Raw genomic sequence first — 57,671 nt, forward strand, 5'->3', positions numbered from 1 at the left:
CATTCCCGGTTTGAGGAATCTATGCAGTTCATCTTTAGTATGAGTGGCAGGCATTACATTGGCGTTTTAATTATTGGTTAAATCGAGGCTATCAAAACGCCATTTTGTTATTCAAGATAGTAGGACAAAAGTTTTTGTAAAATTATCGCTATCTGTGAAGTGGTGGGCGATAAGTTTGGCTCATTCCATCTTTCATAAAGATTTGGCTTGCCACAATACTGCCGCAGGTTACCAGCATCAGCGCTAACCAAGTAAGTGAATCTGGTTGTTCACCAAAGATTGGAACGGCAAGAAGTGTCGCGACGACTGGAGTTAATGACCCAAAAGCAGCACTGGCTTCGGCGCCAATAATTCGGATTGCATAGATAAAGGTAAAAGAGGCGATTAAGCCTGCGCCGACACCTTGCAACATCGCGTGGCCAAATAACTCTTCCCACGGCCACTGACTGATCGGCGTTATCGCTAGGTAACTATCTACCCATCCGAAGCCAACCGCAATGATGAGCAGTGCCAAAGACGCGATTGCAACGAACCCAGCACAGACATGCGCATTAAGGTTAGCAACACGAGCACTGATGGTGAAAACGGCCCACATAATGCTACCGGTTAGAAACAAGATGTGGCCTTGTAATTGAGACCAGTTGTACTCTGCACCGCTATTAGAAAGAAGGAATACGAAAATCCCTAACAACACCGTAGAAAGCCCGATTAAGCGGTGAGCACTCAGCGACTGTTGATAGCACAACACCGCGATAGCAGAAACAAACAATGGCAAAGTGCCAGGTACTAATGCACTGCCGTGCGCCACGGGAGCGAAGTGCATAGCTGTGCCGACGACCAGCAGGTAGGGCAGGCCACTCCCTACCACAACACCAGTTAGGTAGCGTTTAGGCACGACGCGAAGCGCCTGCTTATGCTTAATCACAAATGGTAATAAAATTAAACTTGGGATTAGAAAGCGAACTAACGCGATATCGGCTGGCTGCAAGTTAGAAATTGCGCCCCCTTTTAAAGAAATAAAGAAACCAGACCAAAGCAGTAAGGTCGTTAATATAGCTGCGTATCCCAAGATCATTGTCGGCATGTCCATTTGTAAATGATGTGTTAATTGTTGAATAAAACTCGTGCCAAAGGGAGGCAAAATTTGACGTAATTAAGCTTGATGTTGGTGATAAAGCGCGTATAAATGTCAATTGTTAGTGATTATTGGCATGGAAGGAAAAATGGACAAAATTGACAGGCAACTGATCAACTTGATCCAGAAGGATGCAACCCTGACTACGGCAGAGCTTGCTGACAAAGTAGGATTATCGGCATCACCTTGTGCAAGACGCATTAAGCGTTTAGAGCAGGAGGGCGTCATTAGCGGTTATCGAGCCATTGTGTCCAGAGACGCGGTGGGTATTGCGATGACCGTATTTGTTGAAGTCAGTTTGAACAACCACCAAGCTTCTTCGATTGATGAATTTGAACATGCTGTTGTTGAAATGGACGAGGTGATCTCGTGCCATGTTGTATCAGGGGCTTATGATTATTTGTTAGAAGTGGTCAGCAAAGATCTCGCTGGCTATGAAACATTCACTAGAAAGCTACAACGATTAGAAAACGTAAAAGATATCCATACGCACTTGGCGATTAGACAAGTGAAAGGAAATGGAAGCTTGCCGATTTATGCATAAGAAAGATGAAATTTCTCGATAGACTTAAGATTGCTCACTATCACCGAAAGCGATACCGACAGTTCGGTACAGACAGAGCGCGAACGCTGGGATGGAGAGATAAGTACAGCCAAATCAGTCGATTTGAAGCCTTGTGCCGTGGGTTAACGTTAGACGGTTCAAGTCTTTTAGATATTGGGTGCGGCTACGGAGACTTATTAGCGTTTATTGAGTTCAACAATCTGCGCCCCCAAAGTTATATTGGCATTGATCAGCAAAAACAGTTTATCTCTGAGGCCAGAAAGCGGGACTTTCGTACTCAAAGTGAGTTCGTATGCGGTGACTTTTCAACGTTGGTATTGCCCCGTAGTGATTATGTCTTTGCTTCTGGATCATTGAATTATCAATCCGCGAATCCAAATCATACCATTGAGATGATCGAGAAAATGTACCGGGCCGCAGAGAGAGGGTGCGTGTTTAACTTATTGGATGAAGAAAAGCTGCCGAGCATGAGAATGCTCGCATCGCATAATAAACTTGGGGTGTTACGCTATTGCCGATGGCTATGTCCAGACGCACAATTGATCGAGGGTTATTCCGATCATGACTTTACGATTGCGATGATCAAAAAAGCGGAATCAGTTTCCTGACTCCGCCTTATAAATTCTTAAGCCTTATTGGTGCTTGTATTGTGAGATTTCACAGTTACCTGTGTATCTATCAACCTTGAATGAGAACGCAGCTGAATGGTATTCCCTCCCATCACTCCAAATTGTTTCTCCGAAGATTTTACAAAGGTCCAAATCGCTGATTGAACCAAACTCTTTTACGTGCCTAACTACTGACAAAAACTTGGCTTTGGTAGCATTAGGACAGTCCCTGTTACTTAATCGATTGATAACCATGGTTGTAGCATCATCTCCAGCCAAATGTGACTTTTTATTAAATTTTATTAATGGGTAAATTAACCAAAAATTGGCCATAAGTAAAGCATTATTGTGACGTATGTCTCTATAAGTTGCCTCTCTTGGTCATGGTTTAGTCAGGTTTGTAAAGGGGAACAGTCCCATTTTTTACATATAACGTTGGGATCACTAAAAGAAGGAATTAAAGCAAGAATAACGTCCAATATTGGAGTGAAAACCCGACATCGTCTTTTCAAAACTGGCTCGATTTTTACCTCGAAACATCTTGAGCGTATTGAAGCGATCTCGCTTCTTTATCATAGAGTTGCGCTAGTGCTTGGTACTGTGAAGAAAGGCGTTTGTAATCCTCGGTAAGTTGCAAAGCGTTGGTGTTATACCACTCCGCAGTGATTTGATTGGCAGTTTCGTTTGACTCACGGCACTTTTGGGCAAGTTTCTTCCATCCATTTGCTGACCATTGAGATTGTGTGCTCAATTTAATCAACTCATTAGCTTTAGTCGTGAGTTCTTCTTTATATTGAATGGAGGCTTTTAATTGAGTTTTGAACGCATTTTGGTTCGAGCGGGCGCGCCAAAGTAACACGAGTTCATGTAGGGAAAAGGTTTGGGACAATAACTGGCGCTGCTTATGTTCGGCTAAAAGTGCATTGAATACCTCAACATGCTTATTGTAATTGGACTCTAAACGATTGAATTGGGTAAGATTGTCATTCCACGACGATGGGTTACATTGAATATTGGCGTGCCCCATAATGGGGAACAGAAGAAACAACAGTATCCAATTGAGTTTGTTGATCATTATTGCTCGCGTTAGTTGACCGACCCTTTTGAGTATATACCCAAATTTCCGCGACATGCGTGTTGCCGGTGAGATAAGAACAAAGAATGAAAAGGAAAAGTACATGAAGAAAATTCTCATCGCATTGATTGTCATACTGTTGCTCTGTGGGGCGGGTGCTGGATACTATTTCTTCTTTATGCCAAAAGATGAACCTGAGGCGCCAAAAGCTGCGCAAGTGGAGCAAGCGCCAGTGGAAGAAGGAACATCCAAACCGATTCTGGATTTAGAAACCTCCCCTCCTGAAGTGACCGAATACTATGTCATTGAGCGTCGAATCAATGTTTACAATAAGCCAAATGCTAATGCTTTGGTTGTCGATACGCTCTATAAGGGAGAAAAAGTATCGGTGTTAGAAAAAGTGGATGGTTGGTATCGAATCTCTGGTTACCTTGTTTATGAAGAGGGCGGTGAAGAAAAAGCTGAGTGGTTGAATTCCGAAGGATTATCTGATGCAGAGCCAGTTATTAAAGAACAAGAGCGTTTAGAAATACTGGATGGATATTTGCAGAAGTCGGATGATTTAAAAGTCCACTTGGACATCTTCCGCAAGAAAACCCAGCAATTGTTAGACGATGAAACCTGTGATCCGAGTGATTTTGAAGAGCTCGGTGGCTGGGTTCGTTCGGTTACTTATGACAAGCGCAATGTGTACTTCATTTATTGTGGTGGTTTGGAGCAAGAGAACAAAATCTATTTAGATGTCGATAAAGGCGATATCTTTTACCGCTAACAGAGCGCCTTTAGTGTAAAGCCTCTAGAGATTTATAACTTTTTAGTTGTGAACCATAATTAATAGGAATACTATCATCGAGTCGAGTGAAAAAACTCGACTCGTTTTGTTTTTAGTGAGTTCTTATGTCTCAGATTTGCTTGAAAAAATTGCTTTTTATGCTGCTTGCGATGGTATTGCTACCAGCGCATGTTTTTGCTGCGCAAATCGATCAGAAAGCTCATTTACCTTACTTTTCTAAGCTGCAACCATTTGTTGCGAGTATTGCTTTTGCAAATACCTCAATCGATTTTTCTGAAGTCTCAGAAGAAACGACGCAGTCTCCGATTTCTGAAAGTCACGCAAGACTCGATACGCTAGCCCTATTTAACACTCAACGTTGGGTTTCTCACTTACGTGAAGGCCTTGATGATGAGCATATTGACGTTGTTGGTGACCTAAACACGCCTTTCTATGCTGACGCAGGTTATGCCTACAGCCTGATGGATATCAATTGGCGTCAAAACCAGTACACTTTTTATCATTTCACAAGCGATCATCGCATTTCTGGTTGGAAAGAGACCAACGCAATGTACGTCGCACTCAATAGTCAATTTTCTGCCTAAACACCATCTATTTGCACCATTGTGCACTCTTAACACGACGATTGTATTCAACAGGGCGTAACCGTCCTGAGCTTTTCATACCCTGAATTTATTCTGGGGGCATCTGTCGTGTGTTAAGCCTTGTTATTAAAAGCTTCACTTCGTAGTGAAGGGATGATGTTTACATGAAAAAAACAGCAAAGCAGCAAAAGAACAGAAAGCTGATGAATCACTATTCAGCTTGGAAATATGTCGTATTAATCACGACGGTCATTATCTTAACGTTAAGCGCGATTCCGACTTGGTTCGGTGAGCAACCATCGATCCAGCTAACGTTTTCAAACCAAAACAGCAGTGAAATGTCGGTTGTTCAGTTGAATCAACTACTGAAAACCAATCACATCTCAGCAGACAAAATCATCGAAAAAGATGGCAAAACGACCATTGTATTCGATGATGAAAATGCGCAAAGCAAAGCTCGTACGTTACTAAACAATGAGCTAAATAAAGAAGACAGCATTACCTTCTCATATGTGTCTGTTGCTCCAGAGTGGCTGAATGAGATGGGGTTTAGCCCAATCAAACTCGGTCTTGACCTTCGCGGTGGGGTACAGTTCCTCTTGAATGTTGACGTAAATAAAGCATTTGAGGAGCAACGTAATGCTTTGATCGATGAGATCAAAGCAAGCCTGCGAGATCAGCGCGTGCGCGGTGTACAAACTCGCGCAGAAAGTGGTAACCGCATTGCGGTAAACAGTGAGAGTGATACCGCCCTGGCTGAAGTAAATAAATTCTTGCGTCAAAACTATCCAGGTTGGGTGGTGAAAAGCTCGTCTCGCGGTTTTGTTCTTGAGCCAAGTGAGCAGAATATTCAAGAGTTCCAATCAACGACATTGCAACAAAACTTGAAGATTATGCGTGGTCGTATTGAAGAGCTAGGCATTACGGAAGCATTAGTTCAGCGTCAGGGTAAAGACAGCATTCGTATTGAGCTCCCAGGTGTACAAGACCCAGCACAAGCGAAAAACGTTATTGGTGCCACTGCGAGTTTGGCATTCTACGAAGTGAAAGATGCAGGCCAAGCGCGAAGCGGCCAAGATCTTGTGCTGAAAGATAACGATGGCCGAACTGTTATTCTAGAGAAACGACCAGTCCTAACGGGTGAGCACATTGTTAATGCTCGTGCAGGCGTCGACAATATGGGTATGTCAGAAGTTAACATCTCGCTTGACCACGCGGGCGGTAAAAAGATGAGTGATTTCTCTGCAACGCATATTGGCAAGCCAATGGCGACGGTTTATCGCGAATACAAGACAAACGATCGTGGCGTAACAGAGCGCAGCGAGCGCGTTATCAGCGTTGCGACTATTCAATCTCAACTTGGTAGCCAATTCCGTATTACCGGCGCTGGCAGCATGGACGAAGCGCAGCAGTTAGCGCTATTACTTCGTGCGGGTTCGCTAACAGCCCCGGTTACTATCGTAGAAGAACGCACTATTGGTGCTTCTTTGGGGGCTGAAAACATTGAAAATGGTTTTGCGGCACTTGCTTTGGGTATGGGGTTAACACTGACCTTTATGGCCCTTTGGTACCGCCGCTTAGGTTGGGTGGCGAACGTGGCGCTTTGTGCCAACATGCTTTGTTTGCTTGGCTTAATTGCCTTGTTACCAGGTGCGGTGCTAACGCTTCCAGGTATTGCAGGGTTGGTGTTAACCGTTGGTATGGCAGTGGACACCAACGTTATTATCTTCGAACGTATTAAGGACAAAATGCGTGAAGGCCGCAGTTTCGCTCAAGCGATTGATCTGGGCTTTGATAGCGCGTTCTCGACCATCCTTGATGCCAACATTACTACCATGATCACCGCCGTGATTTTATACGCCATCGGTAACGGTCCAATCCAAGGCTTTGCTTTAACACTCGGATTAGGTTTGTTAACCAGTATGTTTACAGGCGTATTTGCCTCTCGAGCAATGATCAATTTAATTTGGGGCCGAGATGCCCGTCGTGATGTGAGGGTTTAATCATGGTCGAAATGCTAAAACAAAACATTCGTAAAATTCGCCACTTCACTACGCTAGTTTCTATCGTTTTGACGGTGATCGCACTTGGTGCTCTGGGCTTTAAAGGGTTGAATCTTGGCTTGGATTTCACTGGTGGTATGGTGACAGAAGTGAAAGTCGATAAGTCGTTAACCAACCACGATCTGCTGGATGCACTGCAACCAAAACTTGGTGAATCAACCTCTGTCACCCGCACAGGTGAAGATGGTCGTTGGCTTATTCGCTACTCCGCCCCAGAAGAAGGACAAACTCTGCCGAGTGTGGAAGAGGTATTAAAGCCAGTTTCACATCAAGTTGATGTCGTCAGCAACAGTATTGTTGGTGCTCAAGTTGGTCAGGATTTGTTTGACCAAGGCGGTTTAGCACTATTGATTTGTGTGCTGAGCATCCTTGGTTACTTGTGTTTCCGTTTTGAATGGCGCTTAGCGAGTGGCTCTGTATTTGCTCTGGCTCATGACGTAATTGTCGTCCTCGGCTTCTTTGCCGTTACCCAAATGGAATTCAACTTAACGGTTTTTGCTGCCGTATTGGCAATTTTAGGCTACTCATTGAATGATTCGATCATCATTTCAGATCGAATTCGTGAGCTACTGATCGCGAAACAAAGTTGGAAAATGGAAGACATCAATGACCAGGCTGTCATCGCGACGTTCTCTAGAACGATGGTGACATCAGGCACAACACTGATTACTGTTGGTGCACTATGGATTATGGGGGGAGCACCGCTAGCGGGTTTCTCAACCGCGATGTTTATTGGTGTGCTATCAGGTACATGGTCTTCCATTTCCATTGGTACCGTATTACCTGAACTGTTCAAACTAGAACCGAAGCACTACTTACCTGTCGAGATTGATACCGCGCCGTAATGCGAGGTGCTGAAGGTAAAAATTGCTTGCGCCACTCAGTTTGAGTGGCGTTTTACTTTGTGCTATTTCACACGCATCAGGCGGTGTTTGACGTGACCTAAATCGAACTCAATGATTTGAGAGCGCTTCATCGATTCAACCAGGCGCAGCATGGATGTGTGATAACCTTTCTTTTTCATCCATTGCAATGGCTCGGAAAAGCTGTCTTCGTTTACAACGTAAGATTCGCCTTTATGTTCTCCAGCATAAACGTTTACGACCCAAACCCGGGCCTGAAAATCTAATACTTCACTTATGTTTCGCGTAATTTTTCTTAGGATATTTTTCATCATTTCCAGCGTTGCTTTAGCTCAGTAATAGCCAAACACCAACCCCCATCATTAAAGTGCCCGCGATACGGTTCATCAGACGCACATTCTTTGATTGACCCAACACGCGTTTCAGTCCTTTACCACCAGTGGCATACAGAGACATACAAATGAACTCAAAAAGAAGAATGATGGAGACAAGCACGATCAGCTGTGGAGCAAGAGCCGCATTTTGATCGATAAAAGGCGGCAGTAGAGAAATCATAAATGCCCAGCCTTTTGGGTTTGCGATAGCGGTAACGAAGCCTTGCATGATGAGCGCGACGTTGCCACTTCTGGGTTTTTCTAAATTATCGACATTTATTGCTAACTTACCTCGAGATCGCCACATTTCTACACCAAGATAGAGTAAGTAGCCGCCACCAATAAACTTGAGTGCGATAAACATCCAAGGATAGTTGAGCATGATCGCTGCGATCCCTAGTACTGCCGAGACTGAAACCAGCGCGACACCGACGAGTTCACCAATCATCATCCATAATGTGCGGCGATAACCGATACTCATTCCTAGCGTTAAGGCGAGCGTCATGCACATTCCTGGTGTAATTGAGACAAAAAAGAAGGTAGGGATGAACATACTGAGCAATGCAAGATTCATGTTTGTTGATAACTAAGTGATTTGATAGAAGCCACAAAGATAGTGCAAATTGATAAAGGATACTATCCCCAAATATCCCCAAATAACCTCAAGGTGCTTAGGTTCAGCGAGAATGACTTGGCTCACAGGCACGGCAACGATTTGAAGATCTAGTGGTTCTAAATCAAAAATCGTTAACAAAGGCTGTGGGATAAGGAAACTCGCCCTGCGGAGCATGTCACTGACACGATTTCTGCATCTTGACATCATTTGGGTATAACATCAATTTACTGGGTTAAAGAATCTAGATGATTGCTTTAGGAGATGGCACCATCGAATATTGCACCGTACCGGTACTTCAATAGATAAAAAGTGATTCGATACGTTAAATGCTAGTTAATTGATGTTATTTGGATATTTAAAATAAAACTGAAATTATTTTTTAATTGCTGCGTCATAATAGTGCGAACTGCACCAAAATGAGACGTTTTCTTCTATTGTTTACATTCTAAATATACCACTTTTCATAAGCGAAACTATAAATATAAAATTAAGTTTATACTGTCTTAAATATCATTTAAGTTAGTAATTAAATGATATTACTGACAATTGCTTATATTTATATTTGAATTATTATTCTAATCGTATTTATAGAGAACAACTCTGAGCATGAGAGTGGTATCTGAAATCATGAGATGATGTAACGTCCACTGTTCGGTATGTAACCTATTGATAAATAATGCTTAAATTTATGTTTTGATAAGCTTGTGTTTAACTTTATTTTATTTAAAACAATGACTTATAAAGAGTTAACCATTTTATAACATTTCATGTTTAATGAGATCTAAATCAATCTTATGCAAATGGATTAGTTTTTTATTTGAAATGTAATATTTCTGGTTTAACTTAAAATAAAAGGCATCACAGGATTGATAGCCAAAAGAATAAATAAACACGTCAGTTGGTGATTTATTTCATCAGTGTATTTAGTTTGCTTTTTTAAATGCCGTTAAGAATGGAGTCTTCGATGAAGAAAGTCGCTTTGATCACCGGATCAAAAGGCGGAATTGGTTCTGCTATTTCCTCTCAATTAGTGAATGATGGTTACCGTGTAATCGCTACTTATTTCACAGGAAACTATGAATGTGCGTTGGAGTGGTTCAACAGTAAAGGGTTTACCAAAGATCAGGTTCGCCTTTTTGAGTTGGACGTAACAAACACTGCAGAGTGTGCAGAAAAGTTAGCGCAATTGCTTGAGGAAGAAGGGACCATTGATGTCGTTATCAACAACGCAGGTATCACACGTGATGGCGTGTTTAAAAAGATGACTGCGCAAGCTTGGAATGACGTCATTAATACCAACCTCAATAGTCTATTCAACGTTACGCAACCTCTGTTCGCTGCGATGTGCGAAAAAGGCGGTGGTCGTGTCATTAACATCTCCTCAGTCAATGGCTTAAAAGGGCAGTTTGGTCAAGCAAACTACTCGGCGGCGAAAGCTGGGATGATAGGTTTCTCTAAAGCCTTGGCGTATGAAGGTGCTCGTTCGGGTGTGACAGTAAATGTTATTGCGCCAGGTTACACTGGTACACCAATGGTTGAGCAAATGAAGCCAGAAGTATTGGAATCCATCACGAATCAAATCCCAATGAAACGCCTTGCTACACCAGAAGAAATTGCAGCATCAGTCAGCTTCTTGGTCAGCGATGCAGGAGCCTATATCACCGGTGAGACTTTGTCGGTGAATGGCGGCCTATATATGCACTAAGGAGAGAAGATGATGGAAAAAGTATTTATCGTAGCGGCGAAGCGCACTCCAATTGGTGCCTTTGGTGGCAGTCTTAAAAATACCTCTGCTGGCAACTTGGCAGCAGTAGCGATTAAAGGCGCGTTAGAAGCGGCAAAGTTGACTGGTGATAAGATTGACGAAGTCATTGTTGGCAACGTTGTCGGCGCAGGTCAAGGCATGGGAGTCGGTCGTCAGGCGGCATTGTTCGCTGGGATTCCGGACGCGGTTCCTGCGTATGGCGTAAACATGGTTTGCGGCAGTGGCATGAAAACCGTCATGGATGCGGTTTCACATATCCGTAGTGGCGATGCAGAGATTGTTGTTGCAGCAGGTGTTGAGGTCATGTCTCAGATACCGTTTGCCGCACCAAGCAGTATTCGTGATGGCAACAAAATGGGCAACCTAGAGCTGAAAGACCTGCTCGTAGCGGACGGTTTAACCGACGTTTATAACCAATATCACATGGGTGTGACGGCAGAAAACGTTGCAAAAGAAATCGGCCTAACCCGTCAACAGCAAGACGAGTATGCGCTGTCTAGCCAACAGAAAGCGGTGGCGGCAATCGAAGCGGGCAAATTCAAAGACGAAATTGTGCCCGTAGAAGTAAAGCAACGCCGTGAAACGGTGCTATTTGATACCGACGAATACCCAAAGGCTAATGCGACCATGGAAGCGTTAAGCAAGCTGCGCCCTGCTTTTGACCGTGAAGGCACTGTGACTGCGGGGAATGCATCAGGTATTAACGATGGCGCGAGTGCAATTATCGTCGCGTCTGAGAGCGCAGTTAAAGCACATGGACTCACGCCTATTGCTGAGATCGTAAGCTATGCGCAATCGGGGCTTGATCCGAAAATTATGGGTCTAGGTCCAGTGGAGTCAGTCAATAAAGCATTAGCAAAAGCGGAATTAACGGTAAACGACATTGACGTTTACGAGTTAAACGAAGCATTTGCTGCGCAAGCACTTGGCGTGATTCATCAGTTGGCGGAAACCAACCAAGTTCCCGTTAACGCGATTCAAGATAAAGCGAACTTTAATGGTGGTGCTATCGCGCTAGGTCACCCACTTGGTGCATCGGGCAACCGAATCTTAGTGACGCTTGTTCACGAGCTTCATAAGCAAAATGGTCAATATGGTGTCGCATCACTTTGTGTGGGCGGCGGCATGGGGACGGCTGTGGTTATAAAAGCAGTTAAGTAATTATTTAAACGGACATTTTTAATTCTTTCTCTAGGAGATAAACCATGTACACAGATTTCTTCAAAACCTTTAGCGATCAAACTGAAAAAAATCTAGAACCTTACTTGAAGTTCAACAAGCTAGTGACAAAAAACGTAGAAGTGTTGACTGAGCTTCAACTGAACGCAATTCGTACTTACAGCGAAGTGGGTCTGAACCAAATGAAAGCGGCATCAGAAATCAAAGACGTAACGTCATTGACTGCTTTCAACAGCCAGCAACTAAGCGTTCTTACTAAGCTTTCTCAACAAATGATGGACGACAGCAACAAGCTTCAAGCTATTGCAAAAGAGTTCAAAGAAGACGTTGAGAAAATGACTTCGGAAAATCTAAAGACTGTTACTCCAGCGTAATTTGTCCGATTCTCGCCGCCTTAGGGTCTCTAGACCCTAATTTGGGCGGCGTTGTTTTTTCCGAATATAGGAGTAAGACTATGTTTCAGCACTTCTTTTCGGACTATCTTGTACAGCTTCAACAAACCAATCAACAGTGGTGGCATGATTTCGAAGTGAACAAGGCAGTCGTGAACTCTCCTTTAAATAAGGCCATGCAAGAAGTGAACTTGGAAGACACTGCCAAACTCTTCGAACAAGCTGTAAATCAACCTGCTGCGATCTTAAAACTGCAAGCAGAATGGTGGGAACAGCAGCTACAAATTTGGCAGAATGTCGCGTTGGCAGGTAACCAAAAACAGATCATTGAAGCAGAAAAAGGGGACAAGCGTTTTTCTAATGAAGCGTGGCAAAATGAGGTGATGTATAGCTTCATTAAGCAATCCTACCTGTTATTCAGCAAGACTTATTTAGATACAATTGAGTCACTCGAAGGTTTGGATGAAAAATCTAAAGAGCGAATACTTTTCTTTTCTCGTCAAGCCATCAATGCACTTTCCCCTTCGAATTTCATCGCGACGAATCCAGAACTCTTGAAACTGACACTTGAGCAAAACGGTCAAAACCTTCTGGCTGGCTTAGAGCAGTTAAAAGAAGACGTTGAGTCCAGTGCGGACATTTTGAAAATTCGTATGACGAACAACAATGCGTTCCGCGTGGGTGATGACGTGGCGACCACTCCGGGCGATGTGGTTTTTCAAAACGAATTGTTTGAGTTGATTCAATATCGACCTCTAACAGAGAAAGTGAATGCGACGCCACTGCTCATCGTTCCGCCTTTCATTAATAAATACTACATCCTTGACTTAACAGCGAAGAACTCAATGGTTCGATGGCTGCTAGAGCAGGGACATAGCGTATTTATGATGTCTTGGCGCAACCCAGGCAAGGCACAAGCGCATGTAGAGTTTGGTGACTATGTGACAGAAGGCGTCGTCAAAGCCGTCGCCGCAATTGAAGATATAACGGGCCAAGAGCAAATCAACGCGGCTGGTTACTGTATCGGTGGTACGGTTCTGGCGAGCACGGTTGCGTACTATGCGGCAAAACGTATGAAGAAGCGTATTAAATCAGCGACTTTCTTCACCACATTGCTCGACTTTTCTCAGCCAGGCGAAGTTGGCGCGTACATCAATGACACCATTGTGAGTGCAATTGAGGCGCAAAACAACGCAAAAGGGTATATGGACGGTCGTTCATTAAGCGTCACATTCAGCTTACTGCGCGAAAACAGCTTGTACTGGAACTACTATGTCGACAACTACTTAAAGGGTAACAGCCCAGTCGATTTTGACTTGTTGTACTGGAACAGTGACAGCACCAACGTGAGTGCCGCCTCCCATAACTTCTTGCTTCGTGAGCTCTATTTAGAGAATAAGCTAGTGCAAGACAAAGGCGTCAAAATTGGTGGGGTATGGATTGACCTAAATAAGATCAAAATTCCTAGCTATTTTGTATCAACGAAAGAAGACCACATTGCGTTATGGCAGGGAACTTATCGTGGTGCCCTGAACACTGGTGGCAACAAAACGTTTGTTCTCGGTGAGTCGGGTCATATTGCGGGTATCGTAAACCCTCCAGCGAAAAATAAGTATGGTTATTGGTTGAACGATACTTTGGATGATTCGGCTGACGAGTGGTTGAATAATGCCGAGCACAAAGAGGGGTCGTGGTGGACACATTGGAATGAATGGCTACTTCAATTCAATCCAAAAGAGCAAGTTGAACCATTCCCTATTGGCTCGGAAGATCACCCAGCAATCGATGAAGCGCCAGGGCAATACGTCAAGCAGGTTCTGCCAGTAAAAGAGTCTTAAACAACTCCCTATAGCAGTAAATTTTAGCGACCTTTATGGTCGCTTTTTTTGGTCGTTACTGACTACCTTATTATACCGATTGAGTATATGTATCGGTTGAGGACATTTTGGGCCGAAAGTGACGGTGAATAAAAAAGCGCCGAGTAGATACTCAGCGCTTAGTGTCAACAAATAGGCAAGTTGACGGGTAGAGGTGCGTTACGTTACACCTCTTTATCCTTACCAAATGACAGCAGCCAGAGAGAGATTGCTGCTACTGCCACAAAGCCGGAAAGAATAATCACAGGCATGGCGCTATAGCCAAGGATATGCCAAATTACAGATTCTAAAGTACTCATGGTAAGTCTCCTTAGTGCCAGCCTTCAACGCCGCTCATGTCCGGTAGTTTGTGCGCGATGCCTTTGTGACAATCTACGCAGGTTTTCTCTCCAGAAGCTAGCGCAGTAGAGTGCTGCTCCGCTGCTCGTGAGCCTTGTTGAGAGTAATCCATGTAATCAAACTCGTGACAGTTACGACACTCAAGAGAGTCATTCTTTTTCATTCGCGCCCACTCTCGCTCAGCAAGGTGTCCTCGACGCTCTTGGAACTTCTCTGGTGTATCGATAGTACGTAGAACATAGTGAGCGAATAGCTCTTTGGATGCTTGTACTTTACGAACGATCTTATCTGTCCATTCATGAGGAACGTGACAGTCTGAGCAGATGGCACGAACACCAGAACGGTTAGAGTAGTGAATTGTTTCTTGAATTTCAGCAACGATTGGTGCGTGACAGCCAGAACAGAACTCTTCTGTGTTGGTTGCCTCCATACCTGTGTTGAATGCGCCCCAAAATAAAAGACCGCCAGCAAAACCTAAGAACAAAACCACACCAGCGGCAGCTTTACTTGGGTTCTTCAGTCTTTTCCAAAACGCTTTAAGTATTTTCATAAATAACCTCTTCGTACTCGCGTTTCAATTACTGAAGCGAATCAACTGCCTCGAACTTGTTTTCAACTAGTGGCTTAGCATTAGTTTGTGGCACGTGGCATTGCAAACAGAAGTAACGACGAGGAGACATATCCGCCAATACAGCATCTTCTCGGTTTACATAGTGCGTTACGCTAATTTTAGTCGCGCCTGACTCTTTTGCATTTTTCCAGCTGTGGCACGCAAGACACTTGTTAGCATTTAACGACACTTCGTAGTGACGGATGCTGTGTGGGATCAACGGTGGTTGATAAACAAAGCTATCTTCAACAATCTGATCTTTAGGGAAGTCTTTGAACTCATCTGCTGGGCGTGTGTCTTCCAATTGAGACATTCCACGTAGAGACTCTAGACCGCCAATACCACCTGGATTATCTAACTCAGCTTGCGCAATGCCTGTCACTAAAGCACCTACAGATAAAAGTGCGACAAGTAATTTTTTCATCATTTCATCTCCGCCTTTATGGCTTAAATTCTTTATTAGGCCGCCATAGTGACGGCCGTAGCATTCGGTATCTGAAGGTTAAGCAATCTTAGTGATTTTGACTGGACACTTCTTAAAGTCTGTCTGTTTAGACAGTGGGTCAGTCGCATCTAGGATGAGCTTATTAATCAAAATACGTGCATCAAAGAACGGTACGAATACCAAACCTTTTGGCGGACGGTTACGACCGCGAGTTTCAACACGAACGCGTACTTCGCCGCGTTTGTTTGCCATGAGTACTTCTTCACCACGACGAACGTTACGCGCTTTTGCGTCTTCAGGGTGCATGTAACACACTGCGTCTGGTACTGCTTTGTATAGCTCAGGTACACGACGAGTCATGGTGCCTGTGTGCCAATGTTCAAGAACACGACCAGTACATAGCCACATATCAAACTCATCGTTTGGCACTTCTGGTGGCGCTTCATATGGTGCAGAGATAATCTTCGCTTTGCCGTCAGCATTGCCGTAGAAGTCCCAACCAGAACCTTCTTTTGCGTATGGATCAGAACCTTCTTTAAAGCGCCATTGTGTTTCCTTACCATCAACAACTGGCCAACGTAGACCACGCACTTCATGGTAACGGTCGTATGGTGCTAAATCATGCCCGTGACCGCGGCCAAACGTTGCGTATTCCTCAAACAGACCTTTTTGAACATAGAAACCGAAGTGGTGGGCATCGTCATTCAATTCGCGAGCTTCTTCGATAGGGAACTTGTCGACATTACCATTGCGGTATAGTACGTCGTACATGGTTTTACCACGGTACTGAGGCGCTTTCGCTAGTAGCTCTTCAGGCCACACTTCTTCCATTTTGAAGCGTTTCGAGAACTCCATTAGCTGCCATAGGTCAGATTTTGCCTGACCGACCGTGCCCACTTGTTGGTACCAAGCTTGGGTACGACGCTCTGCGTTACCGTAAGCACCTTCTTTTTCAATCCACATTGCGGTAGGAAGAATAAGGTCTGCTGCTTGTGCTGTTGCTGTCGGGTATGGGTCAGACACAACGATGAAGTTTTCAGGGTTGCGGTAACCTGGAAGACGTTCAGTGTTGATGTTTGGACCCGCTTGCATGTTGTTGTTACATTGAACCCAGTAACAGTTCAGAACGCCGTCATTCAGCATACGGTCTTGTAATACGGCGTGGAAGCCAGGTTTTGGTGGAATCGTACCTTCTGGCAGTTTCCAGATCTCTTCTGCAATCTTACGGTGTTTCGGGTTAGCAACCACCATGTCCGCAGGTAGGCGGTGAGCAAACGTACCAACCTCACGAGCGGTACCACATGCTGATGGTTGACCCGTTAGTGAGAATGGGCTGTTGCCCGGAGTCGAGATTTTACCTGTTAGTAGGTGGATGTTGTAAACCAAGTTATTCATCCACACGCCACGAGTATGTTGGTTCATACCCATTGTCCAAAGTGACATTACTTTCGTATTTGGATTGGCGTATTGCTTCGCAAGCTCGATAAGCTTCTCTTTTTCAACACCAGAGATTTCAGAGGCTTTCTCAGCTGTGTAAGGTGCAACAGACTTTTTGTACTCTTCGAAAGAGATAGACGTTAGCTTGCCTGAGTTAGGATTCTTCGCTGCTTTTTGTAGCGGATCATCGTCACGTAGGCCGTAACCGATGTCGGTATCTGCTTGAGTGAAGTTAGTGTGCTTGTTTACGAAGTCCCAGTTTACCGCATCGTTTTCGATGATGTAGTTCGCGATGAAGTTAGCAATCGCTAGGTCAGACTGTGGATTAAAAATGTAGCCGTGATCTGCCAACTCAAATGAACGGTGGTAGTAAGTAGAAAGCACGTTCACTTTAACGTGAGGGTGACTTAGGCGACGGTCAGTAATACGAGTCCATAGAACAGGGTGCATCTCTGCCATGTTCGAGCCCCATAGAACGAATGCGTCTGCGTTCTCAAAGTCATCGTAACAACCCATCGGCTCATCGATACCGAATGCGCGCATAAAGCCAACTACAGCAGAAGCCATACAGTGACGCGCGTTTGGATCAATGTTGTTTGAACGGAAGCCCGCTTTCATTAGCTTTGACGCAGCGTAGCCTTCCATTACTGTCCATTGGCCTGAGCCAAACATACCTACGCTTGTTGGACCTTTTTTCTCGAGGGAAGCTTTCCATTTCTCAGCCATGATGTCGAAAGCGTCATCCCAAGAGATAGGTGTAAATTCACCGTCTTTGTGGAATTTGCCATCTTTCATTCTCAGCATCGGCTGAGTCAGACGGTCTTGACCGTACATGATCTTAGAAAGAAAGTAGCCTTTGATACAGTTTAGGCCTTTGTTTACTGGTGCTTCTGGGTCACCCTGTGTTGCTACCACTTTGCCATTTTGAGTACCAACAAGAACAGAACAGCCTGTACCACAGAAACGACAAGGTGCTTTGTCCCATGTGATTTTGGTTTGATCAGAGCTTGCAATCAGGTTGGCTGCAGATGCTGGTAGTGTCACACCTGCGACAGCAGCAGCTGATGCAGCCGCGTTTGCTTTCACAAACGCACGTCTTGTCATTTTCATACTTCACCCTCGATTTGGGAATGTTGTGTTCCAGTGTCTTCTTCATCCGTTTCTTCAAGCCCAGTTTCGATTTGGTGATAAACCAATACCGTGCTCAAGACATTCGGTAAATTGTTAATGGCATCGATAGTGTCTGTGATAAAACCTTGGTTCTCGGTTTCAAGCACGACGATAATCTTGCCTTCTGGACTGTCACCATAGATTTCCGCATTTTCATGTGCTTCGATCTGTTGTTTGATTTCGTCCAGATGTTCCGGCAGTACATGTACTACCAAACTTGAAATATGCACTTCATTTAGTGACATATAGCTCTCTCATTTATTGCCTTTGGCCGACGACATACGGCTTAGGCTGTTATATTGCTCACATTGATGGATGAAGTCGGGCACACTGAAACACAGGCGCCGCAGCCGTTACACTCATCAAGGTCTAAATTGGGTTGTGCTACTTTCCCCAGCTCTAATTTGAACTGAATTGCCATTGGGTCGCACATATCCCCACAGCTTCGGCATTCGACATTTTGTTTTGCTAAGCAGCTATCGTTGATGCTTGCTTTCGCTTGCCAAGGTTGCTCTGTTTTTGGCAAGAAAAGGGGCTCAGGACAGGCGTCTGCACACTGATAACAAAATGTGCATTCATCAATAGAAAAATCGACCGAAGGGAATCCGCCATCACTTTTAGTTATAATCTTTGTTTCGCAGGCCTCAATGCATTTACCGCAGCGAGTGCAATCGTCCGTAAACTGTTCTGGCTTGGTTAACCAAGGCAAACGTACGGCGTTGTCGGGGTGCGCTTTTCTTGCAAAGAGTCTTCTTCTGGAAAGGTCTACCACTTAGTCACCTCGAAACTTGGAACCCAAACTAAGCATAGTCCACAATTTTCATTAATAAACTGTCATTTAAACTAACGAAATTGTAGTTTTTGACATATTTGTATAAATACCTCTTAGGAGGTAAATGGGATGCAATATTGTTTTGGATCAATAAATTCCGTCGCAGGTGATCACATATTGATAAAGTTGAAAGGTAATGGGTTCATTGCACGTACAAATAGGGTTGTTAATGGGCGAGGAACTCAGATTGTTTAAAAATGTGAAAAAGTCAGTGACGCGCACGATTGCGTCCGCGATGCTTCTTATTTTGCTGCTTTCAGTTGCTACGACTGGTTTTGCAATTTTTACGTTAGCGTCAAGCTTGAATGATGCAGAAGCCGTCAATGTTGCTGGCTCAATGCGAATGCAAAGTTATCGTTTGGCACATGATATTCAGATTAAATCTGTTGATTACTCTTCACATATTGACGCATTTGAACATTCGATATACTCACCTTCCATGAAAGCACTCCAGCATTGGTCAGTGCCAGAAGACATTACTCATGATTACTACCGTCTTATTATGAGATGGCATGAGCTCAAGTCGGTGTTGAGAGGAGACAACCCGGCGGAGTACCAACTCCTAGTGGCTGGTTTTGTAAAGCAGATCGATGAGTTTGTATTTAAGCTGCAAAGCTTTTCGGAGCAAAAGCTGATTAACTTAGCTTGGATTGGCGGGTTAGGGTTAGGCGGTATCCTTTGTGTCAGTATGTTTGTTGTCCATTTTGTGCGCCTCGAAGTTGTACGGCCTTTGCGTGCTTTAGTTTTTGCTAGCGAGCAAATTAAGAATCGCTCATTTAATATATCGCTTGATGTATCCAGCGATAATGAAATGGGGATCCTGACTCGAACCTTTAATCGGATGGCGACGGACCTTGGTAAGTTATACCGAGGGCTAGAACAAGCGGTTGATGAAAAAACGCGTAAATTACAGCATGCGAATCAGTCTTTAGAAGTATTGTATGACTCGTCGAAAGAGTTAACGGCTTCGCGTATTAATCAGGATAACTTCCAAGCCATATTGCAACATATTGCAAGTCTTGAAGGCATTAAAGCGGTCAAACTTGAAATAGAGCAATTGGGAGAACCGAGTTGGATATTGATGGAAGGGGAAGAGGGTTGCCACGACTGTGATGAAGATTGCCATAGTAAGGCTCTAACGTTAGACGGTGAGCACTTAGGCTATTTGTATTGGAAGGCCGGGTTACCTTGTCCGAATGAGGCACTGATTGACAACTTTGTGCAGATTTTATCGCGTGCCGTGTATTACAATCGAGCCCAACGCCAAGCAGAACAAATCCTACTGATGGAAGAGCGAGCCACCATTGCTCGGGAACTGCATGATTCATTAGCTCAAGCACTCTCTTATTTAAAAATTCAGGTCGCTTTATTAAAGAGAAGCGTAAAGAATTTGCCTGATGAAAAAGCGATAGCTCAGGCGAATCAAGTCATTGCCGAGTTGGATACGGGCTTATCTGCTGCTTATACCCAACTACGCGAATTACTGACGACGTTTCGTCTTACGATTAAAGAGGGCAGTTTTGGCCAAGCATTGCAAGATATGGTCGAAACGCTCAACGAACAAACCGTCGCTGACATTACGTTAAAAAATAGACTTTCTTCAACTGAACTGGATGCACACCAGCAGGTTCATTTACTACAGTTGATAAGAGAAGCGGCAATTAATGCCATCAAGCATGCGCAAGCAGATAATATTCACATTCAATGTCTTGATAATGATGGAAAAGTCACAGTAACCGTTACCGATGATGGAATAGGCTTTGAACATCAAGACGAAAAATTAAATCATTACGGTATGAGTATCATGCAAGAGCGAGCCGCTAGGCTGCATGCCGATCTTCACATTGAAGCATCGATAAACAAAGGCTGTACCGTAAAACTAGAATTCCAACATAGTAAGGAAGTAAACAGTGACAGTGTGTAAAGTAATGCTGGTGGATGATCATCCACTCATGCGACGAGGTATTCACCAACTTTTAAGCTTTGAGCCTGAGTTTGAAGTCGTTGCAGAAGCAAGTAATGGCGCAGATGCGGTAGCGAAAGCGCATGAGCTGGAACTGGATCTTGTACTTCTTGATCTCAATATGAAAGGCATGTCAGGCCTCGATACCTTACAAGCGCTACGTGCTGATGGTTGTGAAGCTCGAATTGTTATCTTAACCGTATCGGATAGTCCTGCTGACATAGAAGCAATAGTTCGAAGTGGCGCAGATGGCTATTTATTGAAAGATACTGAGCCTGATGAGCTGGTTGAGTTGCTAAAACAAGCGCATCAAGGTGACAAAGCTTACAGCCAAGAAGTTTCTAAGTATTTGAGTGAGCGTTCAGGACAAGAGGACGTTTTTGATACACTGACGGATCGCGAAACGCAGATCTTAAGAGAGGTGGCAAGAGGTTTCCGCAACAAGCAGATTGCCGATCGTCTTTTTATTTCTGAATCAACGGTTAAAGTTCATATGAAGAGTTTACTTAAAAAGCTTCAAGTTCCTTCTCGTACTGCGGCAACCGTTCTTTATCTTGAGCGCTTTGGCGACATCAAATAATACAGTTGAAGATTAATACAAAATAATCAATGGAATCAATTGTTTATCGTAGTTTTAATAATAAAAAAACCGCCTTAAAAGGCGGTTTTTTTATTTATCTGGGCGAATAGAGTACAAGTCACTGTTGTGCTTACCGCACTCTAAATAGTACTGATAAGCCACTTTTTTGCTTTCAGCAATGACTCTCATGCAGTGCATTTTCCCCTGTTCAAAATATCGAATCTCATATTCTACACTGGTATCAAGTTGCTCAGCGGCTGCCATACTTCGCCTCCATAAACCATCCAAAAAACATCCATGCAAATTATATGCCGTTATAAGTAGCGTCGTTCGGTGTATTTTTTAGCCGATAATTGCGCTCTAACTCACTTTTTTGCGGATAGCTGTGATCAAAAAGTTAATTTCAAACTCTATATATTATTAAGGTGGCAATCAATATTTGTCACACTGGTGTAAGTTTGCCGCAATATTAAGTGATACAAGTTGAGTATAGAACTTAATCAATAGAAAAGGGAATACGAATAAGTGACTAAATTACAGGGTGTATCTAATAAGGTGCTTGGTTATGGCCTTCTATTTTGTTTCGTATTTCTTCTTGCCGGATGTACGAAGAAGTTTCTATACAGCAATATCGATTGGTTCGTTATCGATTACATAGAGGATTATGTTTCTCTGCAAGGTGAACAAGAAGTCTTGGTCGAAGAACGCTTATTATTGTTAGCAGAATGGCATAAGAAAGAAGAGTTACCGTTATATATCGATCATTTAAAAGAGCTTGAGAGATTAAAAGCGAGCGATATAACCCTAAATTATTTGCAGGAAAATCGAGATAGAATGCGAGCGCATTACGATAGAGTGGTAAGTAAAGCGGCACCAGACCTTTTTGCTTTGAGTTTACAGTTAACGAAAGATCAAGAACGGGAATTTCTGAGTAATGTACAAGAGCATTATCAAGAGCGAAACGCAAAATATGCGGATAAAACGGAAGATGAAATACGTGAAATTATTCTAGATAACACAGAAGAATGGATGGAAGAGTGGTTGGGAAGCCTATCAGAAAGTCAGCGCCAATTAGCTCAAACGTTTTCTCAACAAGTCACTCTTAACAGTCCTTTATGGAGAGGTTATCGAGCTACGATATATCAAGAGCTCGAATATCTGTTCGACAACAAGTCCAATGCTGTCACTTATCAGGATATATTTATGCGCCTGTTGTTCGAGCCAGAGAGCTATTACAGTGAGCAGCTTTCTAAAAATATTGATTCTAACTTTGTGCTGGTCGATCAACTGACATTAGATATTTCTCAATCTATGACCGATAAACAATGGCTTCATTTTCGCGGTAAGGTAAAAGAGTGGCGAGTACTAGCTGAGGAATTATTAGATTAGATTCATGCTTCAATTGACGAGGGGATGTGCAGTAGCCTTTCTTATGAAAAAATGATTCAAAGCAAATTCTTATTGAGCTAAGAGCGTAACATAGTTTGAGGTTTGATGAGGTAAGGTCAGCTTACTGATGGTTGATAAAGCCTCATCGTATAAAAACAATGAGAATAAATATGAAACATTTAGTTGAAAGATTTCTTCGCTACGTCACGTTCGATACCCAATCAAATCCACATGTTACGCTTTGCCCAAGCTCGCCTGGTCAGCTTGTGTTTGCTGAGTTGCTTAAGAAAGAGATGATCGAACTTGGCTTAAGTGATGTGACATTAGATAAAAATGGCTACTTGATGGCTAGACTGCCAGCTAACGTTGATTATGAGGTGCCGCCTATCGGCTTTATTGCCCATATGGATACCGCGCCTGACGCCTCAGGAAAAAACGTAAAACCGCAATTTATTGAAGATTACCAAGGCGGCGATATCGCGCTAGGGTTGGGGGATGAAGTGTTATCTCCGGTGCAATACCCAGATTTACATCATCTACATGGCCACAATCTTATCACCACCGATGGCACTACATTACTTGGCGCGGATAACAAAGCTGGTATTGCTGAGATTCTCTCTGCAGTCGCGCTGTTACTAGAAAATCCAGACATTCCACACGGCGACATTTGTATCGGCTTTACACCAGATGAAGAGATTGGCCGGGGCGCAGATTTATTTGATGTTGAAAAGTTTGGCGCGAAATGGGCATACACTATTGATGGTGGCCCGCAAGGTGAACTGGAATACGAAAATTTTAATGCGGCAAACGCCGATGTGATTTTTCATGGTGTCAGCGTTCACCCTGGTACTGCAAAAGGTAAAATGGTTAATGCGATGAACTTGGCTGCGAAATTTCAGGTTCAAATGCCTCAAGATCAAACTCCCGAAACAACAGAAGGCTACGAAGGGTTCTTCCATTTAAAATCGGCAGAAATGGGTGTGGCGCGAAGCGAACTTGGTTACATTATCCGAGACTTTGATCGTCAGGGTCTTGAAGAGCGAAAAGCCTTTATGCAGAAACTCGTTGATGACATGAACGCGGGCTTACGCCATGGTTCTGTAGAACTGAAAATAACAGACAGCTATTACAATATGAGAGAAATGGTTGAGCCTTACCCGCATATCATTGAGTTAGCGAAGCAAGCGATGGAAGCGTGTGATGTTGAACCGATTATAAAACCTATTCGTGGTGGTACAGATGGCGCACGTTTATCTTTTATGGGGTTGCCGTGCCCGAATATCTTCACTGGTGGTTTTAACTTCCATGGGATTCATGAGTTTATTTCGGTTGAAATGATGGAGAAGTCAGTGCTTGTCATCGTCAAAATTGCTGAACTCACCGCGAAAAAACACGGTTAACAGACTAGGTCGAGCGGTTCTTGTCGATTGAATGGGGGAAAATAGCCCAGAGTCATCTGGGCTATTTTTAAATTCAAAAACGAAACATTAACGTACGTCTTTGTCTTCAATTTCAATGTCTTCTAGTGGTAGCCAGTCGACTTTCACACCCGCTTGATCGAACATGTCTTGGCTGACTTGGATTTTATCTCCCCAGCGAGATAGAAAGTCTTCAGATTGCTCAGGGCAGTGCACGTGTGAGATCCCTGTTTGAATGATCTTTGCCGCGCAGTTAGGACATGGAAAATGCGTCACCCAAATATCACATCCGTCTAAATCACGTTTTGAGAACAAAATTGCGTTCTCTTCCGCGTGTAGTGTTTTAAGGTATTTCAACTCGCGTTCATCGGTATCGACACTGTCAGAAACACCGTGCGGGTAGCCATTAAATCCAACAGATACAATGCGATTCTGTTTAGTGATAACTGCACCGACTTGTGTTGATGGGTCCTTACTCCAAGACGCCACTAGTTCTGCCATCTGGTAAAAGCGTTTTGCCCATTTAGAAATCATAGTCATCCTCTCTGTCGAAGGCGTTGAATTAATTGAATGATAACCCATTTATATTAAAAAAATAGTCAAAATAGGGGTCTTGAGTATGAAGGCGTCATTTTTTGTCTTTTTAACCATAAAACGTTCTTATCTTGAGCGCCGAATCTCACTTCCGTCTTTATACGATATCTTAATTCGCGTTTCCTAGCGCCTCTAAATGCACGATGCCTGAGAGTGTATATCAAATAGTTATGATTGAGCTGTTTGTATATTGTTCATTAAATATCACTGTTAACTAAATTACTTTATTTTCTTTTTGTTTCTCATGTTTACATTTAGAAACATTTTGGGGGCTTTTGAGTGAAGTTTTCAGTAGCAGCAAGGAGTAAGGTTGATGGGAATTCAACAATATCCTGTTCTATAAAGACGGTAAATACATGCAAAAGAAACCACTTGTCGTACTAATGGCGGCTACAGCAATCCTCGCTGGATGCGGGGAAGCTAATAATGCCCAAAGGGAAGGCCAAGCGCCTCTCGTAGTGACTCAGGATGTCACGGTTATCGACTACCAACCGAGCAAGTCTTATATCGGTCGCATTGAAGCAGTAGAAGATACCAATATTACCGCGCAGATTTCTGGCTATTTAAAAGCTCGTCACTTTGAAGAGGGGCAAATGGTAGAAAAAGGACAGCTTCTTTATTCTATCGAGCCATCTTCTTTTGAAGCACAAGTCGCGAGCGCTAAAGCGGCACTTGCACAAGCAAAAGCCGCGCTAAAAAAAGCGGAACTAGACCACACCCGAGGTAAAAACTTGTTGCCTCGCGGTAGTATCTCTCAATCTGAGTTTGACGCCTTAACTGCGGCACTTCTTGGTGCGAAAGCAGAGCTAGAAGCAGCAAATGCTCAGCTTAAGCTTGCTGAAGTTAACCTTTCTTATACTCAAATCCGAGCTCCGTTCAGCGGTCGCATTAGCGATACCAAAGTGAGTACTGGTGATCTTGTTTCCCCTTCATCTGGCGTGCTGACGACATTGGTGAGCTTAGACCCAGTGCATACTTCATTTAGTGTGAGTGAGCGCGAGCGTTTAGCCATGGGGATGGATCAAGTCAAAGGCGACGGCTCAGCAGAATCAAACAGAGTTGAAGTTCAGCTTGAGCTGGAAAATGGTCAGTTTTTTGAGCATCTCGGTAAGCTCGATTTCTTAGGTAATCGTATTGATACCAAAACTGGTACGATTGCAATGCGTGCGCTAGTGCCAAACCCAGAGCAGAAGTTACTTCCGGGTCAGCACATCAAAGTGAACTTGAGAGATAAGAACACGAAAGACGTTATTGCTATCCCACGACGTGCCGTACAGACTGACTTAGAAGGTGACTTTGTGATGGTGATGGCTGAGGGAAGTGTGGCAGAGCGTCGTAACGTCGAGCTTGGACCTCAGGTTGAACAAGGCATTATCATTCGAGAAGGCCTCGATCAGGAAGATACGGTTATTACACAGGGCCTACAGCGTGTGCGTAATGGTGTAGAAGTGCGCATTCAAACACCTGCTGAAGATAAGCAGTAGGGGGCACTATGTTAAGTCGTTTCTTTATTCAGAGACCTAAATTCGCGCTGGTTATTTCGATCATATTAACGCTAGCAGGCGCGATCTCACTGGCGATTTTGCCAGTGGCGGAGTACCCACAGATAAGTCCGCCATCAGTAAGCGTTTCGGCATACTACACCGGTGCGAGTGCGGAAGTTGTCGAGCAGGCCATTGCGGACCCCATAGAGACGTCGGTCAATGGCGTTGAGGACATGATCTACATGTCTTCAAAGAGCGCGAACGATGGCTCATACAGCCTAAACGTCACGTTCGATGTCGGGACCGATCCAGACATGGCGCAAGTAAACGTGCAAAACCGCGTGTCACAGATCGAGTCAAAACTGCCTCAAGAAGTGCGCATGGTTGGTGTGACGGTGAAAAAACGCTCACCTGACTTGCTGATGGTCCTTAACTTCTATTCGCCTGATGGCAAATACGACGATCAGTTCTTGATTAACTACATTAACTTGAATGTAAAAGATCAGCTGGCTCGTGCGAAAGGCATTAGTGAAGTTAACGTGATTGGTGGTGGTGAATACGCAATGCGTGTTTGGTTAGATCCGGAAAAAATGGCCAACCTTAAGCTAACCACGTCAGACGTATACGCCGCTTTGGCTGAACAAAACGTTCAAGTTGCGGCAGGGCGTGTTGGTGCAGCACCATACAACAATCCTCAAGAAGTTCAGTTTAACCTTGTGACCAAAGGTCGCTTGGAAAGCGTGAGCGAGTTTGAGAACGTTGTCCTTCGAGCTAATCCAAATGGTTCCACGGTTTATCTGAAAGATGTCGCTCGTGTCGAACTAGGTAAAAAGTTCTACGATGGTAACGGTAAATTCCGTGGTCAGGACGCGTCAATTGTTGCATTGTCTCTTCAATCGGATGCGAACGCGTTAGAAAGTGGTCAGGCCGTCATGGAGCTGCTTGAGGACTTGAGTAAAAACTTCCCTGAGGGCATGGCGTATGAGACCAGCTACGATACAACCGTGTTCGTATCTGAATCGATCAAAGGGGTAGTGAAAACGCTGATTGAAGCGATTCTATTGGTGATTGCTGTAACTTACTTGTTCTTGGGTAGTGCGCGCGCAACATTGATTCCTGTTGTCGCGATCCCCGTTTCTTTGATTGGTACGTTTGCCATCATGCAGGCGACGGGCTTCACCATCAATACGGTCACTTTGTTTGGCTTGATCCTCGCGATTGGTATCGTGGTGGACGATGCGATTCTGGTTATCGAAAACGTCGATACCACCATGGCGAAAGACCCAACCATTTCACCGCGTAAAGCGACATTGCTAGCGATGAAAGAAGTAACGGGCCCAATCATCACGTCGACCTTGGTTTTACTTGCGGTATTCATACCCGTCGCGATGCTGCCGGGTATCACCGGTATCATGTATCGCCAGTTCGCTTTGACCATCTGTATTTCGGTTGTGATCTCATCCATCAACGCATTGACGCTGTCTCCAGCACTTTGTTCTTTGGTATTGAAGCAGGGTGGGGGCAACACCGCTAACTGGTTCCAGGCTTTCAACCGAGGCTTAGAGCGTATCACAACGCGTTATGGTCAGGTCGCTGGTTTCTTGGTGAAGAAATCTTTGCTGCTCGTGACGTTCTTTATAGTCGCTATCGCGGCGGTCACTTTCTTTGCGAAAACCACCTCAACAGCGTTTGTTCCTCAAGAAGATAAAGGCATTTTGCTGGTTAACGTTCAGCTACCAGATTCAGCTTCTTTATCTCGTACTGAAGAAGTCACCAATGATTTAATGAACATGATTGGTGAAGAGCCTGGTGTGGATGGCGTGACGGTTGCGAACGGTTACTCGTTTATGACAGGCGCAGCAGCATCAAACGGTGCATCTGTGTTTATCAAACTGCATGACTGGGATACTCGTAACTCGTTGCAAGGGGAGCACTCTGCCAATGCCATCGCGGCGCGTATTAACGGTCGTGCTGCAACAGAGTTGCCTCAAGCGGTTGTGTTTGCGATGGGACCTCCGGCGGTTCCTGGTATGGGCGCTGCGTCTGGTTTTGAGTTTGTGCTTGAAGATACGCTAGGGCGAAGCCGTACCGATTTGTCGATGGTCATGGGAGAAATGATCCAAGCGGCTAACCAAGCCCCTGAAATTGCCTACACGTTTAGCACGTTCCGCGCGAATGTTCCGCACTACTACGTTGATATCGACCGTGAGAAAGCACAGCAGTTGGGTATTTCGCTATCGTCTATTTTCCAAACCTTGCAAGGCAACTTAGGTTCGCTTTATGTGAATGACTTCACCATGTTTGGTAAGAACTTCCGCGTAACCATGCAAGCTGATAGCCAGCACCGTAGCAGCATGGAAGATCTAGAGCGTTTCCATGTTCGTTCTTCGAACGGTGATATGGTTCCGCTAAGTACGCTAGTGAGCTACGAGCAAGTGTTCGAGCCTGATGTGGCATGGCGTTACAACATGTACCGCAGTGCTATCATTCAAGGCCAACCAGCTCCGGGCTACTCTAGTGGTGATGCGATTGCCGCAATGGAACGCGTTGCTGCAGAGGTCCTTCCGCAGGGCTACACGTACGAATGGACAGGTATGGCTTATCAGGAAGTACTTGCGGGTAACCAAGCCATTTATGCGTTTGCACTGGCTTTGATCTTCATTTACTTATTCATGGTGGCACAATATGAGAGCTGGAGTATTCCATTAGCCATCATTTTGGTGGTGCCAGTAGCAACGTTAGGCTCCTTCTTGGCGTTGAATCTGACTGGGACACCACTTAACTTGTATGCGCAAATTGGCCTTGTCTTGCTCATAGCCTTGGCGGCGAAAAACGCAATTTTGATTGTGGAGTTCGCCAAGCAAGAACGTGAAGAAAAAGATGCTGATATCGATAGTGCAGCGGTTAAAGGAGGCACGTTACGTTTCCGCGCTGTGAATATGACATCTTGGTCGTTTATCCTGGGTATCTTCCCGCTGATCTTCGCCGCAGGTGCAGGGCACGTGAGCCAAAACTCGCTCGGCGTGTCGCTGATTGGTGGTCTATTGTGTGTGCTTCTAGCAGGTACATTCTTGATCCCAGGCTTCTACGCTCTGGTGCAAAGACAGCGTGAGAAAGTTCATGGCGGCAACACCAAGCTGGTTCCTCTTGATGATGAGTAATCACACCCGCTGCGCACATTAGAGCACGAAGTTAAAGTCGAAAAAAAGCCCGAAGCAATGATTGCCTCGGGCTTTTTATTTGTAGGGAAGGTTATTTTAGCGCGGTTTTAAATTGTGCAACGGCTTCGTCCATATCATGAGCTTGAGCAGAAACAGAGTTCACTTCGTGCAAGCATTCCTGAGCGGATTGCATGTTGTTTTCAGATATCGCGTTAAGCTCGGTGATTGAGCCACTAACTTGATTCATCACGATACCTTGCTCTTCAATCGCAGAAGCAATGCGCTCCGAATTGCCTTGAATTGCATGCATGTCAGTGATGATCTGCTGCAGGCTAGAATCCAGTTTTTCAGAGGCATTAAGCGTTTGTTGTCCTTGATCGTTACATTGATCAATATCCGCCACGACCGTCGACATTTGAGCTTGAATATCAACAACAACTCGCGTGATTTCCTCGGTAGATTGATGAGTTCGGCTAGCTAGGGCACGTACTTCATCGGCAACAACGGCGAAGCCACGACCTTGTTCGCCCGCTCGCGCGGCTTCAATTGCTGCATTGAGAGCCAGTAAGTTAGTTTGTTCCGCAATTTCTTGGATGATGTTCACCGCACCACCAATTTTATCTACATGTTGGTTCAACGAGCCAATCGACTGCTGACTGTTCGATAAAATACTGGTCAATTGACCAATGTTGGTTACAGTAGTTTCAACAACACTGCGGCCTTGTTCGGCATTATTCGCGGCTTGATGCACACCCTCTACCGCAACCGACGTGCTTTCCGATATTTCGCCTATCGTTGCCACCATTTGCTGAACCGCAGTAGCCATCGATGCAGTGTGGTCCGTTTGAGTATGGAACTGCTCCATAACCCCTTCTAGCTCACGATGCATATTATCGGTACTGGCCGTTAACTGCGCCGATTTTTCTTGGGTGCCACTAATTAACTGCTCAAGCTTATCCAACAGATCATTGAGGTGGTGGCTGATATCAAATAGCTCATCTTTGCCTTTCAAGTCAGAGCGCAGTCCCATGTTGTTTGTTTCGCTAATGCTTCGAATGGTGCCAAGCAAGCTGTTTACTCGTGTATTGATTGAGCGAGAGATCTGCCAAATCAATGCGAAAATAACACCTAAGATCAGGGCTGTAATGACTTGCTTGATGGTCGACATTTGTTCATCACGCTTTGCAGCAGCAGAGCTAAGGGCTGTCGAAAAGGTTTCAAATTGCTCTTCTACGGCATGAGATAATGCGCGAGTTTCACCAAGTAGGCCTTGGTCGTAAGCGACTCCTACAACTTGTTTTTGTGCCGCTACTAGCTTACCTGTTTTGATGAGCTCCGGAGCATATAGCCCAACAAGCAAATCACTATTGAATTGACCTGATTTGACCGCAGAGTCAAAACGAACCAACGCCAGCAATTGCTGGTGGTCGGAGCGTTGCTTGGCTTCTAACAGTGCTTGCTCGTAACCAGCAAGAAGGCCACTCTTTGCATCAAGTCCGTAGCGTTGGTAAGCACTGACCAGGTTCTGAAAGCCCTTTTGGTATGCAAGGAGGTCTTGTTTGAATCGTTGACTGGAAGGTAATTCATTGCTCGTGAGTATGCTCGCAAGCTCTTTTTCTGTATTTAGAAACTTATCAACATTCGCATCAAATTTGTTTAAGTATTTGTCATTACTACGCAGTAAGAAATCTTTCTCGTTTCTGCGTAAGTTGAGTAAACGTATTTCTAGATCGCCAACGAGTTTGATGGCGTGGTTAAGTTCATTGCTCTTATTGGCGAAATGGGATGACGTACCCAAAAGGGCCACGATGCCTAAAATGGCGATAACTCCGAGGAAGTAGAGTTTTTGCCTAATAGTCATATTGTTGTTTCCTGAATAAGTAACTAAAAAGAGAAATCCAATGAGATTTCCCAAGGGCTAGCAAACGTTGTTCAACTAACATGTCGAGAAAACGACATGCATTAACACAGCACTTTCTTACGTTGCTGCTTTTTCGCTCCATGCTTGTTCTTGGTATCAAGTCTTCGGCGTTGAGAAGCGCGGGTTGGTTTCGTTTTAATACGCTTCTTCTCCTGTAAGGCGGCAGCTTTAATTAAAGCTTGAAGCCGATTCAGGGCGTCTTCCTTATTTTGTTCTTGCGTGCGAAATTGTTGCGCTTTGATGATGATCACGCCATCTTTAGTTATACGACTGTCAGAAAGAGCAAGTAATCGTTCTTTGTAGAAGTCAGGTAAGCTGGAATGTCGGATATCAAAGCGTAAATGTATAGCGGACGCTACCTTGTTAACGTTCTGGCCACCATTTCCTTGAGCTCTAATTGGGGATAATTGAATTTCCCACTCTTGAATTGTGACGGAGTTCGAAATTTTGAGCATGATAAGTAAATGCCGGTAAGGACGATTGAAAGAGCTGATAAATTAACATCACAGATGTACAAATAGAAGAAAAGACATGAGCACGATTGATTTTAGGCCCTATGAGGGATTCATATTTGATATGGATGGTACTTTAATAGATACCATGCCAGCCCATTTGGCTGCTTGGCAAGCAACCGCAGATCGCTTTGATTTTCCGTTTTGTCAGGAGTGGTTTCACAGTTTAGGGGGCATGCCGAGCTTTAAAATTGTTGAGGAGCTAAACCGTGTGCATGAGCTTTCATTAGATCCTAAAACCGTCGCTACATTTAAAATGGAAACGTTCGCTGCTATGGAGCTGCACGGGGACGTTATTCCGTGCACTAATATCGTGTTAGAAGAATATTTAGGCCACAAGAAAATAGCGGTCGGGACTGGCAGTCAACGAGAAAGTGCCATGCGCTTATTGAGCCACTCCGGTTTATTGGACAAGTTGGATGTTGTGGTAACTGCAAGTGATGTAGAGAACCATAAGCCTTTTCCGGATACCTTTTTGGTGGCGGCCGAGCATCTCGGGTTGGAAGCGTCACAATGTCTTGTATTCGAGGATACCGAGCTAGGTAAACGAGCTGCGCATGCAGCGGGTATGGATTGCGTTATGGTGCAAGATAACGAGTTAATCTTTTTTCCAAAACCATAGTAAAAAGAGCGATAAAGCGAGATCAAAATGGGGTGCAAACGCACCCCATTAACTTTTACAACATCATAGATAAAGTATCATAAATGTTTATTCAGGTTGAACTAGCTCTTGATATTCAAACGAAGGAACCACAACCTCTACGCGACGGTTTTTCTCACGACCTTCACGAGTGCTGTTGTCAGCAACTGGGTTTTCTTCACCCATGCCTTTCACAGTTAAACGATCTGAGTCAATGCCTGCAGCAGTTAGGTAATCCGCAACAGATTGAGCACGACGCTCAGACAGTTTTTGGTTGTAAGTCGCAGGACCAGAGCTATCCGTGTAGCCAGTGATCTCTACTTGAGCTTGAGGGTATTCGTTCAAGAATGATACGAAGTTGTCTAGACGCTCCGAAACAGACTCTGTTAGCTTAGCACTGTCGAATTCAAACGTACCTGTACCGTACTCTTCTTTGTGCACTTTGCTCATCATCACTGGTTCTGGATCTGGCTCAACCACTTCTTCTGTTACAACTGCCGCAACCACTGGCGCAGCCGCAAATTTGTAGTTAAAGCCGATACCGAAGAAGTTAGCGTCCATGTCGTCCCATACGTCATCAGACAGGTCTTGATAGCGTTGATATTCTGCGCGTACGCTCCAGTTTCTGTCGATAGTGTATTCAGCACCTAGCGAGCCAGTTGGAACGAAATCTTTTTCGTCATCAGACATCATGTAAGCACCACCGATCTTAGCGAATAAGTTCCAAGATTCGTTTAAGTGCCAGTTGAATTTAGGTGCGAGAGTTAAAGCCGTTAAATTGCCGTCGATCGTATTAACTGTATTAGCCCCTGACTTAAAGTTAGCTTTGTAATCGCCTAAGAAGTCGACACCATACTCTAGCCCGATGATATCGGTGAAGTCATAACCGATATGTAGTCCAGCACCAAAAGCTTCATCATCACAAGGGCTATTTAGATAGCAAGCATCGTCAAGTGTAGTCATGCCTACTTTGCCCCCGATATACATTTCAGCTTGAGCAGAGTTTAAAAGCGCGCTACTACCAGCTACCACTGCTGCTACTGCAATTGCTACTTTGTTCATAATGTTTCCTTGTATTGATTGCATATTAACTTCTACTTCGTTTTATCAAAAAATTAGAAAAAACCAGCGTTTATAAGAAATTAGTTTAATATTCTAATCATTTCATATCAAGCAACAATATCTTTGAACTTGATCAACATTTACTAACCAATAACACCTCACAAACTTCTGATATTTCTTACATTGTAGTAAAGATTTTTGGGGTCATAAGAAAATTGATGATTATTTTGAACTTTTTTTCGTAAACTTTATTTTACATTGTGCGCGGTGGTTAACAGGTGGTTTTTATTTGCATTTATTTGCAAAAACTGATTGCAAGTCTACGCCTAAGCCGATAAGTTACTTAAACGCTAGACAGAAAATGACCAGAGCCCTTGATGCTGCTCGCTTTGTGAACAATGTTGCAATGAGTTCAGTTGGCAAAAAATTGGGTCGGAAATAAAAACCAGGAAGTAGAAGTAATGTTTCAAACTGATGATGTAAGAATAAATAGAGTAAAAGAGTTATTGCCACCTGTAGCAGTATTAGAGAAGTTCCCAGCGACTGAAACCGCTTCTTCGACCACTTTTGATTGCCGTAATGCCATTCACAATATTCTTGAAGGAAAAGATGACCGATTACTTGTAATTGTTGGCCCGTGTTCCATTCACGATCCTGCTGCTGCGGTTGAATATGGTAAAAAGCTAAAAGTATTACGTGATGAACTTGGGGAACAGCTAGAAGTTGTGATGCGAGTTTATTTTGAGAAACCGCGTACAACGGTAGGATGGAAAGGTCTGATCAACGACCCTTACCTAAATGATACCTACAAGCTGAATGATGGTCTGCGTATTGGACGTAAGCTTCTTCTTGATCTTACCGATATGGGCTTGCCGACCGCGAGTGAGTTCCTAGATATGATCACGCCTCAGTACGTGGCGGATCTGATCAGTTGGGGGGCTATCGGTGCTCGTACGACAGAATCTCAGGTTCACCGTGAGCTTGCTTCTGGCCTTTCTTGCCCTGTTGGGTTTAAAAATGGTACAGACGGGAACATTAAGATCGCGAGCGACGCGATTCGTTCTGCAAGTGCTTCTCACCACTTCCTATCAGTAACAAAATACGGTCATTCTGCGATCGTAGAAACCGCTGGCAATCCTGATTGCCATATCATTCTCCGTGGCGGTAAAGAGCCAAACTACAGTGCAGCGCATGTTGCTCAAATTAAAGACGAGTTAGACGGCGCAGGGCTACCGAAAAAAGTGATGATTGATTTTAGCCACGCTAACAGCTCGAAGCAGTTCAAACGTCAAATGTTGGTATCTGATGACGTATCAGAGCAAATCGCTGGTGGCGAAGAAGCAATTTTTGGTGTGATGATTGAGTCTCATTTAGTTGAAGGTCGCCAAGACTTAGTGGATGGCAAAGCGGCCACTTATGGTCAGTCGATTACCGATGCATGTATCGGTTGGGAAGATACGGAAACCGTACTTCGTCAGCTTTCTGATGCAGTAAAAGCGCGCCGTAACAAATAAGCTCAACAGAAAGAACTTTTTTAAAGAGCCAGAGGCATTGTGCCTCTGGCTCTTTTTATTGAGAATTACTCGCATCTCTTTCTATTGTTTCTGCTTTCCTATATGTTATCTGTATGCGCTGTAACCAAAAGGAATTTGGAATTGAATCGTAATGTATGGCTATTATCCCTTTGCCAAGCCCTATTAATGACAGGGAATATTTTACTCATATCTGTTATTGCCCTTATTGGCAAAACACTTGCGCCGTCATCAAGTTTTATTACGTTGCCCGTTGCGCTGCAATTTTTAGGACTGATGGCTGCGACGATCCCAGCATCACTGATTATGGGCAAGTTAGGACGTCGCCTTGGGTTTAGTCTCGGTAATGTTATTGGCATTTTGGGTGCCAGCCTAGCGACGTATGCGTTAAGTCAACAGAACTTCTATCTATTCTGTGTTTCTACCTTTTTGCTCGGTGTTGGTATTGGCTTCGGTACGCTATACAGATTTGCTGCTATTGAAGTGTGTGAAGAGTCGGCAAGACACAGGGCGATTTCGATATCTATGGCGGGAGGGGTACTAGCGGCGATACTTGGCCCTAATTTGGCGGTGTATTCACAGCAATGGTCAGATGATGGTTTGTACATTAGTGCTTTTGCCGTGCTTATTGGACTTTATATAACTGCGTTGATCGTGCTGCAAACGATTCGTTTTCCACCAGCACACACGCAAGTTCTACATACTAAAGCGGATAAAGTGGGGCATATTATCCGTCGACCTAATTTCATGCTAGCGGTTATCGCCGCAATGGTTGCGTATGCGGTGATGAACATTTTAATGACAGCAACGCCTCTGGCGATGATTGGTTGTGGCTTTGATTTTGACAAAGCGGCAGGAGTGATCGAATGGCATGTGCTGGGCATGTTTGCACCGGCGTTTGTCACGGGACGCTTGATAGAGCGGTTTGGCGCGAAGAATATGATTTTAGCCGGTGGATTGCTATTTGTTGCTTGTATTGGAATTAACATACACGGAGTGTCCATTTGGCACTTTAGTCTTGCTTTAGTTCTGTTAGGCGTTGGTTGGAACTTTATGTTTATCGCGGCAACTGGGTTATTTAGTCAAAGCTATGAAGCGAAAAACAGGAGCAAGGCTCAGGCATTTAATGAATTCTTCGTGTTCAGTTGTGTCACTATCACTGCATTACTATCTGGCTGGCTTGAATCCACCGTAGGTTGGCAAAACCTTAATTTGTACGTTCTTCCTTTTGTGTTACTCGTCATCGTGATGTTTGCTTTGAAAACGAACAAAGAAACGGAATCCCAAACTGCATGATTAAATCTTCTATACATGGCCCGGCATAACGTGTCGGGCTTTGTTTATTAGCTCAACTCCACAACTTCTTCTTTATGTTTTTATTGATAATGTGAATTCCCACACTAAAAATGTCGACTTGATAAGACTTTTTATCTAACTTTTTGTAATAAAAATAAAAATCCTGTATATATCTTGCCGAAAATCAATAAAAACTACAGAAGTTTCGTCTATGTCAGCCAATATTTCTCATAAAGCTCAAGAAACTCTCGTGAGGGAGTCTGAGGAACTCGTCTCAACAACGAACCTACAAGGTGTTATTACGTATTGTAACGAAGCCTTTTGCCGTGTTGCTGAGTACACTCACGAAGAACTCGTCGGTCAGAACCACAATATCGTTCGCCACAATGACATGCCTAAAGCCGCTTTCGGCGATATGTGGGCTCGTCTTAAGCAAGGCAAAGCCTGGCGCGGCATGGTTAAGAATGCCACTAAGTCGGGCGGTTACTATTGGGTTGATGCCTATGTCACCCCTATTTATGAAAATAACCACGTTGTTGGTTATCAATCTGTGCGCGTGAAGCCAAAGCGAGAGTGGGTTGATATAGCCACGAAAGCCTACAAGAGTATGCGCGCCGCCGAGAAATCAGGTCGTACTTGGTCGTTGAAACTCAATGAAACTATTCGCTATGCGATTCTACTTGGCGCATTGACCGCACCTGCAGCCGCATATGCATTGTCTATTGAAGGTCCATTAGCTTGGCTTGCAAGTGCACTACCTGCGAGTGTTCTAGCGTTGTTATTCCGCCAAGAATTAATTGATACGCCTCAACAACTGAAAAAGTTACAAAAGCAATACGACAGCGTGAGTCGCTTGATCTATTCCGGTAATACGGCATTTTCGATTGCCGATTTCCATATCAAAATGCTATCCGCAAGAATTCGAACCGTGTTAGGAAGAATGACAGACTCCGCATTGCCTTTGCAGCATTGTGCTGAAGAGTTGAGCCAAACCACAGCAGAAGTTTCGGCTGCATTAAATCAGCAAAACATCGATATTCATCGCGTACGTGATGCGACTCAAGAGGTGGAGTCTTCGGCGAATTCAGTCTCTTCTAGCACCAATGATGCCCATATGCTAATTGATGATACATTGAAGTCATGCTTGATGGCGAAGGAGACCATCGATCAAACGCACACCAATCTAGCGCAATTAAGCCTTCAAGCTGAAAAAGCGACGGAAACTACGTATCAACTGAGTGATCAGGCGCAGAAAGTGAATCATTTGATGGAAGAGATTGGCGGGATCGCAGAACAAACCAATTTACTGGCACTTAACGCGGCAATTGAAGCGGCGAGGGCGGGTGAGCAAGGTCGTGGTTTTGCTGTTGTTGCCGATGAGGTGCGCGCGCTCTCTGGTCGCACATCCAATGCAACTGAACAAATCCAAGCGTCTATCTCTGCTATGTTGGCGACGATACAAAGCTGGCAAAAAGACATTTTGGCAAACAAAGAGCAAACGGATACATGTTCTCAGGTTGCCGAACAAAGCGCGCTTCGTTTGTCTGAGGTTGAACAGATGATGCAAAGCATGAGTGGGTTGATGGTCGATGTGGCGGAAGCGGCGAATAACCAGCTGAAGCTATCCAGCGATGTAAATCAGCATATTCACTCTATTGCTTCTACGGCAGAGCAAAACTTGGCAGCAACGCACTCCGTAGAGCAAAACAGCCGTCAGTTGAAAGAGCAAGTACAAGATTTCTATCAGCTCGCGCTTCGATTTGAAGACAAATAGCCGTAACGAAAGTCGTTGTGTTCACTTTCTGGCTGTGTTTACACAAATAGGGGCCAGATAAAAGAAAGCCCCGCCATTGCTGGCGGGGCTTTTCAGTTTTCACATTCGCAATAGAGAAAACTGATTATCTTTTTACTGCAATTACGCTAGTAGTTCTTTTGCTGTATTTACTACGTTTTCAGTAGTGAAACCGAACATTTTGAACAGTTCACCAGCAGGTGCAGATTCACCGAATGAAGTCATACCGATGATGCGACCGTCGAAGCCTACGTACTTGTACCAGAAGTCAGCAATACCTGCTTCGATAGCGATACGAGCTGTTACGTCTGATGGTAGAACGGCTTCACGGTAAGCGGCGTCTTGTTTGTCGAATGCATCTGTTGATGGCATTGAAACAACGCGTACTTTCTTACCTTCAGCAGTTAGCTGTGCTGCTGCTTCTACTGCTAGCTCAACTTCTGAACCTGTTGCGATAAGGATTAGCTCTGGCTTGCCTTCGCAATCTTTCAGGATGTAACCACCTTTCGCGATGTCCGCAACTTGCTCAGCATCACGCTCTTGTTGCGCTAGGTTTTGACGAGAGAAGATAAGCGCAGTTGGTGCATCTTTACGTTCAATCGCTAGTTTCCAAGCCACTGCTGATTCAACTTGGTCACATGGACGCCATGTGCTCATGTTTGGCGTTAGACGTAGCGATGCCATTTGCTCAACTGGTTGGTGAGTTGGGCCATCTTCGCCAAGACCGATAGAATCGTGCGTGTACACTTGGATGTTCTGAATCTTCATCAGAGCCGCCATACGCATAGCGTTACGAGCGTACTCCATGAACATTAGGAATGTCGCGCCGTAAGGAACGAAACCACCGTGTAGCGCAATACCGTTCATGATCGCCGTCATACCGAATTCACGTACACCGTAGTGGATGTAGTTACCAGAGAAGTCACTTGCTTCTAGAGACTTAGAACCAGACCACATGGTTAGGTTAGAAGGCGCTAGATCAGCAGAGCCGCCCATGAACTCAGGTAGTAGAGCACCAAATGCCTCTAGAGCGTTTTGAGATGCTTTACGTGATGCAATGTTTGCTGGGTTTGCTTGAAGATCTGCAATGATTTGGCTTGCTTTCTCTTCCCACTGTGCAGGAAGCTCACCGTTTACGCGGCGTTTAAATTCAGCTGCCAGCTCAGGGTACGCTGCTTCATAAGCTGCAAATTTCTCGTTCCACGCTGCTTCCTTAGCTGCGCCTGTTTCTTTCGCTGACCATTCTGCGTAGACTTCTTGCGGAATTTCAAAAGGACCGTGCTCCCAACCTAGTTCTTTGCGTGTTGCTGCGATTTCTTCTGCACCTAGTGGTGCACCGTGACAATCGTGTGAACCAGACTTGTTTGGTGAACCAAAACCGATGATTGTCTTAGTACAGATAAGTGTAGGGCGAGGATCCGCTTTCGCCGCTTCGATTGCTGCGTTGATCGCTTCAGAATCGTGACCGTCTACTGCTGGGATTACATGCCAGCCGTACGCTTCAAAACGCTTAGGCGTGTCGTCAGAGAACCAACCTTCAACGTGACCGTCGATAGAGATGCCGTTGTCATCCCAGAATGCGATCAGTTTGCCTAGACCTAGTGTACCAGCTAGAGAGCATGCCTCGTGCGAGATACCTTCCATCAGACAGCCATCGCCCATGAACACGTAAGTGAAGTGGTCAACGATGTCGTGGCCTTCTTTGTTGAATTGCGCTGCTAGCGCTTTCTCAGCCATTGCCATACCAACAGCGTTGGTGATGCCTTGACCTAGAGGGCCCGTTGTTGTCTCGATACCAGGCGCGTAGCCGTACTCTGGGTGACCTGGAGTCTTAGAGTGAAGCTGACGGAAGTTTTTCAGATCATCGATAGATAGCTCGTAACCGCTCAAGTGCAGTAGAGAGTAAATTAGCATTGAGCCGTGGCCGTTAGACAGTACGAAACGGTCGCGGTCTGCCCACTCAGGGTTTGATGGGTTGTGGTTTAGGTGAGAGCGCCAAAGAACTTCAGCGATATCAGCCATGCCCATAGGTGCACCTGGGTGACCAGAGTTAGCTTGTTGAACACCATCCATGCTTAGCGCACGAATTGCATTTGCTAGATATTTACGATCCATAGTGATTACTTCTCGATAAGGGTTTGAATAGAGGGAACTCGTCGAAACAAGTTCAAATAGAAAATCTTGAATAAGCGCTGATGGTAAAAGCGAGTAGACGGGCTACTCGCTTTTGGTAAGCAATTAAAGCTTAGCTTCGATCATCGCTTCTAGTTTACCTTGGTCAACGGCGAAGTTGCGGATGCCTTCAGCCAGTTTCTCAACCGCCATTGGGTCTTGGTTGTGTTCCCATAGGAACTCAGAATGAGTCATTGGTGCAGGACGCTCAGCTGCGCCTTTAGAATCAACTAGCTTCTCAACCACTTCACCTTCTGCAGCTTCTAGCTCAGCAAGTAGAGCAGGAGCGATAGTTAGACGGTCACAGCCAGCCAGTTCTAGGATCTCACCGATGTTACGGAAGCTTGCGCCCATTACGACAGTTTTGTAGCCGTACTCTTTGTAGTAGTTGTAGATCTTAGTTACAGACAGTACGCCTGGATCTTCTGAAGCTTCGAAGTCACGGCCTTCTTTCGCTTTGTACCAGTCCATAATACGGCCAACGAATGGAGAGATTAGGAATACGCCAGCTTCTGCACAAGCACGCGCTTGAGCGAATGAGAATAGAAGCGTTAGGTTACAGTTGATGCCTTCTTTCTCTAGGATTTCTGCTGCGCGGATACCTTCCCAAGTAGACGCTAGTTTGATAAGGATGCGGTCGTTAGTGATGCCTGCATCGTTGTACATTTTTACTAGTTGACGTGCTTTCGCTACGCTTCCTTCCATATCGTAAGATAGGCGTGCGTCAACTTCTGTAGAGATACGACCTGGAATAGTTTTTAGGATTTCTTTACCGATGTTTACTGCAAGCATGTCACAAGTGTCTTGAACTTGTTGAGCTTTGTCGTTGCTCTGTGCTTTAGCATATTCGATTGAAGCATCGATTAGAGGTGCGTACTCTGCGATTTGAGCGGCTTTCAGGATAAGAGAAGGGTTAGTTGTTGCGTCTTCTGGTTGATACTTTTTGATTGCATCAATTTCGCCAGTGTCTGCTACTACAGTCGTTAGTTTACGAAGTTGCTCTAACTTGTTGCTCATAATCGATCATCCTATTTAAATGGGCTTAAGCGTGATTTTTGTTATCACAGCTTGTGCATTTGCAAGCGAGTTAGCTAATCGTCTCATCGTATTTAATGAGACATCTGCTCAGCCAACTACGGAAAATTTCGTTACCGAACAAATGCAATGAACATTTGATCGATAGCTGAGTAAATGATGTGTCCATATTTATCCTATCTATACTGAAAGTCAATCGCTGAAATCGACTTATAGTGAACTTCATCAACGTTTTTTTACTGTGTGTGTAGTGGTTAACCCAAATAAACGTTTGCCCTTATTGTTCAAAGCTTGAGCGTTGTACGTGAGGGTAAAAAATTGTAGTGAGAAAATGTTATTGCGATGAGCAAATGTAGCGTTTAAATTGATAAAGAACATATGCTAAGTCAATGAGCATATGCTCACTTATTGCATACAATATCGATCCTCTTAAAGGGCGAGAGAAACCATGAGCAGTTCTAATCAAGATATTTCCATTGAAAACACGGATTTGTTGACAGAGATTTCCGTCGCGTATTATCAAGACGGTGCGACTCAGGAAGAGATATCGAGAAAATTTGCCATATCACGCGCAAAGGTCGGGCGAATGCTCAAGCAGGCGCGTGATGAAGGCATCGTTGAAATCACCGTTAAATACCACCCGGTGTTTAGCGCCAAGATTGAACAACGTTTGATCGAGCGATTCGGCGTTAAGCGCGCGCTTGTCGCTCTTGATCAGCCAAATGAAGAGGCACAGCGACTACAGGTGTCGGGATTGGTGTCCAATTATCTCACCAGTACGCTTAAAAACGGCATGGTGGTGACCGTTGGACAAGGGCGTAACGTATCTTCTGTTGCTCATCACATTGGGGTGATCACCCCGCGCGACTGTAAATTTGTGTGTGGTATCGGCGGTATTCACCCACGTGGTGGTATGTATAACGCCGACCACATTTGCCGTCAGTTAGCAAAGAAGTATGGGGGGACCTCGGAAACTCTCTATGCGCCGGCTTACGCAGAGAACAGAGAACAGAAGTTGGCTTTCATGCAAAATGCAACCGTCAAACAAACGCTCGATTTGGCACGTAAAGCCGATGTCGCTTTGGTCGGTATTGGTGACATGAGCGAAAACAGTTACATGGTGGACTTAGGTTGGTTTACGCCTGATGAAGTGGTTCAGTCGAGACTTCAACAAGGCGTGGTCGGGGACTTTGCAGGTTATGATTTCTTTGATATTCACGGTAATGTTGCCAACACCGTAATGAGTGACCGAGTGATTGGCCTTGGTATTGAAGAGTTTCGCCCAATATCGGAAGTCATCGCGATTGCAGCGGAGAACAGTAAGCCGCTCGCCTTACTTGGAGCATTAAGAACCGGAGCTATAGACGTGATCGCCACAAGCGTCAGCAACGCATTAACGGTACTCAACTTAGATGAGCAAATGCACGGCAACGCGGCATCTGAGAGTTAGCACAAATAATATGCAATTTATGTAATCAGGCTGCGAGGAGTTATAAATGACTCGCAGCCTGATTTCGTTTCCAAGTTAAAAATATTCTCTAGGAGTAGCTTTAAATTTGTACATCTACTCTGGAGAACACAATGAAAAAGACACTTCTTGCTGCACTGATTATAGGGCTGACTGGTGCTGCGCACGCCGAGCAAAAAGTCGTGGCGGGTTACTTTGCGGATTGGCAGTACGCGAATGCAGAAAACCCATACACGGTGAACGATATTCCCGCCGATAAACTGACGCACGTGATTTACGCGTTTCTTAGTATGTGCGGCCCTCATGCCGGTGCTTCTGAAACGGTACAAAAACTGGTTGCCGAACAATGTGAAGGAAAAGATCCGTATACGGCGATCATTGTCGATACCGAAGCAGCATTAGAAAAGGACTTTGGCGATGTCTCCGTTAACGTGCCATACAAAGGCCACTTCGCTCAACTTGCTGAAATGAAGAAACAACATCCTGATCTTAAAATTCTCCCTTCTTTTGGTGGTTGGACAATGTCCGAACCGTTCCATGCTATGGCAAAAAATAAACAAGCGATGGATCAATTCTCAAAAACTGCCGTTGAATTGATTGCTCAATATGATTTCTTTGATGGTATTGATCTGGATTGGGAATACCCTGGTGGTGGCGGTTTAACAACGTCGCCTTGGAACCCTGACACCAAGCTTTCTGATGAGCAAAAAGTATCTGAGCGTGAGGCCTTTACCTATTTAGTAAAAACCATGCGTGCAGAGTTAGATGAACTCACAAATCAAACCAAACGTGAATACGAGCTCTCTACAGCGGTAGGCGTTGGTCCAAAAGCAGCAGGTATCGATTGGAAAGCCGCGGAGCCGTACCTAACTAACATGTTTGCAATGACGTATGACTTCCTTGGTGGTTGGGGACAGCAAACCGGGCATACTACCAACTTGCATGCGACTGAGCGAAGCTGGTGGGGCATGGGCGCAGACGTGTTCATCAACCAGATGATTGAACTCGGTATTCCAAGTGAGAAACTGGTGATTGGCGCTGCGTTTTACGGGCGTGGCTGGCAAGGCACCAAAGACTTCTCGGGTGGCTTACCAACGCAAGATCTTGTATCCGAGCAAGGAGCGCAGTTTGGTACGGGTGAGAACGGCTATTTCATGTTTTGGGATTTGGTGAAGAACTATGGAGCGGAGCAGGGCTACGAGTACAAGTATGATGAGCAATCTCAAGCGCCTTACTTGTGGCATCCTGTAAAGAAAGTCTTTATCTCTTACGAAGATCAACGCTCGATCAAAGCCAAAGCAAATTGGGCTAAACAGGCGAACTTAGGTGGCATTTTTACCTGGGAATTATCAGGCGACCCGAAAGGCGAGTTGGTGGAGGTGATGTACCAAGAAATGAATAAATAAAACCTTCTAAGCAAAGTGATCGTAGTTATTCAACTACGGTTTCTTTGCTTTGGTTCTGCTTCGTAAAAGCGATCAAGTCTTCAAGCGATAAAGGTTTAGAGTAGAAGTAGCCCTGAATCAAATCACAACCGCAAGCTTTTAACTCATTCAGTTGTTGCAGCGTCTCTACTCCTTCAGCTAGTACTTTCATTTCAAAGTTTTTGCCGATAGAAATGATATTCTTAACCATATTCAGCGCTTTTTTGTCATGCTCAATGTGATCGACAAAGCTCTTGTCAATCTTCACCTCGTCAATAGGTAGCGTACGCAACATGCTTAATGAAGAGTAGCCAGTCCCGAAATCATCGAGCGAGATTTTAAAGCCAAGAGCATGCAAGCGCTCGCAAATTGGTGCGAACTTTTCAAGATCTTCAATAAACAGGTTTTCGGTGATCTCTAGGGTAATCTTTGAACATTCGATGCCGCGTTTCTCAATAGCATTCATAAGATTAGTAATGAATTTGGCGTGAACAAACTGTTTGACCGAGATGTTAATAGACATCTGGATAGATGTATCAATATTACCAGTCAGTTTAGCCATATCTGTCAGGCTATTTTCAATGATTTGTTCACCAATACGAACCATCAACCCAGTGCTTTCTGCGACGGGAATAAATTCACTTGGTGGGACTAAGCCGAGCTCATCATCACTCCAACGAATAAGCGCTTCGACACCATAAATATCGCCTTCTAGGTTTAACTGAGGTTGATAAACCATATGAAGCGCTTGCTTATCTATCGCGAGCCTCAGGCGTTGCTCAATTTTCATTTTACGCAGGTGTGTAGCTTGCATCTGCTGATTGAACAGGCTGTATACGTTGCGTTGTTTTTTCGCTTGATACATCGCAATATCGGCTGACAGGAGCAGTTCATCTAATGTTTCACCATGGTGTGGATAGCAGGCAATACCAATACTGCAACTGAGCAGAAACTGACTGTCATTGACTTCGTAGGGTTCTGATAGCGCCTTTATTAAGTCGCTCGCTAGTCTTTTAACGCTTACTTCATCAATTCGATTTGTTAGAAAAATAAACTCGTCACTGGCTTCACGGATGATTAATCGGCCATCGTTAACAAAGGTGTTTAAGCGGATAGATATTTGTTTTAGAACTTCGTCGCCAAAGTCATGACCATGTGTGTCGTTGACTGATTTGAAATTATCAATATCGATAAACATCAAAGAAAAAGGATTCCCTTTCCCAGAAAGCCAGTGTCGAATGTTTGCGCGTAGGTACTCTCGGTTTGGTAATCCAGTGAGATGATCGTGGTTCGCTTGATAGAGCAAACGCAGTTTTGTTTTATGTTCATTGTTCGCAATAGAGCGGAATAAAGCGTAAAAAGCACCTTGGACGATAAGAAAAACAATCGAGTACAGTGCAAACTGTTCGTAAAATCCGCGCTTAATAAAATTCAAATCTGTCGAGGAAGAGGCCCAAAGATGATAATCAGGAAGGTATCTCAATGTGATTAACTCACTCAGGCGAGAATTGTCGACAACAATATTTAGCGCTCGTGTGAGCTCTTTTAGTTGCGCCATATCCCAGCCTGAATCTTTTGTGATTTGAGCCATAACGGCTTTTATATCTAAATCATTGGCAGGTTTTAGGTAATCTTCTAGGGTTGTATCTTCTGACGAGCTAAAAGTAAGGTAGCCATCACTGCGGATCAATGTGACCCGATTGTGCTCATTAGCATGAATGTCGTTACGAAAAACCGAAGATGAATTCATATTAAAGCCAGCCGTCATCACTGCTTGTACAACACCATCTTTATTTGGAATTGCTTTTCGGATCGGAATCACAAGTGAATCTTGAGCTGGCATAAAATACGTTCGACCTATAATCATTCGGTCGGAGTTGAGCGCTGCCAAAAAGGTATCACGAGTCAGTGGATCTTGTTTTAGATTATGCAGCTTTGCCAAGATCAAATTGGAGCTTACGGCGATGTAGTCTCCATCGGGGTTAGTTAGGCCGAACCCAATAATCGCCGGATGGATACTGAGTAGTTTGTCCAGCATCGGGCGAGTTTGAACTGCGGCTGTACGAGTAAAGTCATTTCTCTCGACCAACTGATGACCAATGACTTCAAGTAACGATTCTTGTCCTTTCAGAAGTGATTCGACAGAAGAGGCAAACAGCTCCAATTGTAGGAGCTGCTTATCTTTGTACTTATTCAGGGTTGACTCATAATGGTAGCGGCCAAACAACACGAACAGCACGGCGCTTATCGTAAGTAGCGCCATGTATAGTGTCCAAATGTTCTTCTTTAACCTGACCATGCCGCTTCGATAGCTCCTAGATTAGCGAGTAATGGGTAATGAGTGGTCTGCGCCCCATTCTGTCCATGACCCGTCATAGACCGATAAATCACGCCAACCTAACTGGTATGCTGCTAGCAGCAAAATACAGGCCGTTACACCTGAGCCACAACTGAAAATGATTGATTTATCATTATATAACGTTAGTGCACTAAATGCTTGTTTCAATTCCGAGTCTGCCTTTATAAAGCCATTACTCAACAATGTTTGGAAAGGGAGGCAAACAGAATTCGGAATATGACCAGAACGCAGTCCTTCTCTTGGCTCTGGTACCTCGCCTAAAAAACGTGCACGTGAGCGAGCGTCAACAATGTTTGCACTGCAATTGTTTGAGTACTCTAATATTGCATTTGCGTCCAAAAAAGCATGTTTATTTAATTTCCCGGTAAATTTTCCAAGCTGCTTAGCTTCGGACAAGGTATTCGTGACAGGCAGTCCAGCCTCAATCCAAGCCGGGAGGCCACCATTAAGCACTTTGACATTATCGTGTCCCATTGCCTTAAACATCCACCATGCGCGCGGAGAGGCGAGTGTTCCTGAGTTGTCATAAACAACAATAAGGTCTTCGTTGTTCAGGCCAAGTTTCTGAGCGCTGTTATTAAATCCTTCTTCTGTTGGCATCATATGAGGGAGATTGGTATCTGGGAGACAAAAGTCATTGTCGTAGTCGAAACGCAATGAGCCTGGAATCCACTTATTGGTGATCTTTTTCCCTTCGGAAGGAATTTGAAAACGAATACTCGCGTCTAGAAGTTTTACATTTGGTTGGTCTAATAAAGCATGAAGTTCTTTGGCATCGATCAATGCTTGCATGGTTAAATCCTTCTGATTTGGGAAGTCCGCACAGTATCTTTACTCACAGCGAATGAATGAAAGGGATGAGTCAAAACTTGAGCGGGATGCTTGGTGGAATAACGCAATAGAGCCCACTGGACAAGATGCGGACACTGGAACCGTCACTCGTTGTTGCTCTATCTCAGGTGAATTAATAGTGAGGTACCGACGTTGACCATCAAGGGACTGAGTTAAAGTGTTGCTAATGACGGTGGCTGAAACCGTGTTTTCATCCGTTTGCTTAATGAGCAACAAGAGCACAAGTAGGGCAATGAAACCGCTGAAGACCAACATATAGGTTTTGGGATTATCCAATTTGCGCTCCATTGCTATTGTTTCAAGTAATCATTTTGTTTTACAACAAAAAAATCGCATGTTCAAAGAACGATGCGATTTTGTCTTAAAACCTGTGGCTTGCGCCAGTCCCGAGTATCAATGCTCACCAATAGAGCATCTTACATGCGCCATGTCGTATTTCCGGTTGAGACGACTTTTTGAAGAGGTTCTGAGCCATCGTAGAACCAAATTTCGACTAACAGGTTATCTTGGCTGTCCGAGGTGGAGAAGTCTAATTTAGCTTTCCCACTCGTCAGCGCAGCAGAAGCAATATTGCTCGAATATTTCGCTTGGTAGGTTCCAGACGCATCTTCACGGTACTCCTTATAAATGCTCAGATGTGCGCGCTGTAAAGAGTAACCACTAATATCTACCGCAAGTGAGCTTTCTAACCTTGGGTCATAATCGAACCCATCTGGTACGTCTAAATTTTGCATGCTTGGCTCTTCAACAATAACGGTAGTTTGAGCTGGAGGTGGAGTAGCGCTATCGTTGCTTTTGTCGCCACCGCCGCCACCGCCACCGCCGCAGGCTGTTAACGCTAATCCCATGATGATTGTGATTAAGTTTTTCATGATGTTTCTCCTATGGAATGTAACGTTTGTTTGCTTTAGGTTGGGTATGCCAGTTTGCTCCTTCTCGCCCACCAGACTCGGCGTAGGTGGCAAACTCTGGGTAAGCGTCAACTAAGTCAACTTTCTCTAGCGGCCAATTCCACTCTTCGACGATAAGCAATGCCCAAGGGAGGTTGTTCGCTGTTTTGAAGTACACGCCTCGAGTCGGGTCACTTGCGTCTACGCCCACGCCATATAGGTTTGCGTCATCAAACTGCTCAGTTGGTGCTTGGTCTGGCAAATGTACTTCCCATTTTCTACCTGGTTGAAAGGTGATGCCATCGCCGTGATATGTATTGGGTGTGGCAAAGATAAATGGGTCATAAGGCATGGCCTGTAACGCTGAGCGGTCGGAGCCTTCCTTAAAGTAGATGGTCAGTGTGAAAGACAACGCGACGTTATCATTACAACCCGTTTGGGTTCTAAAATACGCACATTGACTTTGCGCATACTGACTGAGGTCGTCACTGATAATGAAGATGGCTTCTTCTGATATCGCTTCTAGACCGTTGGTCGGTTGTTCTTTGCCATTAAACGTTAGCTTTGTTAAGCCGTTTTCAATGCTCGCTTTCGAAACGCCAGGTAGACGAATAGCAAAGCCATTTTTATAGCCAGCCCCATAGGCGGCCAGATCTCCGCTAATCTGGATATTTTCCACCGTGCCGTCCATACGTGTTTCAGTCATACGGAACTTAATGACTACGTCATTCATGTCGTAGTCAGCGGTGTAAGGCCAGTTGTCTTCATACGCGACCGTTGCATAGGAATCTGCACTTGGGAAGTGCTGTACGGATACGCCGTTTTCAGTGATTGTGATTGGGTAATCTTCTACTTCACCCGATGTTGATCCGCCATCAAAGTTCAGACCAGTTTGTTGGCTAAAGCGGAATCGGCTCCAGCTAGGACCTGCGGTTGCCAGTTCAGAGACGACAAATGGAAGCGTATTGCTGCCTGCAGAGAGTAACTCATCAGTGAATACTTGCTCACCTTCGTCAGCAAAGTCACCATCTCGGTTCCAGTCAAACCAAGCTGACAAGTAGCCGGATGTCGATGCAGTTACGTTCACCAGTGAACTTAACCCTGGGTCGAGTGCGGCAACAAAGCCGACGCCATCTTCATCTGCTGTACCAACTTTGTTATCTCCAGACGGAGCCACTTGTCCATCGGCATCACCATCTGGCGCAATGGTGCCAAGCCAAGTTATACCATCAACAGCGTGGCGTGGTCCGTTAGAAGAGAGCAAGGTAGCGTAAGTGTCAGGTGCATCACCAAAGTCAATTGGCTCGTCTTCGTCAATAACAGGAGCGTTCGCGCATCGGGCACCGTCATTTTGGCTGGAACTTGGACCGTTAGACACAAACTCTACAGCAGGAACAATGCCCGCAGCGATATTGGCTGCATTGTTTTCTGATAAGTCGACGCGATAAATTTTGCCGTCCTGATTACGCGATACGTAGTAGTTTCCGTTTACATCAAAGTAGCCTGCACCAAAGGTACCCGTTTCCCCTGTATTGCCGATCGCGGTTGCTTGGCCTGTTTTTGTATCGAATTTATACAATACGCCAGACCCATTATCGATACCATAGAGCGCACCGTCGCCAGGGTGGAACGCAAAATCGGTTAAACTCACGCTTGCATTTGATGTGATTTTATTCAGGATTAAGGTAGCATTTGGGTCCGTATCTAACGGCGACAGATCAATGGAAAATAGCCCTTTACCTTTGCGATACAAGTAGTAGACGTGGTTGTACACGTCGCCGACAAAAAACGTATGGCTAGGAAGCCCTTGTACGTTGAGAGTTTCTGCTTGAAAGTCCTGGCCTAAACGTACGATTTTCAAGTTGGTTGTATCGTAACCATAGATGTATCGATCAGTGAAGTTGAAACCGACGCCGTTAATACCAGATGCTAAGCCCACATCGTCGGTCAGTAACTTGGTTGATCCGGTAACCAGATTAACGCCGTAAACTTGCACTGGGGTCGATTGGAATAAATATGCTTTGCTCGGACAAGTGTCGAATGGCGCTGCGCTTAAGTATGCGCTTGCGAACAGAGATCCAAGTAATAGTGATGTCCTTTTCATGATTCGCCCTCTCATTGGTTTGTATGATATGCAATGAAAGGAATGTGCCAGTTTTTAACTTACTGTTTATAATGAATTTTATATCGGTAAGTTATTTGGTTCGAAATATGAATCTCAGAATAAGAAAAAGCTCAACGTTACGTTGAGCTTTTTGAGAATCTTCATTGATAAGCTGACAGCGTTACTTAGCCACAAACAGGGCAGGTCGGCATTTTCATCAAATTCATTTCCCGCCAGGACATGCTAAACGCATCGAGAATGAGGATCTTCCCTTTTTTGGGTTGGCCGTAATTTGCAATCACCTTGATGGTTTCCATCGCTTGTACAGCGCCAACAATACCCACAACAGGCGCCATGACGCCAGCTTCAACGCAACTTAATGCACTGCTGCCGAATAGCGCGCTCAAACACTGATAGCACGGTTGAGTTGGGTCGTCGTACGTAAACACACTCACTTGGCCTTCCATACGAATGGCTGCACCAGAAATAAGCGGTGTTTTTGTTGCAAAGCAGAGTCGGTTGAGTTGATTGCGAGTGTCGACGTTATCTGAAGCATCGACCACCACAGTGTGTTGTTCAATCAAAGCTTGAAGTTGAGCATCATCGAGACGTTTAGCAACGGTGTTTACTTCGATATGAGGATTAAGTTCCCGCAACGCATCCGCCGCGGAATCAACCTTTTTACGGCCAATATCGGCGTCGTGGTGCAATACTTGGCGTTGTAAATTGGAGAGCTCAACAATATCGTCATCGATAAAAGTAATATTGCCAACACCAGCCGTGGCAAGGTATTGGCTAGAAGCGCAACCTAAGCCGCCAGCACCCAAAATAAGCACTGAGCTTTGTTTGAGAGCTTCTTGCCCTTCGAAATCAAACTGGCGAAGAATGATCTGGCGGTTATAGCGCAGCATCTCCTGATCGGAAAGAATATCCACGGTACGTTCCTAGTATAACGTTGAGTTAAACAGTTGGATTTGAACCGTTTCGCCAACTTCCACACGGCCACGCTCACGTTCCAACACAACAAAGCAGTTTGCCAAACTCATTGAGCGGAAGGCTCCTGAACTTTGGTTGCCAGTGGTTTCAACGACAAATTTACCGTTTTCTAGAGTATAGATACCGCGTTGGTAGTCTGTACGTCCCGGCGCTTTCTTAAATGCGGTTTTAGTCGTCGCAGGGATAGACTCAGGTGCTTTCCATTCAGTGTGGCCTGCCAATTTAGCCAACATTGGTTGAACAAGTACGTACATTGTTAGCACCGCAGATACAGGGTTACCTGGTAGCCCACAGAACCAAGCAGTACTTAACTTGCCAAATGCGAAAGGTTTACCCGGCTTGATTGCCAGTTTCCAGAAACCGATTTCGCCAAGTTCTTCAAGAATGTCTTTGGTGTAATCTGCTTCACCAACGCTGACACCGCCAGACGTTACAACCACATCCGCAAGCGTTTGTGCTTTTTCAAACGTTGCTTTTAGTGTTTCTGGGCAGTCAGGGATAATGCCAAGATCAATCGCTTCACAACCAAAGTTTTCGATCAGCGGCTTAATACCGTAACGATTACTGTCGTAGATTTGACCCGCCTTGAGTGGCTCACCCAATGGTTTAAGTTCATCACCTGTGGAGAAAAATGCCACCTTTGGCTTACGCACGACGGTGACATGGCTGACACCAAGAGAGGCAATCATTGGAATATCGCGCGGTGTCAGGCGCGCGCCTTTTGCCAATACAATATCGCCTTGCTTGATGTCGTCACCCGTAGGGCGGATGTTATTTTGCGGCTTCACATCCGTTTGGTTGAACTGAATACCAGCGTCGGTCACTTCCGTATTTTCTTGCATGATAACGGCATCACAGCCTTCCGGAATTTTCGCGCCAGTCATGATTCGAACACAAGTGCCTGCCGGCCATTCACCCTCAAAAGGCTGACCTGCGAAGGATTTACCTGCCAGAGGCAACACTGTAGACACTTCTAGGTCTTGAACACGAATGGCATAACCGTCCATCGCTGAATTGTCGAAAGGGGGCACGTGAATTGGCGATAAAATGTCTTCAGCCAGCACAAAACCCAGAGCGTCAGCAAGAGGAAGAGAAAGTGTCGTTTGGATAGGTTTGATTCGCGATAGCATCTTATCCATCGCTTCTTCAATTGGCATCAAGCCAGGTGCGTCGCAGCAGCCCATTGAGATAATCCTATGTTCTTTTGTTTTGTGGCAACTCTACCATAAAAGGGGACCGAGTAAGAATGTCCACCTATAAAATATGGGTGTAATTATTCAAAAATCCGAGTATCCTTGTCACCCATCCGAAAGGGGTAAAGTTCCTACGGAGCATGAGAAAATAGCTCAGTGTATTCTTGTTATGTGCCTTGGCGTTATAAACATCGGACTGAGCGACTTTAACGCTACGGGATGAAAACACGGCAATTGTATTTCACACCGAGAGTGGTAGTTACAAAAGAGGAAGTGGAATGTCAGGTCTTAGCGAGTCAGCAAAGTTAGTGAAAGAAGCGCTAGAGCAACGCGGGTTAGAAACACCAATGCGCCCTAATGCCGTTAGCCGTGAAGAGAAGAAGGAAAAGATTGAATACCACATGCGTGAGATTCTTGGTCTGCTTCAGCTCGACCTTACGGATGATAGCTTAGAGGAAACGCCACACCGCATTGCAAAAATGTACGTGGACGAGATTTTCTCTGGTTTGGATTACTCCAACTTCCCCAAGATCACAGTTATCGAAAACAAGATGAACGTGAGCGAAATGGTTCGCGTGAAAGACATTACTGTGACCAGTACGTGCGAACACCATCTTGTGACAATCGATGGAAAAGCCGCTGTTGCTTATATTCCTCGCGGTAAGATCATTGGCCTGTCTAAGATCAACCGTATTGTTCGTTTCTTTGCGCAACGCCCTCAAGTTCAAGAGCGTATGACCCAGCAAATCCTTGTTGCTTTGCAAACATTGCTTGAGTCTGACGATGTAGCGGTGACTATCGACGCGACGCATTACTGTGTGAAATCACGCGGTGTGATGGATGCCACCAGTGAAACCACGACTACAGCGTTAGGTGGTATTTTTAAGAGCAACCCAGCGACCCGTGCTGAATTTCTGCATGGCCTGCGTTAATCAAATCGACAGATAAAATTGAGCGAGGATGGCGAGTTGCCATCCTTTTTTATATCTTTTATATCCAAATCATCGTCAAGTGAGTCGCAATAAATAGTAATTATGCAATTGTGTATTGACAGTCACATTCGTTGCTCTTAATATATGCGCCCAATGAACGGCTACAACTTGTAATCGTTTGTTTTAAAAAGAGATATTTCTCTAAGTTCAGCTGATCTCGGTCAGTTGTCTTTCTATTTTCTAATAATAGAAAGACAACAAATTTGGGACTCGGCATGACTACACAAAGCACTATCAGCACCTCCTCTATTTCAGCTCCAGTTACAGAAAGCAGTTGGCAAAAGAAAGCCATGCTTAGTGTCGCTTTTTTGATGGCGACAACCTCTGTGGGTCCCGGCTTTTTGACTCAAACCGCAGTCTTCACAAATATCTACAAAGTCGACATGGCATTTCCTGTTTTGGCTTCCATTTTTATCACGTTTGGTATCGTGATGAACTTGTGGCGTATTGTCGGCGTTTCTGGCATGCGAATCCAAGACATTGCGAATAAAGTGGCACCCGGCATGGGTTATGGTGTTGGTATTCTCCTTGCGCTTGGTGCAGTGGCGTTTAACTTTGGCAACGTGAGTGGCGCAGCGTTAGGCATCAATGTGCTAACGGGCGTGGACACAACATGGGGCGCACTGTTTACCGGTGTCGTTGGCTGTTTGTTGTTTGTGGTTCATAACGCCTCCAAGCGAATGGACCAAATGGCCCGCTACCTTGGCTTGTTCATGATTGTTCTGATTGCATACGTTGCAATGACGAGCTTACCTCCGATGGGAGAGACACTAAGTGCAGCGGTGATGCCTATGGATGTTGGTAGTTTGCTTCTGCCTACGTTGACTATCGTTGGCGGCGCAGTTGGCGGTTACTACACGGGTGCACAACGCCTAGTAGACATCGGCTTGAAAGGCAAAGAGAACGTGCCTTCCATCACCTCAACAGCTTGGGCTGGTATTTCTATTGCGGTGGTTATTCGCGTCCTACTGTTTTTAGCGGTGTTTGGCGTTATCGCGACAGGCGCAACGCTGGATACGGCTAACCCTGCGGCGGATGCTTTCCGTCAAGGTGCTGGTCAGCTTGGTTACTTCATCTTTGGTTTAGTACTGTTTGTAGCTTCCATCACGTCTGTGGTTGGCAACTCTTACATGGCTATATCATTAATTAAGACGCTTTTCCCAGTTGTGGCGCGAAACGAGAAAGCGTGGTGTGTTGGTTTCATTATCCTAACCTCGCTAGGCACGGTAACCATGGACATGCCAATTCTTCTTTTGATGCTAGCGGGCCTTGTGAACAGCATTATTCTTCCTATCGTTTTGGGCACTGTATTGGTTGCGACAAAACGCAAAGATATTGTCGGTGACTACCAACACCCAATGTACTTAACGCTAACTGGAGCAGCGATTGTTATCGTAATGGCGGCATCGAGTTTGACTAACATTGGGAACTTCATGGCGAAGTTTGCGGGTTGATGTCTTATTGATAGAGATAAACAGCGGCCTCAGATGAGGCCGTTTTTTTAAGCTTATTTAGAGGGCGACTTAACGATTTCTGGCCAATACATTTTGATGTAACCTGCCGATACCCAAACCACCAACACAGTCGCAATACTGAGCTCCAAAAAGCCAAAATCGTGTAGCCAGTGCCAATGTGGGTGCGATTCGGCAAAAAAGGAGGTTAAGCGGTGCATCGCAATGGCACTGATCACGGAAGGAAAGGTTACCGCCGCGATAGAAGGTTGAAACTTCAATCGAAGTAAGCGGAAGTAACACAGGTAGATCAATAACGTCATTGTGATAGCAATCCCTGCTAATGCGCCCGTCAGTATCGGATCGGGAAGGGGAAAGTTCACCAAGTATGCCGCCAATGACAAGTTTACCGGTGCGGCCATAATTGCGAGGGTCGGCCTGGCTCGTCTCGGTAGAGATCCGAAAAACACCAAACGATAGAGCACCAGCGGTAACATAAAGAAATAAATGCCAATGCACATCATCGCTAAGGTTTCAGAGAATAGGTTGTGACCCAATTGGGAGCCAGCTAATGAGCTGCTGATCAGTCCCACTGGATAGAGAAACCAACTAGGTACGATATTCGACATTTTGAAGTTCATTAGCTGAAAGCTAAAAAACAGTACCATCATAGTAAAATGCAGCAAAAGTGCCATAAACCAGAGTGGATAAGCAATGATTGGCGCTACAGAAGCAAGATAATCTGCAAGGATCAGTAACGCCATACTCATGGGTGCCATTAAGCTACCGCTCAATGGGTGACGAATGTCGACCATAAATAATCGTGGATTCGTGGCATATTTTATCAGCACAGGGGCGAGTAAAAGCGCGCCGAGTGACGCTAAAAATGGGCGTATTGGTTCACCAATTTCAGGGACATAGAGTGCCCAAGCTTGTCCTAAACCTATCATACCTAGCGCTAACGCGGCTTGAGACGGCGGAACGCTATAAAACTGCACAAGTCTTCTCCAGTTCAAATCTACTCCATTTGATTTTTGCCTGAATGAAACGAAACGTGATGATTTGGATGAAATGCTCTATTTGAGTAGCGAATACTAGCAAGTTTAGAGCGTGCTTACTCATGAAAGGTGGTGAGGAAATATCAGAGAATGGTATTTTTGTGAGTTTGGTATCGAATATTTGGGAAAGGATGTAAAAATGTAGAGTTTATAGCTCCAAACCCTTCGATAGTTTGGAGCGAAATAATAACAAAGCGAGAATTATGTCGATTGGTTTTCAGGAAGATCCTGCTGACGTAACTTATCGTTTTTGATTGTACGATGTAGCAACTGGCTGTAAATCGGTTGTCCGCCAAACAACTGAGCAATAATCACGGCACCTAAACAAGTAATGATAAGTGGTAGAATTAAGTAGTAGTTATTGGTCATTTCAATCACCAACAAAATGCCCGTGATCGGTGCGCGTACCGTTGCAGCAAACAGGGCCCCCATGCCCGCAATAGCAAATACGCCAGGTTCGATATCAAGCGTAGGAAGCAACACATCAGCACTCGCTCCGAATGCATAGCCAAACAAGGTCCCCAGAGCAAGCATCGGTGCAAAGATACCACCCGGCGCACCAGAGCCAAAGCATAGCAACGTCGTGATGACGCGACCAAAGAAAAGCAGAACTAAAACGGATACCGAGTAGTTGCCATTGGTAATATCAGGAATAAGGCCGATGCCACCGCCAGTTAGCTGTGGCACGTATAAGAGAAGCAGACCAAAAATGCCACCAAGTAGTGAGCCCACGATTAAATAGCGTTTACGATCGTTTTTGTGAATTGCGACAAAACTGTCTTGTGCCACGGTAATCAATTTATTGAAGATCACTCCGAATACGCCAAACAATGCGCCAAGCAATAAAAATAACCAAAGGGACTGAAGCCCTGGAGAGTGATATTGCGGCATTGTGATGACAGCGTCTTGCCCGTTGATGGCACGAAACACAATGTTGGCCATAATAGCAGAGATGATCACCGCGCGAATTGAGATCAGAGAATAGCGAAACTGAGGTCGCATTTCCTCCACAACGAACATAATGCCAGCGAGTGGGGCATTAAAGGCGGCAGCCAAACCCCCAGCGGCACCTGAAGCGAGTAGGGAATGACGAGTATCGTCATCTTTCACACGGAAAATATCGGTCACCATTCGACCAACTGCGCCGCCCATTTGAACTGTCGGGCCTTCGCGACCAAGTACCATTCCGGAGCCAAGTGCACCCATGCCGCCGAAGAATTTAACAGGTAGAACTCGCCACCAACGCACTGGACGAATGTTGTCCATCGCGCCTTCTATTTCTGGGATGCCTGATCCCGCAGCCTCTGGAGCAAAGCGGTGAACAAGAAAGTAACCAACAAAAGCAAGCAGAGCACTGATCAGTACAGCAGCAAGCCAAAGAGGAAGTACGCTACCGATTTCGCTTCTCAGCCATTCGGTACGGGTTTCAGAAACAAAATGAACCGCAAGTTCGAAGTAAGTACCGACGAAACCGGCTAATGTGCCGACGATGGCGGCCATAATCAGGACAGAAAATGGTGTGGACCCTCGAGAGACAAACTGGTTAATCGCATCTTTCGGTACGTGCGCTAACACAGATTTCACAATTCTCTCTCGTTTGGTCATTAACAA

Annotated in this window: 52 protein-coding genes (1 of these 52 cut by a window edge); 24 read left to right on the forward strand and 28 right to left on the reverse strand. The window is 44.8% G+C overall.

The annotated features are described in order from the left end of the window. Positions 1-54, reverse strand: the beginning of a protein-coding gene (locus tag CBX98_RS08440) for a flagellar brake protein (RefSeq protein WP_109168966.1). 609 nt of this gene lie to the left of the window's left edge; only the first 54 of its 663 coding nucleotides appear in the window; it begins with the start codon at positions 52-54; its stop codon lies beyond the left edge, outside the window. Positions 55-148: 94 nt separating this feature from the next. Then, entirely contained in the window at positions 149-1,075 is a 927-nt protein-coding gene (locus CBX98_RS08445) for a DMT family transporter (protein ID WP_047008123.1), read from the reverse strand. A 148-nt stretch (positions 1,076-1,223) separates the two neighbouring features. Here CBX98_RS08445 and CBX98_RS08450 point away from each other — a divergent pair, with 148 nt between their 5' ends. Then, a complete protein-coding gene (locus CBX98_RS08450; protein ID WP_109168967.1) occupies positions 1,224-1,679 on the forward strand; it encodes an Lrp/AsnC family transcriptional regulator in 456 nt (151 codons plus the stop codon). A 5-nt stretch (positions 1,680-1,684) separates the two neighbouring features. Next, complete coding sequence (locus CBX98_RS08455) at positions 1,685-2,308, forward strand: class I SAM-dependent methyltransferase (RefSeq protein WP_109168968.1); 624 nt, start codon at positions 1,685-1,687, stop codon at positions 2,306-2,308. 24 nt (positions 2,309-2,332) lie between these two features. Here CBX98_RS08455 and CBX98_RS26815 read toward each other — a convergent pair whose 3' ends face one another. Both CBX98_RS26815 and CBX98_RS08465 read right to left on the reverse strand, forming a co-directional pair. Next, positions 2,333-2,563 (reverse strand): hypothetical protein, encoded by a 231-nt coding sequence (locus CBX98_RS26815; RefSeq protein ID WP_031780651.1) that lies wholly within the window; start codon positions 2,561-2,563, stop codon positions 2,333-2,335. Positions 2,564-2,834: 271 nt separating this feature from the next. After that, positions 2,835-3,383 carry an ATPase gene (locus tag CBX98_RS08465; RefSeq protein WP_065646236.1) on the reverse strand — a complete coding sequence of 183 codons (549 nt, stop codon included), beginning with the start codon at positions 3,381-3,383 and terminating at the stop codon, positions 2,835-2,837. 103 nt (positions 3,384-3,486) lie between these two features. On the opposite strand from CBX98_RS08465, the gene CBX98_RS08470 reads away from it, so the two are divergent. The 4 genes from CBX98_RS08470 (at position 3,487) to secF (ending at position 7,668) form a co-directional block, all read left to right on the forward strand. Beyond that, a complete protein-coding gene (locus tag CBX98_RS08470; protein WP_109168969.1) occupies positions 3,487-4,155 on the forward strand; it encodes an SH3 domain-containing protein in 669 nt (222 codons plus the stop codon). A gap of 125 nt (positions 4,156-4,280) precedes the next feature. Next, positions 4,281-4,760, forward strand: a complete 480-nt coding sequence (locus CBX98_RS08475; protein ID WP_109168970.1) for a hypothetical protein — start codon at positions 4,281-4,283, stop codon at positions 4,758-4,760. Positions 4,761-4,924: 164 nt separating this feature from the next. Further along, a complete protein-coding gene (gene secD, locus CBX98_RS08480) occupies positions 4,925-6,763 on the forward strand; it encodes a protein translocase subunit SecD (protein ID WP_109168971.1) in 1,839 nt (612 codons plus the stop codon). A gap of 2 nt (positions 6,764-6,765) precedes the next feature. Then, positions 6,766-7,668, forward strand: coding sequence for a protein translocase subunit SecF (secF, locus tag CBX98_RS08485; RefSeq protein ID WP_005397711.1), 903 nt, complete (start codon positions 6,766-6,768; stop codon positions 7,666-7,668). A gap of 62 nt (positions 7,669-7,730) precedes the next feature. Here the strand turns inward: secF and CBX98_RS08490 are convergent, their stop codons facing one another. Together CBX98_RS08490 and CBX98_RS08495 are read right to left on the reverse strand one after the other, a co-directional pair. After that, on the reverse strand, positions 7,731-7,997 hold the full coding sequence (locus CBX98_RS08490; RefSeq protein WP_012842361.1) for a hypothetical protein: 267 nt from the start codon (positions 7,995-7,997) through the stop codon (positions 7,731-7,733). A gap of 16 nt (positions 7,998-8,013) precedes the next feature. Further along, positions 8,014-8,634, reverse strand: coding sequence for a LysE family translocator (locus tag CBX98_RS08495; RefSeq protein WP_048624835.1), 621 nt, complete (start codon positions 8,632-8,634; stop codon positions 8,014-8,016). A 1,006-nt stretch (positions 8,635-9,640) separates the two neighbouring features. Here CBX98_RS08495 and CBX98_RS08505 point away from each other — a divergent pair. From CBX98_RS08505 to phaC, 4 genes are all read left to right on the forward strand, one after another. Next, the gene (locus CBX98_RS08505) at positions 9,641-10,381 is read left to right on the forward strand and encodes an SDR family oxidoreductase (protein ID WP_046875888.1); all 741 of its coding nucleotides are present in this window, start codon (positions 9,641-9,643) and stop codon (positions 10,379-10,381) included. 12 nt (positions 10,382-10,393) lie between these two features. Further along, entirely contained in the window at positions 10,394-11,602 is a 1,209-nt protein-coding gene (locus CBX98_RS08510; RefSeq protein ID WP_109169008.1) for an acetyl-CoA C-acetyltransferase, read from the forward strand. Between the two features lie 44 nt (positions 11,603-11,646). Beyond that, positions 11,647-11,994 (forward strand): phasin family protein, encoded by a 348-nt coding sequence (locus CBX98_RS08515; protein ID WP_005398278.1) that lies wholly within the window; start codon positions 11,647-11,649, stop codon positions 11,992-11,994. A gap of 80 nt (positions 11,995-12,074) precedes the next feature. Further along, positions 12,075-13,850: a class I poly(R)-hydroxyalkanoic acid synthase gene (phaC, locus tag CBX98_RS08520; protein WP_006741150.1), complete on the forward strand. Its 1,776-nt coding sequence runs from the start codon at positions 12,075-12,077 to the stop codon at positions 13,848-13,850. Positions 13,851-14,053: 203 nt separating this feature from the next. Here the strand turns inward: phaC and CBX98_RS08525 are convergent, their stop codons facing one another. The 6 genes from CBX98_RS08525 to napF form a co-directional block, all read right to left on the reverse strand. Next, positions 14,054-14,188: a TIGR02808 family protein gene (locus CBX98_RS08525; RefSeq protein WP_005373546.1), complete on the reverse strand. Its 135-nt coding sequence runs from the start codon at positions 14,186-14,188 to the stop codon at positions 14,054-14,056. Positions 14,189-14,199: 11 nt separating this feature from the next. Then, positions 14,200-14,778, reverse strand: coding sequence for a NapC/NirT family cytochrome c (locus CBX98_RS08530; protein ID WP_005398274.1), 579 nt, complete (start codon positions 14,776-14,778; stop codon positions 14,200-14,202). Positions 14,779-14,806: 28 nt separating this feature from the next. Continuing rightward, on the reverse strand, positions 14,807-15,262 hold the full coding sequence (locus CBX98_RS08535; protein ID WP_031780699.1) for a nitrate reductase cytochrome c-type subunit: 456 nt from the start codon (positions 15,260-15,262) through the stop codon (positions 14,807-14,809). Between the two features lie 78 nt (positions 15,263-15,340). Continuing rightward, positions 15,341-17,830 (reverse strand): periplasmic nitrate reductase subunit alpha, encoded by a 2,490-nt coding sequence (gene napA, locus CBX98_RS08540; protein ID WP_085343900.1) that lies wholly within the window; start codon positions 17,828-17,830, stop codon positions 15,341-15,343. After that, positions 17,827-18,135, reverse strand: coding sequence for a chaperone NapD (locus tag CBX98_RS08545; protein WP_005398456.1), 309 nt, complete (start codon positions 18,133-18,135; stop codon positions 17,827-17,829). The genes napA and CBX98_RS08545 overlap by 4 nt, the downstream gene beginning before the upstream one ends. 41 nt (positions 18,136-18,176) lie before the next feature. After that, entirely contained in the window at positions 18,177-18,662 is a 486-nt protein-coding gene (gene napF / locus CBX98_RS08550) for a ferredoxin-type protein NapF (protein WP_005398455.1), read from the reverse strand. Between the two features lie 247 nt (positions 18,663-18,909). Here napF and narQ point away from each other — a divergent pair, with 247 nt between their 5' ends. Together narQ and CBX98_RS08560 are read left to right on the forward strand one after the other, a co-directional pair. Then, positions 18,910-20,646: a nitrate/nitrite two-component system sensor histidine kinase NarQ gene (gene narQ / locus CBX98_RS08555; protein ID WP_109168972.1), complete on the forward strand. Its 1,737-nt coding sequence runs from the start codon at positions 18,910-18,912 to the stop codon at positions 20,644-20,646. Further along, positions 20,633-21,265, forward strand: coding sequence for a response regulator (locus CBX98_RS08560; RefSeq protein ID WP_005398453.1), 633 nt, complete (start codon positions 20,633-20,635; stop codon positions 21,263-21,265). Before narQ ends, CBX98_RS08560 begins: the two co-directional genes overlap by 14 nt. 90 nt (positions 21,266-21,355) lie before the next feature. On the opposite strand, the gene CBX98_RS08565 is transcribed toward CBX98_RS08560, so the two are convergent. Beyond that, positions 21,356-21,529: a hypothetical protein gene (locus CBX98_RS08565; RefSeq protein WP_005373524.1), complete on the reverse strand. Its 174-nt coding sequence runs from the start codon at positions 21,527-21,529 to the stop codon at positions 21,356-21,358. A gap of 261 nt (positions 21,530-21,790) precedes the next feature. On the opposite strand from CBX98_RS08565, the gene CBX98_RS08570 reads away from it, so the two are divergent. Next, positions 21,791-22,654, forward strand: coding sequence for a DUF6279 family lipoprotein (locus CBX98_RS08570; RefSeq protein ID WP_109168973.1), 864 nt, complete (start codon positions 21,791-21,793; stop codon positions 22,652-22,654). 170 nt (positions 22,655-22,824) lie between these two features. Further along, on the forward strand, positions 22,825-24,054 hold the full coding sequence (pepT, locus tag CBX98_RS08575; protein ID WP_047008127.1) for a peptidase T: 1,230 nt from the start codon (positions 22,825-22,827) through the stop codon (positions 24,052-24,054). 87 nt (positions 24,055-24,141) lie between these two features. Here the strand turns inward: pepT and CBX98_RS08580 are convergent, their stop codons facing one another. Next, positions 24,142-24,606 carry a cytidine/deoxycytidylate deaminase family protein gene (locus CBX98_RS08580; RefSeq protein WP_005373515.1) on the reverse strand — a complete coding sequence of 155 codons (465 nt, stop codon included), beginning with the start codon at positions 24,604-24,606 and terminating at the stop codon, positions 24,142-24,144. A gap of 416 nt (positions 24,607-25,022) precedes the next feature. On the opposite strand from CBX98_RS08580, the gene vmeY reads away from it, so the two are divergent. Together vmeY and vmeZ are read left to right on the forward strand one after the other, a co-directional pair. Beyond that, complete coding sequence (gene vmeY, locus CBX98_RS08585; protein WP_109168974.1) at positions 25,023-26,150, forward strand: multidrug efflux RND transporter periplasmic adaptor subunit VmeY; 1,128 nt, start codon at positions 25,023-25,025, stop codon at positions 26,148-26,150. 8 nt (positions 26,151-26,158) lie between these two features. Beyond that, a complete protein-coding gene (gene vmeZ, locus CBX98_RS08590; protein WP_046875892.1) occupies positions 26,159-29,311 on the forward strand; it encodes a multidrug efflux RND transporter permease subunit VmeZ in 3,153 nt (1,050 codons plus the stop codon). A 91-nt stretch (positions 29,312-29,402) separates the two neighbouring features. Here the strand turns inward: vmeZ and CBX98_RS08595 are convergent, their stop codons facing one another. After that, on the reverse strand, positions 29,403-31,172 hold the full coding sequence (locus CBX98_RS08595) for a methyl-accepting chemotaxis protein (RefSeq protein WP_109168975.1): 1,770 nt from the start codon (positions 31,170-31,172) through the stop codon (positions 29,403-29,405). A 101-nt stretch (positions 31,173-31,273) separates the two neighbouring features. Next, positions 31,274-31,687, reverse strand: coding sequence for an alternative ribosome rescue aminoacyl-tRNA hydrolase ArfB (gene arfB, locus CBX98_RS08600; RefSeq protein ID WP_109168976.1), 414 nt, complete (start codon positions 31,685-31,687; stop codon positions 31,274-31,276). Between the two features lie 76 nt (positions 31,688-31,763). Between arfB and CBX98_RS08605 the strand changes: the two genes are divergently transcribed. After that, positions 31,764-32,366 carry a beta-phosphoglucomutase family hydrolase gene (locus CBX98_RS08605; RefSeq protein ID WP_031780520.1) on the forward strand — a complete coding sequence of 201 codons (603 nt, stop codon included), beginning with the start codon at positions 31,764-31,766 and terminating at the stop codon, positions 32,364-32,366. 87 nt (positions 32,367-32,453) lie between these two features. Here CBX98_RS08605 and CBX98_RS08610 read toward each other — a convergent pair whose 3' ends face one another. Continuing rightward, entirely contained in the window at positions 32,454-33,446 is a 993-nt protein-coding gene (locus CBX98_RS08610; protein ID WP_006741142.1) for an OmpA family protein, read from the reverse strand. 461 nt (positions 33,447-33,907) lie between these two features. Between CBX98_RS08610 and aroG the strand changes: the two genes are divergently transcribed. The 3 genes from aroG to CBX98_RS08630 all read left to right on the forward strand — a co-directional run bounded on the left by aroG (position 33,908) and on the right by CBX98_RS08630 (position 38,048). Then, entirely contained in the window at positions 33,908-34,960 is a 1,053-nt protein-coding gene (aroG, locus tag CBX98_RS08620) for a 3-deoxy-7-phosphoheptulonate synthase AroG (RefSeq protein WP_005396134.1), read from the forward strand. 141 nt (positions 34,961-35,101) lie between these two features. Beyond that, positions 35,102-36,274: an MFS transporter gene (locus tag CBX98_RS08625; RefSeq protein WP_046875894.1), complete on the forward strand. Its 1,173-nt coding sequence runs from the start codon at positions 35,102-35,104 to the stop codon at positions 36,272-36,274. 211 nt (positions 36,275-36,485) lie between these two features. Further along, complete coding sequence (locus CBX98_RS08630; protein ID WP_109168978.1) at positions 36,486-38,048, forward strand: PAS domain-containing methyl-accepting chemotaxis protein; 1,563 nt, start codon at positions 36,486-36,488, stop codon at positions 38,046-38,048. A 141-nt stretch (positions 38,049-38,189) separates the two neighbouring features. Here CBX98_RS08630 and tkt read toward each other — a convergent pair whose 3' ends face one another. Further along, a complete protein-coding gene (gene tkt, locus CBX98_RS08635; RefSeq protein ID WP_109168979.1) occupies positions 38,190-40,181 on the reverse strand; it encodes a transketolase in 1,992 nt (663 codons plus the stop codon). A gap of 123 nt (positions 40,182-40,304) precedes the next feature. After that, positions 40,305-41,255: a transaldolase gene (gene tal / locus CBX98_RS08640; protein ID WP_005396118.1), complete on the reverse strand. Its 951-nt coding sequence runs from the start codon at positions 41,253-41,255 to the stop codon at positions 40,305-40,307. Between the two features lie 466 nt (positions 41,256-41,721). On the opposite strand from tal, the gene CBX98_RS08655 reads away from it, so the two are divergent. Both CBX98_RS08655 and CBX98_RS08660 read left to right on the forward strand, forming a co-directional pair. Continuing rightward, on the forward strand, positions 41,722-42,723 hold the full coding sequence (locus CBX98_RS08655; protein WP_005396112.1) for a sugar-binding transcriptional regulator: 1,002 nt from the start codon (positions 41,722-41,724) through the stop codon (positions 42,721-42,723). 131 nt (positions 42,724-42,854) lie between these two features. Then, positions 42,855-44,147, forward strand: coding sequence for a glycoside hydrolase family 18 protein (locus CBX98_RS08660; protein WP_109168982.1), 1,293 nt, complete (start codon positions 42,855-42,857; stop codon positions 44,145-44,147). Positions 44,148-44,172: 25 nt separating this feature from the next. On the opposite strand, the gene CBX98_RS08665 is transcribed toward CBX98_RS08660, so the two are convergent. From CBX98_RS08665 to moeA, 7 genes are all read right to left on the reverse strand, one after another. Continuing rightward, positions 44,173-46,464, reverse strand: coding sequence for an EAL domain-containing protein (locus CBX98_RS08665; RefSeq protein WP_046875898.1), 2,292 nt, complete (start codon positions 46,462-46,464; stop codon positions 44,173-44,175). Between the two features lie 21 nt (positions 46,465-46,485). Then, positions 46,486-47,316 (reverse strand): sulfurtransferase, encoded by an 831-nt coding sequence (locus tag CBX98_RS08670; protein ID WP_109168983.1) that lies wholly within the window; start codon positions 47,314-47,316, stop codon positions 46,486-46,488. 39 nt (positions 47,317-47,355) lie between these two features. Further along, a complete protein-coding gene (locus CBX98_RS08675) occupies positions 47,356-47,652 on the reverse strand; it encodes a hypothetical protein (RefSeq protein ID WP_005396101.1) in 297 nt (98 codons plus the stop codon). A gap of 140 nt (positions 47,653-47,792) precedes the next feature. Then, positions 47,793-48,248 carry a hypothetical protein gene (locus tag CBX98_RS08680; RefSeq protein WP_047008137.1) on the reverse strand — a complete coding sequence of 152 codons (456 nt, stop codon included), beginning with the start codon at positions 48,246-48,248 and terminating at the stop codon, positions 47,793-47,795. 10 nt (positions 48,249-48,258) lie between these two features. Then, positions 48,259-50,370 (reverse strand): LruC domain-containing protein, encoded by a 2,112-nt coding sequence (locus CBX98_RS08685; RefSeq protein WP_109168984.1) that lies wholly within the window; start codon positions 50,368-50,370, stop codon positions 48,259-48,261. A 185-nt stretch (positions 50,371-50,555) separates the two neighbouring features. Continuing rightward, positions 50,556-51,305, reverse strand: a complete 750-nt coding sequence (moeB, locus tag CBX98_RS08690) for a molybdopterin-synthase adenylyltransferase MoeB (RefSeq protein WP_109168985.1) — start codon at positions 51,303-51,305, stop codon at positions 50,556-50,558. A gap of 9 nt (positions 51,306-51,314) precedes the next feature. Continuing rightward, positions 51,315-52,550, reverse strand: coding sequence for a molybdopterin molybdotransferase MoeA (gene moeA / locus CBX98_RS08695; protein ID WP_109168986.1), 1,236 nt, complete (start codon positions 52,548-52,550; stop codon positions 51,315-51,317). Between the two features lie 287 nt (positions 52,551-52,837). On the opposite strand from moeA, the gene folE reads away from it, so the two are divergent. Continuing rightward, the gene (gene folE, locus CBX98_RS08700) at positions 52,838-53,491 is read left to right on the forward strand and encodes a GTP cyclohydrolase I FolE (protein WP_006741127.1); all 654 of its coding nucleotides are present in this window, start codon (positions 52,838-52,840) and stop codon (positions 53,489-53,491) included. 275 nt (positions 53,492-53,766) lie between these two features. Beyond that, positions 53,767-55,005, forward strand: coding sequence for an NRAMP family divalent metal transporter (locus CBX98_RS08705; protein WP_104973519.1), 1,239 nt, complete (start codon positions 53,767-53,769; stop codon positions 55,003-55,005). Between the two features lie 53 nt (positions 55,006-55,058). On the opposite strand, the gene CBX98_RS08710 is transcribed toward CBX98_RS08705, so the two are convergent. Both CBX98_RS08710 and clcA read right to left on the reverse strand, forming a co-directional pair. Then, entirely contained in the window at positions 55,059-56,000 is a 942-nt protein-coding gene (locus tag CBX98_RS08710) for a TDT family transporter (protein ID WP_047008141.1), read from the reverse strand. Positions 56,001-56,261: 261 nt separating this feature from the next. After that, on the reverse strand, positions 56,262-57,665 hold the full coding sequence (gene clcA / locus CBX98_RS08715) for a H(+)/Cl(-) exchange transporter ClcA (RefSeq protein WP_109168987.1): 1,404 nt from the start codon (positions 57,663-57,665) through the stop codon (positions 56,262-56,264). Between the last annotated feature and the right edge of the window lie 6 nt (positions 57,666-57,671).

Origin of the sequence: Vibrio sp. T9 (assembly GCF_003123985.1) — a bacterium.
GTDB classification, from domain to species: domain Bacteria; phylum Pseudomonadota; class Gammaproteobacteria; order Enterobacterales; family Vibrionaceae; genus Vibrio; species Vibrio diabolicus.

Excerpts from the sequence above, each read along its gene's own strand:
- CBX98_RS08445 (WP_047008123.1), bottom strand. The coding sequence starts at position 1,075 with ATGATCTTGGGATACGCAGCTATATTAACGACCTTACTGCTTTGGTCT.
- CBX98_RS08450 (WP_109168967.1), top strand. The coding sequence starts at position 1,224 with ATGGACAAAATTGACAGGCAACTGATCAACTTGATCCAGAAGGATGCA.
- CBX98_RS08455 (WP_109168968.1), top strand. The coding sequence starts at position 1,685 with ATGAAATTTCTCGATAGACTTAAGATTGCTCACTATCACCGAAAGCGA.
- CBX98_RS26815 (WP_031780651.1), bottom strand. The coding sequence starts at position 2,563 with ATGGTTATCAATCGATTAAGTAACAGGGACTGTCCTAATGCTACCAAA.
- CBX98_RS08465 (WP_065646236.1), bottom strand. The coding sequence starts at position 3,383 with ATGATCAACAAACTCAATTGGATACTGTTGTTTCTTCTGTTCCCCATT.
- CBX98_RS08470 (WP_109168969.1), top strand. The coding sequence starts at position 3,487 with ATGAAGAAAATTCTCATCGCATTGATTGTCATACTGTTGCTCTGTGGG.
- CBX98_RS08475 (WP_109168970.1), top strand. The coding sequence starts at position 4,281 with ATGTCTCAGATTTGCTTGAAAAAATTGCTTTTTATGCTGCTTGCGATG.
- secD (WP_109168971.1), top strand. The coding sequence starts at position 4,925 with ATGAAAAAAACAGCAAAGCAGCAAAAGAACAGAAAGCTGATGAATCAC.
- secF (WP_005397711.1), top strand. The coding sequence starts at position 6,766 with ATGGTCGAAATGCTAAAACAAAACATTCGTAAAATTCGCCACTTCACT.
- CBX98_RS08490 (WP_012842361.1), bottom strand. The coding sequence starts at position 7,997 with ATGAAAAATATCCTAAGAAAAATTACGCGAAACATAAGTGAAGTATTA.
- CBX98_RS08495 (WP_048624835.1), bottom strand. The coding sequence starts at position 8,634 with ATGAATCTTGCATTGCTCAGTATGTTCATCCCTACCTTCTTTTTTGTC.
- CBX98_RS08505 (WP_046875888.1), top strand. The coding sequence starts at position 9,641 with ATGAAGAAAGTCGCTTTGATCACCGGATCAAAAGGCGGAATTGGTTCT.
- CBX98_RS08510 (WP_109169008.1), top strand. The coding sequence starts at position 10,394 with ATGGAAAAAGTATTTATCGTAGCGGCGAAGCGCACTCCAATTGGTGCC.
- CBX98_RS08515 (WP_005398278.1), top strand. The coding sequence starts at position 11,647 with ATGTACACAGATTTCTTCAAAACCTTTAGCGATCAAACTGAAAAAAAT.
- phaC (WP_006741150.1), top strand. The coding sequence starts at position 12,075 with ATGTTTCAGCACTTCTTTTCGGACTATCTTGTACAGCTTCAACAAACC.
- CBX98_RS08525 (WP_005373546.1), bottom strand. The coding sequence starts at position 14,188 with ATGAGTACTTTAGAATCTGTAATTTGGCATATCCTTGGCTATAGCGCC.
- CBX98_RS08530 (WP_005398274.1), bottom strand. The coding sequence starts at position 14,778 with ATGAAAATACTTAAAGCGTTTTGGAAAAGACTGAAGAACCCAAGTAAA.
- CBX98_RS08535 (WP_031780699.1), bottom strand. The coding sequence starts at position 15,262 with ATGAAAAAATTACTTGTCGCACTTTTATCTGTAGGTGCTTTAGTGACA.
- napA (WP_085343900.1), bottom strand. The coding sequence starts at position 17,830 with ATGAAAATGACAAGACGTGCGTTTGTGAAAGCAAACGCGGCTGCATCA.
- CBX98_RS08545 (WP_005398456.1), bottom strand. The coding sequence starts at position 18,135 with ATGTCACTAAATGAAGTGCATATTTCAAGTTTGGTAGTACATGTACTG.
- CBX98_RS08565 (WP_005373524.1), bottom strand. The coding sequence starts at position 21,529 with ATGGCAGCCGCTGAGCAACTTGATACCAGTGTAGAATATGAGATTCGA.
- pepT (WP_047008127.1), top strand. The coding sequence starts at position 22,825 with ATGAAACATTTAGTTGAAAGATTTCTTCGCTACGTCACGTTCGATACC.
- CBX98_RS08580 (WP_005373515.1), bottom strand. The coding sequence starts at position 24,606 with ATGATTTCTAAATGGGCAAAACGCTTTTACCAGATGGCAGAACTAGTG.
- vmeY (WP_109168974.1), top strand. The coding sequence starts at position 25,023 with ATGCAAAAGAAACCACTTGTCGTACTAATGGCGGCTACAGCAATCCTC.
- vmeZ (WP_046875892.1), top strand. The coding sequence starts at position 26,159 with ATGTTAAGTCGTTTCTTTATTCAGAGACCTAAATTCGCGCTGGTTATT.
- CBX98_RS08595 (WP_109168975.1), bottom strand. The coding sequence starts at position 31,172 with ATGACTATTAGGCAAAAACTCTACTTCCTCGGAGTTATCGCCATTTTA.
- arfB (WP_109168976.1), bottom strand. The coding sequence starts at position 31,687 with ATGCTCAAAATTTCGAACTCCGTCACAATTCAAGAGTGGGAAATTCAA.
- CBX98_RS08605 (WP_031780520.1), top strand. The coding sequence starts at position 31,764 with ATGAGCACGATTGATTTTAGGCCCTATGAGGGATTCATATTTGATATG.
- CBX98_RS08610 (WP_006741142.1), bottom strand. The coding sequence starts at position 33,446 with ATGAACAAAGTAGCAATTGCAGTAGCAGCAGTGGTAGCTGGTAGTAGC.
- aroG (WP_005396134.1), top strand. The coding sequence starts at position 33,908 with ATGTTTCAAACTGATGATGTAAGAATAAATAGAGTAAAAGAGTTATTG.
- CBX98_RS08630 (WP_109168978.1), top strand. The coding sequence starts at position 36,486 with ATGTCAGCCAATATTTCTCATAAAGCTCAAGAAACTCTCGTGAGGGAG.
- tkt (WP_109168979.1), bottom strand. The coding sequence starts at position 40,181 with ATGGATCGTAAATATCTAGCAAATGCAATTCGTGCGCTAAGCATGGAT.
- tal (WP_005396118.1), bottom strand. The coding sequence starts at position 41,255 with ATGAGCAACAAGTTAGAGCAACTTCGTAAACTAACGACTGTAGTAGCA.
- CBX98_RS08655 (WP_005396112.1), top strand. The coding sequence starts at position 41,722 with ATGAGCAGTTCTAATCAAGATATTTCCATTGAAAACACGGATTTGTTG.
- CBX98_RS08660 (WP_109168982.1), top strand. The coding sequence starts at position 42,855 with ATGAAAAAGACACTTCTTGCTGCACTGATTATAGGGCTGACTGGTGCT.
- CBX98_RS08665 (WP_046875898.1), bottom strand. The coding sequence starts at position 46,464 with ATGGTCAGGTTAAAGAAGAACATTTGGACACTATACATGGCGCTACTT.
- CBX98_RS08670 (WP_109168983.1), bottom strand. The coding sequence starts at position 47,316 with ATGCAAGCATTGATCGATGCCAAAGAACTTCATGCTTTATTAGACCAA.
- CBX98_RS08680 (WP_047008137.1), bottom strand. The coding sequence starts at position 48,248 with ATGAAAAACTTAATCACAATCATCATGGGATTAGCGTTAACAGCCTGC.
- CBX98_RS08685 (WP_109168984.1), bottom strand. The coding sequence starts at position 50,370 with ATGAAAAGGACATCACTATTACTTGGATCTCTGTTCGCAAGCGCATAC.
- moeA (WP_109168986.1), bottom strand. The coding sequence starts at position 52,550 with ATGGGCTGCTGCGACGCACCTGGCTTGATGCCAATTGAAGAAGCGATG.
- folE (WP_006741127.1), top strand. The coding sequence starts at position 52,838 with ATGTCAGGTCTTAGCGAGTCAGCAAAGTTAGTGAAAGAAGCGCTAGAG.
- CBX98_RS08705 (WP_104973519.1), top strand. The coding sequence starts at position 53,767 with ATGACTACACAAAGCACTATCAGCACCTCCTCTATTTCAGCTCCAGTT.
- clcA (WP_109168987.1), bottom strand. The coding sequence starts at position 57,665 with ATGACCAAACGAGAGAGAATTGTGAAATCTGTGTTAGCGCACGTACCG.